At 49.1% G+C, this 57,671-nt stretch carries 42 protein-coding genes and 1 pseudogene (1 of these 43 running past the window's edge); 26 read left to right on the forward strand and 17 right to left on the reverse strand.

Annotation, left to right across the window (positions count from 1 at the left end; genetic code table 11):
* Both ACFVRY_RS14880 and ACFVRY_RS14885 read right to left on the reverse strand, forming a co-directional pair.
* The coding region (locus ACFVRY_RS14880) for a transposase (RefSeq protein ID WP_387500985.1) at positions 1–242 on the reverse strand (242 nt) is incomplete at its 3' end.
* A gap of 98 nt (positions 243–340) precedes the next feature.
* Positions 341–1,165, reverse strand: a pseudogene (locus ACFVRY_RS14885) (SpoVR family protein); the annotation flags it as partial.
* Positions 1,166–1,455: 290 nt separating this feature from the next.
* On the opposite strand from ACFVRY_RS14885, the gene ACFVRY_RS14890 reads away from it, so the two are divergent.
* From ACFVRY_RS14890 to ACFVRY_RS14920, 7 genes are all read left to right on the forward strand, one after another.
* Complete coding sequence (locus ACFVRY_RS14890) at positions 1,456–2,019, forward strand: Uma2 family endonuclease (protein WP_387500986.1); 564 nt, start codon at positions 1,456–1,458, stop codon at positions 2,017–2,019.
* 541 nt (positions 2,020–2,560) lie between these two features.
* Entirely contained in the window at positions 2,561–3,343 is a 783-nt protein-coding gene (locus tag ACFVRY_RS14895; RefSeq protein ID WP_387500988.1) for an SDR family NAD(P)-dependent oxidoreductase, read from the forward strand.
* Between the two features lie 386 nt (positions 3,344–3,729).
* Positions 3,730–4,452 (forward strand): response regulator transcription factor, encoded by a 723-nt coding sequence (locus ACFVRY_RS14900; protein ID WP_387500989.1) that lies wholly within the window; start codon positions 3,730–3,732, stop codon positions 4,450–4,452.
* Positions 4,449–5,384, forward strand: coding sequence for a sensor histidine kinase (locus tag ACFVRY_RS14905; RefSeq protein ID WP_387500991.1), 936 nt, complete (start codon positions 4,449–4,451; stop codon positions 5,382–5,384). The genes ACFVRY_RS14900 and ACFVRY_RS14905 overlap by 4 nt, the downstream gene beginning before the upstream one ends.
* Before the next feature lie 105 nt (positions 5,385–5,489).
* Positions 5,490–6,410: an ABC transporter ATP-binding protein gene (locus tag ACFVRY_RS14910; protein WP_387500992.1), complete on the forward strand. Its 921-nt coding sequence runs from the start codon at positions 5,490–5,492 to the stop codon at positions 6,408–6,410.
* A complete protein-coding gene (locus ACFVRY_RS14915; protein WP_387500994.1) occupies positions 6,394–7,095 on the forward strand; it encodes an ABC transporter permease in 702 nt (233 codons plus the stop codon). The genes ACFVRY_RS14910 and ACFVRY_RS14915 overlap by 17 nt, the downstream gene beginning before the upstream one ends.
* Positions 7,096–7,231: 136 nt before the next feature.
* Positions 7,232–8,752 carry an ATP-binding protein gene (locus tag ACFVRY_RS14920; RefSeq protein ID WP_387500995.1) on the forward strand — a complete coding sequence of 507 codons (1,521 nt, stop codon included), beginning with the start codon at positions 7,232–7,234 and terminating at the stop codon, positions 8,750–8,752.
* An 85-nt stretch (positions 8,753–8,837) separates the two neighbouring features.
* Here ACFVRY_RS14920 and ACFVRY_RS14925 read toward each other — a convergent pair whose 3' ends face one another.
* The 6 genes from ACFVRY_RS14925 to ACFVRY_RS14950 all read right to left on the reverse strand — a co-directional run bounded on the left by ACFVRY_RS14925 (position 8,838) and on the right by ACFVRY_RS14950 (position 17,188).
* Positions 8,838–9,689, reverse strand: coding sequence for a DegV family protein (locus ACFVRY_RS14925; RefSeq protein ID WP_387500997.1), 852 nt, complete (start codon positions 9,687–9,689; stop codon positions 8,838–8,840).
* 207 nt (positions 9,690–9,896) lie between these two features.
* Complete coding sequence (locus ACFVRY_RS14930) at positions 9,897–10,790, reverse strand: AraC family transcriptional regulator (protein ID WP_387500998.1); 894 nt, start codon at positions 10,788–10,790, stop codon at positions 9,897–9,899.
* A 94-nt stretch (positions 10,791–10,884) separates the two neighbouring features.
* On the reverse strand, positions 10,885–12,552 hold the full coding sequence (locus ACFVRY_RS14935) for an alpha,alpha-phosphotrehalase (protein ID WP_387500999.1): 1,668 nt from the start codon (positions 12,550–12,552) through the stop codon (positions 10,885–10,887).
* Between the two features lie 107 nt (positions 12,553–12,659).
* Positions 12,660–14,978: a glycoside hydrolase family 65 protein gene (locus tag ACFVRY_RS14940; protein ID WP_387501000.1), complete on the reverse strand. Its 2,319-nt coding sequence runs from the start codon at positions 14,976–14,978 to the stop codon at positions 12,660–12,662.
* Between the two features lie 342 nt (positions 14,979–15,320).
* A complete protein-coding gene (gene pgmB / locus ACFVRY_RS14945) occupies positions 15,321–15,983 on the reverse strand; it encodes a beta-phosphoglucomutase (protein ID WP_387501001.1) in 663 nt (220 codons plus the stop codon).
* 167 nt (positions 15,984–16,150) lie between these two features.
* Positions 16,151–17,188 carry a LacI family DNA-binding transcriptional regulator gene (locus tag ACFVRY_RS14950; RefSeq protein WP_387501002.1) on the reverse strand — a complete coding sequence of 346 codons (1,038 nt, stop codon included), beginning with the start codon at positions 17,186–17,188 and terminating at the stop codon, positions 16,151–16,153.
* Positions 17,189–17,933: 745 nt separating this feature from the next.
* Here ACFVRY_RS14950 and ACFVRY_RS14955 point away from each other — a divergent pair.
* Positions 17,934–25,229 (forward strand): pullulanase, encoded by a 7,296-nt coding sequence (locus ACFVRY_RS14955; protein WP_387501003.1) that lies wholly within the window; start codon positions 17,934–17,936, stop codon positions 25,227–25,229.
* Between the two features lie 212 nt (positions 25,230–25,441).
* On the opposite strand, the gene ACFVRY_RS14960 is transcribed toward ACFVRY_RS14955, so the two are convergent.
* The 3 genes from ACFVRY_RS14960 to ACFVRY_RS14970 all read right to left on the reverse strand — a co-directional run bounded on the left by ACFVRY_RS14960 (position 25,442) and on the right by ACFVRY_RS14970 (position 28,582).
* Positions 25,442–25,801, reverse strand: coding sequence for a MerR family transcriptional regulator (locus tag ACFVRY_RS14960; RefSeq protein WP_387501004.1), 360 nt, complete (start codon positions 25,799–25,801; stop codon positions 25,442–25,444).
* A gap of 18 nt (positions 25,802–25,819) precedes the next feature.
* On the reverse strand, positions 25,820–26,530 hold the full coding sequence (locus ACFVRY_RS14965) for an SDR family NAD(P)-dependent oxidoreductase (RefSeq protein WP_387501005.1): 711 nt from the start codon (positions 26,528–26,530) through the stop codon (positions 25,820–25,822).
* A 306-nt stretch (positions 26,531–26,836) separates the two neighbouring features.
* On the reverse strand, positions 26,837–28,582 hold the full coding sequence (locus tag ACFVRY_RS14970; protein WP_387501392.1) for an alpha-glycosidase: 1,746 nt from the start codon (positions 28,580–28,582) through the stop codon (positions 26,837–26,839).
* A gap of 824 nt (positions 28,583–29,406) precedes the next feature.
* Here ACFVRY_RS14970 and ACFVRY_RS14975 point away from each other — a divergent pair.
* The 4 genes from ACFVRY_RS14975 to ACFVRY_RS14990 all read left to right on the forward strand — a co-directional run bounded on the left by ACFVRY_RS14975 (position 29,407) and on the right by ACFVRY_RS14990 (position 35,224).
* Positions 29,407–30,732: a sugar ABC transporter substrate-binding protein gene (locus ACFVRY_RS14975; RefSeq protein ID WP_387501006.1), complete on the forward strand. Its 1,326-nt coding sequence runs from the start codon at positions 29,407–29,409 to the stop codon at positions 30,730–30,732.
* A gap of 109 nt (positions 30,733–30,841) precedes the next feature.
* Entirely contained in the window at positions 30,842–32,155 is a 1,314-nt protein-coding gene (locus tag ACFVRY_RS14980; RefSeq protein WP_387501007.1) for a sugar ABC transporter permease, read from the forward strand.
* Positions 32,152–32,997, forward strand: a complete 846-nt coding sequence (locus ACFVRY_RS14985; RefSeq protein WP_387501008.1) for a sugar ABC transporter permease — start codon at positions 32,152–32,154, stop codon at positions 32,995–32,997. Before ACFVRY_RS14980 ends, ACFVRY_RS14985 begins: the two co-directional genes overlap by 4 nt.
* 136 nt (positions 32,998–33,133) lie before the next feature.
* Entirely contained in the window at positions 33,134–35,224 is a 2,091-nt protein-coding gene (locus ACFVRY_RS14990; RefSeq protein ID WP_387501009.1) for a methyl-accepting chemotaxis protein, read from the forward strand.
* A gap of 933 nt (positions 35,225–36,157) precedes the next feature.
* Here ACFVRY_RS14990 and yhbH read toward each other — a convergent pair.
* Positions 36,158–37,396: a sporulation protein YhbH gene (yhbH, locus tag ACFVRY_RS14995; RefSeq protein WP_387501010.1), complete on the reverse strand. Its 1,239-nt coding sequence runs from the start codon at positions 37,394–37,396 to the stop codon at positions 36,158–36,160.
* Positions 37,397–37,464: 68 nt separating this feature from the next.
* Between yhbH and ACFVRY_RS15000 the strand changes: the two genes are divergently transcribed.
* Positions 37,465–39,054, forward strand: a complete 1,590-nt coding sequence (locus tag ACFVRY_RS15000) for an amidohydrolase (RefSeq protein WP_387501011.1) — start codon at positions 37,465–37,467, stop codon at positions 39,052–39,054.
* 130 nt (positions 39,055–39,184) lie between these two features.
* A complete protein-coding gene (locus ACFVRY_RS15005) occupies positions 39,185–39,595 on the forward strand; it encodes a hypothetical protein (protein ID WP_387501012.1) in 411 nt (136 codons plus the stop codon).
* 83 nt (positions 39,596–39,678) lie between these two features.
* Here ACFVRY_RS15005 and ACFVRY_RS15010 read toward each other — a convergent pair whose 3' ends face one another.
* Complete coding sequence (locus ACFVRY_RS15010) at positions 39,679–40,140, reverse strand: hypothetical protein (RefSeq protein ID WP_387501013.1); 462 nt, start codon at positions 40,138–40,140, stop codon at positions 39,679–39,681.
* A 166-nt stretch (positions 40,141–40,306) separates the two neighbouring features.
* Between ACFVRY_RS15010 and ACFVRY_RS15015 the strand changes: the two genes are divergently transcribed.
* The gene (locus tag ACFVRY_RS15015) at positions 40,307–40,690 is read left to right on the forward strand and encodes a DUF423 domain-containing protein (protein ID WP_387501393.1); all 384 of its coding nucleotides are present in this window, start codon (positions 40,307–40,309) and stop codon (positions 40,688–40,690) included.
* A gap of 113 nt (positions 40,691–40,803) precedes the next feature.
* Here ACFVRY_RS15015 and ACFVRY_RS15020 read toward each other — a convergent pair whose 3' ends face one another.
* A complete protein-coding gene (locus ACFVRY_RS15020) occupies positions 40,804–41,319 on the reverse strand; it encodes a hypothetical protein (protein ID WP_387501014.1) in 516 nt (171 codons plus the stop codon).
* Positions 41,320–41,540: 221 nt separating this feature from the next.
* Here ACFVRY_RS15020 and ACFVRY_RS15025 point away from each other — a divergent pair, with 221 nt between their 5' ends.
* The 8 genes from ACFVRY_RS15025 to ACFVRY_RS15060 all read left to right on the forward strand — a co-directional run bounded on the left by ACFVRY_RS15025 (position 41,541) and on the right by ACFVRY_RS15060 (position 49,165).
* Positions 41,541–41,843 (forward strand): YunC family protein, encoded by a 303-nt coding sequence (locus ACFVRY_RS15025; protein ID WP_066374063.1) that lies wholly within the window; start codon positions 41,541–41,543, stop codon positions 41,841–41,843.
* A gap of 192 nt (positions 41,844–42,035) precedes the next feature.
* Positions 42,036–42,497 carry a Dps family protein gene (locus tag ACFVRY_RS15030; RefSeq protein WP_066374064.1) on the forward strand — a complete coding sequence of 154 codons (462 nt, stop codon included), beginning with the start codon at positions 42,036–42,038 and terminating at the stop codon, positions 42,495–42,497.
* Between the two features lie 399 nt (positions 42,498–42,896).
* Positions 42,897–43,679: a Fe-S cluster assembly ATPase SufC gene (gene sufC / locus ACFVRY_RS15035; RefSeq protein WP_066374065.1), complete on the forward strand. Its 783-nt coding sequence runs from the start codon at positions 42,897–42,899 to the stop codon at positions 43,677–43,679.
* Positions 43,680–43,706: 27 nt separating this feature from the next.
* Positions 43,707–45,008 (forward strand): Fe-S cluster assembly protein SufD, encoded by a 1,302-nt coding sequence (gene sufD / locus ACFVRY_RS15040; protein ID WP_387501015.1) that lies wholly within the window; start codon positions 43,707–43,709, stop codon positions 45,006–45,008.
* Positions 45,005–46,228: a cysteine desulfurase gene (locus ACFVRY_RS15045; RefSeq protein WP_387501016.1), complete on the forward strand. Its 1,224-nt coding sequence runs from the start codon at positions 45,005–45,007 to the stop codon at positions 46,226–46,228. Before sufD ends, ACFVRY_RS15045 begins: the two co-directional genes overlap by 4 nt.
* Positions 46,215–46,643: a Fe-S cluster assembly sulfur transfer protein SufU gene (sufU, locus tag ACFVRY_RS15050; RefSeq protein ID WP_066374069.1), complete on the forward strand. Its 429-nt coding sequence runs from the start codon at positions 46,215–46,217 to the stop codon at positions 46,641–46,643. Before ACFVRY_RS15045 ends, sufU begins: the two co-directional genes overlap by 14 nt.
* A 26-nt stretch (positions 46,644–46,669) precedes the next feature.
* The gene (gene sufB / locus ACFVRY_RS15055) at positions 46,670–48,067 is read left to right on the forward strand and encodes a Fe-S cluster assembly protein SufB (protein WP_387501017.1); all 1,398 of its coding nucleotides are present in this window, start codon (positions 46,670–46,672) and stop codon (positions 48,065–48,067) included.
* A gap of 174 nt (positions 48,068–48,241) precedes the next feature.
* Positions 48,242–49,165, forward strand: coding sequence for a copper amine oxidase N-terminal domain-containing protein (locus ACFVRY_RS15060; protein WP_387501019.1), 924 nt, complete (start codon positions 48,242–48,244; stop codon positions 49,163–49,165).
* Positions 49,166–49,542: 377 nt separating this feature from the next.
* Here ACFVRY_RS15060 and ACFVRY_RS15065 read toward each other — a convergent pair whose 3' ends face one another.
* On the reverse strand, positions 49,543–50,169 hold the full coding sequence (locus ACFVRY_RS15065) for an HAD family hydrolase (protein WP_387501020.1): 627 nt from the start codon (positions 50,167–50,169) through the stop codon (positions 49,543–49,545).
* Positions 50,170–50,603: 434 nt separating this feature from the next.
* Between ACFVRY_RS15065 and ACFVRY_RS15070 the strand changes: the two genes are divergently transcribed.
* Both ACFVRY_RS15070 and ACFVRY_RS15075 read left to right on the forward strand, forming a co-directional pair.
* Positions 50,604–52,364 (forward strand): ABC transporter ATP-binding protein, encoded by a 1,761-nt coding sequence (locus tag ACFVRY_RS15070; RefSeq protein ID WP_387501022.1) that lies wholly within the window; start codon positions 50,604–50,606, stop codon positions 52,362–52,364.
* A 4-nt stretch (positions 52,365–52,368) separates the two neighbouring features.
* The gene (locus tag ACFVRY_RS15075; protein ID WP_387501023.1) at positions 52,369–54,228 is read left to right on the forward strand and encodes an ABC transporter ATP-binding protein; all 1,860 of its coding nucleotides are present in this window, start codon (positions 52,369–52,371) and stop codon (positions 54,226–54,228) included.
* Between the two features lie 954 nt (positions 54,229–55,182).
* Here ACFVRY_RS15075 and ACFVRY_RS15080 read toward each other — a convergent pair.
* A complete protein-coding gene (locus tag ACFVRY_RS15080) occupies positions 55,183–55,431 on the reverse strand; it encodes a DUF7667 family protein (protein WP_387501025.1) in 249 nt (82 codons plus the stop codon).
* 374 nt (positions 55,432–55,805) lie between these two features.
* Positions 55,806–56,843, reverse strand: coding sequence for an HD-GYP domain-containing protein (locus ACFVRY_RS15085; protein WP_387501027.1), 1,038 nt, complete (start codon positions 56,841–56,843; stop codon positions 55,806–55,808).
* Positions 56,844–57,281: 438 nt separating this feature from the next.
* Here ACFVRY_RS15085 and ACFVRY_RS15090 point away from each other — a divergent pair, with 438 nt between their 5' ends.
* Positions 57,282–57,671, forward strand: the start of a protein-coding gene (locus ACFVRY_RS15090; RefSeq protein WP_387501028.1) for a bifunctional metallophosphatase/5'-nucleotidase. Its footprint extends 1,050 nt past the window's final position; the window shows 390 of its 1,440 coding nt (coding positions 1–390); its start codon is at positions 57,282–57,284; its stop codon lies off the right edge, out of view.

A 57,671-nucleotide genomic window follows, 5' to 3' on the forward strand; every position in this document is an offset into this window, starting at 1 on the left:
GTTTCTCTAACAGACGTCCCATATTCGTTCATATAATTAAGTACGTCTAGTTTATCTTGTGCGCTATATGATGTATAGCCCTTTATAAAAGCTTCCTCACCATGATGCTCATACTGCCTAATCCAGTTAAAAAAAACAGAATGGTGGACTTCTATGGATTTGGCAATGATTTTCAAGCTCTCCGATCCATTTTTATAACGCATTATTGCTTGTAATTTTTCATCTATACTAAACTTAGTCACAGAAAAACTGCACCTCCAATGTTAGATGGTGTCTAACAAATGGGGTGCAGTTCATGTTGGAGGCGGTTTTGTGTATAAATATAAGCACCTTAGCTGACCGAAGCCCAGCCTTCGTTCATGATTTTCGTTTCCATCTGTGGCCAGAAATAGAGCATCTCGTCATGCAGCATCGTCATAATATCGCGTTGCCAATCCTCAAGCGCTGTGGAATACTGCTGGATGAACCAGACGATGTCCTTCTCCGGCTCTGGCGGGAAAGCCCGATTACTAAGTGCCGGTTCCGGGAGAGCTGCGTTGACCTGATCCAGATTCCATAGCTCGTCATAAGGATTGATCGGAGTGTTGCTGCCGGGTGGTGTATCCTTGCGGTCTTTCATCTTCGCTTCCAGCAGATGGGTCTTACCGAGCTTGCGCGGCTGGATCAGGCTGGGATCGATATGCTCCTGAATGGCGAGCACGGAATCAATGAAGCTCTCTACGGCCTCTGTGCCGTAGGTCACCGAATAGTCGGCGATCCGGTCAGCCGTGGCCGACATGCTCTCGACCATATTCCGGTTAGATATGGAGAAGCGGGCATTGTTCTTGAAGAAATCGCAGTGGGCCAGCACGTGGGCTACAATTAACTTGTTCTGGATGAGTGAATTGCCGTCCAGCAGGAACGCATAGCACGGGTTGGAGTTGATGACCAACTCGTAGATTTTACTCAAACCAAAATCATATTGAGACTTCATTTTATGAAAAGTTTTTCCGAAGCTCCAATGGCCGAACCGGGTTGGCATTCCATAAGCACCGAACGTGTAAATAATATCGGCAGGGCAGATCTCATACCGCATCGGATAGAAATCCAGCCCGAAGCCGGTAGCAATCTCCGTAATTTCCGCAATGGACCTCTCTAGCGCTTTCAGTTCATCATCGCCGGGCATGAACCCATCTCTCCTTCCATCTTCTACGCACCGTGTACTGGCAGAGTCTAACGCATGCTCCGCTGCTTAAGCGGGAGCCGTTCTTCTTATGTATATGGGTGGAGAGATGGAAGTATGATGAGGAGGGGGATGCCTGAGAGAGGAAAGACTGGCGTTTGTCAGAAGGGGCCAAGGGTAGAATTGGTGATTTGCGCACCAATATTGAACGAGTGGAAATTAGCAACGACCCGTTTGATCATGGTACAATTAGTAAAAAGTTCTTACGCATAATCAGAAGGAGGTCGAACATTGTGTCAAACCCGGATGAGAAGAAAATCCATACCTATCAAGATTGGCTGACATGGGAGGGGACTTGGGAATTAATTAACGGCAAAGCCTATAATATGTCTCCAGCTCCAACCTCATTGCATCAATTTATTGTAGGTGAACTTCATTTTGCGCTAAGGACATTCTTCCAGAATCGGAGTTGCTATGTGTTTGTGGCTCCGTTTGATGTGCTTTTCTCTGAAAGTGAAGATTATCAATCACCCGATCAGGTCACCCAACCGGATCTTTCGGTTGTTTGTTCTAAGGACCAAATATCAAAGAACGGTTGTAACGGTGCCCCGACCCTCATTATTGAAGTGCTGTCACCTGCCACTGCCTTGAAAGACTTTAATGAGAAGTTCAATTTATATCAGAAGCATGGAGTTCAGGAATATTGGATTGTTGATCCTGGAAATCAAACGGCTCACGTCTATGCTTTGGAGGACGGCAGTTATCAGGTGCGCCATTTATATACAGAGCAGGAGACGATCCAGTCCGTTGTCTTTAAAGATTTACAAGTTCCAATGAACATGCTATTCAATCTATAGCAACAAACACAACTAGCCGGTGAGATATAATCTCGACCGGTTATTTTAGTTCACTGAAATCAATTATCTTTTTTTGACTGAAACTTAGCTTTCGTTCATGATCTTCGTTCCATCTACGATCAGCAATCGAAAGGCATTATTCTTTAAATAGATTGAACAGAAATACAACATAGAGGATAAGGAATGAAGAGTAATTTTGGAGCTATAGGAGCGAGAGCGCTCGTCTGAAAGCTTTCCGGAGGAAAGCTCGCATCGGAAGCACAGGCTGTCTCCGGATTTTATCCGCGAAAAAGCGGAAAACTAAAAAAATCCGGAGACAACAACGACCGAAAGTCCAAACATTTCCCGCAATGACCAATCACTCTATGTAAGAATCTACGAAAGTAATGATTAAGAGCTAAATTAATATTGATCTGGAACAATTTACATATGAATTAATTCTAGAGATGTTATGATAGACAAAGGATAGATTTTCCTATACCTCCACAGGGTGTATATGGTTCAATCGTATTCTGAAAAACTAACAACGAGGTGCTTCATAATGTTCAGAGTATTTGAGGAATTCAAAGGGAAGACAGCAATTATCACAGGTGGGGGTACAGGCATTGGCAGAGCCACAGCACTACGGTTAGCGGAGCTCGGAGCCAATGTTGTTATCGCAAGCCGGTCTGAAGAGGATGGACTTGCGACTGTACGCGAAATTACAGAGGAGCTTGGAGGAAGCGCGGCATTCATCCAAACAGATGTGTCCAAGGAAGAACAAATTATTTCCCTGGTCAACCAAACCATTGAACGTTTTGGTTCGATTGACTACATGTACAACAACTCGGCGATTACTGGGGATAATGAGCTTCTAGAGGATTATAAGACTGAAACATTCGATAGAGTGTTTGATGTCAATGTCAGAGGGCAGCAGCTTCTGATGAAGTATGCCGTGCCTCACATGAAACCGGGTAGCGCGATCGTCAACTGTGCTTCTTTGCATGGAACGATTGCTATGGCGGGTGATGTAGCTTACTCTGCAAGTAAACATGCGGTTATTGGTTTGGGTAAATCAGCAGCGGCCGAGCTCGCAGCTAAAGGAATCCGGGTGAATATTGTCGCTCCTGGACCGGTTCCTACCAAAATGATGAGACGCTATGAGGAATTGCTCACAGACGATGTAGATGCGCTTGAGCAAGCTATTGCCCAACTTCCGGTTCTGAAACGTTACGGGACGCCAGAAGAAGTAGCCAACGCGGTAGTCTTCCTTCTGAGCGACATGGCTTCTTATATCGTTGGTCATGTGCTTATGGTTGATGGTGGTTGTTCGATAATCAGATAGTCGTTTGCAATATATAAATAAATAGGCCGCTCGCAGTCACTTTTGACTGATGAGCGGCCTGTTTTCGCTACTCAGATTTAGAAGTTATTGGTATACTCTGATAAAAGAATATGAGTTTCAACTATATAAGATGAACAAAGAAAGTAGCAAAAAGCGAGAAGGAGCGAAGGGGGGAGTTTGGAACTGTAGGAGCGAAGCGATCGCCTTTGTAGCCAGATTTCAACCGCTGTAGGCGGTTATAAAAAAGAAATCTGGGTACAACAGCAACCGGAAGTCCAAACATTCCGCCATAGTGACGACTGAGCCTTTCGTGAGGATCATAGGTTCATATTATATAGAAGATTATCCTGCAATTTTATAGCTTTATTATTGGAGGCGACGATGGAATGCAGCAGCGGATTTTGCTCATCGAAGACGATGAAAGCATCAGTGAAATGGTCTCTTCTTATCTTGTAAAAGAAGGTTTTGAGGTCAAAGCGGTGTATGACGGTGAGGAGGCGGAGCGCGTATTTCGCAGCGGTACATATGAGCTTGTTCTGCTGGATCTTATGCTCCCCAAGCGGAGCGGAACTGATATTCTGCAGACAATTCGGGCGGGCAGCCTTGTCCCTGTTCTGATTATGTCTGCAAAGGACAGCGATGTAGACAAGGCATTGGGTCTGGGCTTTGGAGCGGATGACTATATCACGAAGCCCTTCTCTATGATTGAACTAGTAGCGAGGGTAAAGGCAGCGATCCGCCGGGCGGGATACGGCGGTGTATCCGCAGGTGTTAAGTCGGAAGCAGTCGCTCCGGCACGCCAGACCATTAGCCTGGAAGGGCTGACTGTGGATCTCGACAATTTCACAGCCTTGAAGTATGGGGAGGAAGTGAAGTTAACATCCAAGGAGTTCCACATTCTTAAGTTGTTTGTGACGAACCCGGGCCGGGTGTTCACCAAGGCGCAGATCTATGCCAGCGTGTGGGCCGATGAATATTACGGGGACGAGAATGTGATCAATGTCCATATGAGAAGATTGCGGGAGAAGATCGAAGACGATCCCTCGCATCCGTTGTATATCAAGACATTGTGGGGAATCGGATACAAACTGGGAGCGGAAGTGCAATGATCGCTGTTCTTGGCGTAGTTATTGTACTGTTGCTGTTCGTTATCCTGTGGCAATATAAATCGGCCAAAGTTACTGCCAGCCAGCTCACCTATATTCATGAGAAGCTGAACAGTATTTTGGATGCCGGGACACAGGAAAGGCTACTGCTGTTTAGCGGCAACCAGGAGCTGCGTGTATTGTTGACTGACCTGAACCACCTGCTGGATGCCAATCATAGAGGCGGCGTGGAGAGGCGGCGACTGGAGAAAGCCATGCGGGGGATGCTGGCCAATGTATCGCATGATCTCAAGACCCCGCTGACGGTAGTGCTCGGCTATATCGAAACGATTTTGCAGGACAAAGATATGACAGAACCGGAACGGGACGCTATGCTGACGATCATTCACCGGAAGGCGGGTGAGGTGATCACACTGATGAATACTTTTTTTGACCTGGCGAAACTGGAATCAGGTGACCGTAACCTTCCACTCTCCCGGTTGAACATGAATGAGGTGTGCAGGAAGAACATTTTATCTTTCTACGACATTCTGAACGGTAAGGGGAGTGAGGTGCAGATCGAGATTCCGGATGAGCCGCTGTACATAATGGGCAATGAAGAGTCACTGGATCGAATTCTCTCCAATCTGATCTCGAATGCAATCACATACGGCGATGCGGGGAAGATACTGGGTTTACGGCTTTTTTTTGATGACAAGAACGTCAGTGTGGAGGTGTGGGACAGGGGAAAAGGAATCACCGCCTCCCATCAGGATCAGGTGTTTGAGCGGCTGTATACCCTGGAGGACTCGCGTAACCGGAATTATCAGGGCAGTGGTCTCGGACTGACTATTACAAAGCGATTAACTGAGCAGATGAACGGAACGATCACATTGATCAGCAAACCGCATGTCAAAACAGCGTTTACGGTTTCTTTTCCCCGGCTGCGTTTCTAAAGAAACATACTTAAGAAATTCGTAAGAATAGGGTAAGAAAAAAGAAAATTCTGGTGTGTACAATAAAAATATGAAAGAGAGATGAACACAAAGGAGATCGCGGATATGACTTCAATCCTTCGTACACGGGATTTAACCAAGGTATACCATGGTAGGGAAGCGGTAAGCAGTGTCAATATGACGATCAAGCAGGGCGAAATTTACGGATTCCTGGGACCGAATGGTGCCGGCAAAACGACAGTAATGAGAATGATCACCAATCTGGTGAAGCCAACGGGCGGAGAGATTGAATTTTTCGAGGAAAAAGTGACCCCCGGTTCTTACGAAATGCTCAAGCGAATGGGCTGCATTATTGAGAATCCGGTGTTCTACGATAAACTGAGCGCCAGAGAAAATCTCCTTCTGCATGGAGAATATATGGGCTACTATGACAAGAAAGCAATCGAAGAGGCGTTAGCATTAGTGAAGCTTTCGGGCATCGACAACAAGCCGGTAAAGCAGTTCTCTCTGGGGATGAAGCAGCGCCTGGGCATTGCTCGTTCGATCATGACGAAGCCGGAGCTATTGATTCTGGATGAGCCGATCAACGGTCTCGATCCAGTGGGCATTAAAGAGATGCGCGAGGTGTTCCGCATGCTGAGCAGAGAGTATGGCATGACTCTTCTAATTTCCAGTCACTTACTGAGCGAAATCGAACAGGTGGCGGATACGATCGGTGTCATCCGGGAGGGCCGTTTGTTAGAAGAAGTGGCGATGGATACGATCCGCGGACTGAATACAGATTATATCGAGCTATCCACTCCGGAGGTCACCAAGGCGGTCTATGTACTGCAGCATAAGCTGAGTCTCACCAATTTCAAAGCGATGGACGCTGGAATTATCCGCGTATATGACGAAGGCGTTTCGCAGCAGGCACTGAACAAAGCGCTCGTTCTCGGAGATGTCTATATTGCGAGCCTCAGCAGGAAGCAGCATTCACTCGAAGATTATTTTCTGCAATTGATCGGGGGTGAGGGCATTGCTTAAATTGATGTCGCTGGAAATCCGTAAGCATAAATTGACAGGACTCATCAAGGGCGTGCTGATCGCGAACCTAATCATCCTAGGCTTTATGGTGCTTGTACTGTTCGTGGATCAGAATGAGCAGGTCTCCACATTCACATCATTCGGGGATGTTTTTGAAGGACTCTTCGTTTTTGTAAAAGCGGTATTCATCATCTTTGCTTCAGCTTTGCTGGGCAGACTGATTATCGAAGAATACAGAAGCAATACGATCAGCCTGCTCTTCATGTATCCTATTCCACGTAAAAAACTGCTTACCGCCAAATTGATTATCGTCTTCCTCTTCACTTTTTGTACGATTATCATTTCAGATCTGATGCTAGGGGCCTTATTGTACGGGATCAATCACTTCTTACAGATCATTCCGGATCAGCTAACCTTGACCCTGGTGCAAGACGAACTGGTGAAGCTGGGAACAGGGGCACTCTATGCGGCAGGAATTGGTCTAATTCCATTGTATTTCGGGATGCGGAAGAAATCGATCTCGGCCACAATCATTTCATCAGTGGTGCTTGTGACTCTGATTTCTGGCGGATTTGACCAGTCGCGCTTAGGCAATTTTGCCGCCGTTTCCATCAGCCTTGGCCTTATCGGCATCGCCATTGCCTATTTATCCATTCGTAAGATCGAAACAGATGATATCGCCTGACGCTTTAGGTCATAGAATAGCCCCTGCACCCGTGCAGGAGGCTATTTTTGGGTACAGAAAACACCTCTCTTTACTCATGATTTACCCCTCAGAACTTGTTATAATATGTGGATGGATTACGGAGAGGATGAAAGCTATGGATAAGGAAAACCACTCTATTCTATATGAGAATCACCCTGATCCCATCTACATTTTGGACACGGAGGGGAACTGCTTGGGCGTGAACCGTTCCGCCAGGGAACGGTCGGGAGTGGAATTTGAAGGACTGAACAGCCATTCGGTGCTGGAGGCTTCCACCGCGGACTATCAGTTGGTATGCCGGAGGCAGTTTGCGCAGGCGCTTCAGGGTGAGTCGTCCAGCTTTGAGATGGATACGGTCCGTCCTAACGGGGAGTTTCACCGGGTGGTTATCACCTTTTTGCCCATTGAAGCTGAGAACGAAGTGGCTGGCGTCTACGCGATCGTCAAAGACATCACCAATTACATTGGTGTGGACGATATCCGTAGCCCCGGGCATCTCAAGGAATTGAACGATCGGCACAGCCTGATTCTCAACTCTGTGTCGGAAGGCATCTTCGGAGTGAACAAAACGGGACATACGATCTTCATTAACCCGGCGGGGATGGAGATGCTGGGGTATACGCTGGATGAGTTCATCGGTATTCATAGTTTCTCTCATATCCAGCACACTCGGTCGGACGGCTCCCATTACGCCCTAGAGGAATCTCCGATCCATCGAACGGTTAAAGACGGGGTTACGCGCAGCATGGAGGAAGAAATCTTCTGGCGTAAAGATGGGACGAGCTTTCTGGTGAACTACCGGGTCGCTCCAATCGTAGACAATGGCATGATCGAAGGCGCTGTTGTTGTATTTAGCGACATTACGAACGAACGGGAGATCATCCGGGCCAAGGAGTTTGCGGAGAAGGCAGCTCGGGCCAAGGCCGACTTTCTGGCGATGATGAGTCATGAGATTCGAACACCCATGAACGGAATGATCGGGATGGCGGATCTGCTGCTGGAGACGGAGCTCGGCGAGGAGCAACGGAGCTATGCGGAGATTCTGCGCAGCAGCAGTTATAGCCTGCTGAATATATTGAACGATATCCTTGATTTTAGCAAAATGGAAGCGGGAAAAATGATCCTGCAGTCTGAAATGTTCGACCTGCGAGAAATGATGTCCAGCATTGTGGACCTGTTCACGCCTAAAGCCGAGGAAAAGAAGCTGGCTCTGCGGTGGTGGGCGGATACCAGTGTCCCTGAGGTGCTGACTACTGATCCCAGCCGCCTGCGGCAGATCATTGTCAATCTCGTAGGCAATGCCTTGAAATTCACGGAGCAGGGAAGTGTCACCTTGTCCGTGAAGAACATCGTGCTGCCGCATTCCCCGAATTACCTGTTGGAGTTCTCGGTGCGGGACACAGGTATAGGCATTGCTGATAATAAGCTAAATCTGTTGTTTCAATCCTTCTCGCAGCTTCACCCGTCACATACCCGCAAATATGGCGGAACAGGCCTCGGGCTGGCGATCTGCAAACAGCTGGTAGAGCTAATGGGGGGCACGATTTTTGTGGAAAGCGAGGAGGGAAGAGGTTCTACCTTTCGCTTTATGCTGCCCTTTTTGAAGGAGGAAGACAGGGACGGATTTGAACTGTAAGTTTAGCCACCAGATTAAAAAGGCTGCCCGTAGTCATCTTCTGACTTCCGGGCAGCCCGCCATGTTTGCTTTTATCGTATTGAAATTATGATTCACGTAAATACATAAGACCTACCGTTTGCGGACCGCAATGACTGCCGATTACACAGCCAGCTTCGATAACTGCAATCTCTTGAGCACCAGTGGCTTGCTGCAGCGCACGCTTCAAATATTGCGCATCCTCTTCAGCCAGAGTATGTGCTACAATAAGCAGTTCCTTATCCATGTGCTTGATGTCGGCGAGTGCATTCTGGAGCATCTGCTCAACGGCCTTTTCCTTCTTGCCACGGACTTTGCTGACCGGGACAATACTGCCGTCAACCAGCTTCAGCACTGGCCGGATTTTGAGCAGACTGCCGATAAAATTTTGCATACCGGAGCAACGTCCACCCATATATAAGTAATCAAGCGTATCGACTACAAATTGAGTATCCATGTGTTTGCGGGCAGTCTTAAGCAGTTCTGCGATCTCGGTCGCACTGTGCCCCTTGGCAGCGGCGCGCACGGCCTTCATGACGAGCAAGGCGATTCCCCCGCACAGCGTCTCCGAATCTACGACCTCCACTTTTCCTTCTGGGAACTCACCTGCGGCCAGCAGGGCATTCTGATATGTAGAAGATAAGGCAGAGGACAAACTGATATAGACAATATCATTACCGCTCTCAATGACCGGAGCGAAGGCCGCCATGAAGTCAGCCGGCGAAGGTGCGGCGGTTTTGGGCAGACTGCCTTTGGCAGCAACCTTGCTATACACCTCTTCGGGTGTAATATCCACCCCATCCTTATAAGTACCATCGTCGAATACTACATATAACGGGACGATGCCGACATCATACTTCTCTTTCCAGCCTTGCGGCAAATCGGAAGTGCTGTCTGAAAAAATTTTCACAGTAGACATGAAATTCTCCTTCACCGAGTATCGGACTTTTTATAAAATCCACATAATTTGTTTATTATACCAAGACGAAGCCATTTCTCAAAATGGAAAATAGCCACGTGGATGGAATGCCAAGCTTCTACTCTATGATATGAAAAGAGACCCCCCGTTGTTCGGGCGGCCTCTTGGGTTATGGAGGATCTTTCGGTAGTGACGAATACGATTCGCTTATTTCTGCTTAATCGGAATCCATACTTCACAGCGGTAGTCTTCTGCGTTCACATCGCCAAGAGGGTAGAGTTCAAGTTCGGGTCCGCCTGAATGTTCATACGCTGTGCTGGGGAACCATTCCTGGAAGATTCGGCTCCAGACGTCCTGAATCGCATGCGGCATCGGTCCAACCGAGGTGAAGACAGCCCAAGTGGCATCTGGTACAATGGCCGTTTCATATCCCTGTGGGTCAGTATCGGAATCTCCTTCTACGGCGATCCAATAGGAGAGTTTCTCATTAGGGTGGTCTACACCCATGCAGATCCCGAGGATATCCTTTTTACGGCCGATTTCAATCAGTTGGTCAGAGGTTCCGTCTCCGTTGGCGTCACTCCAGAAGGCGGGGATTTTCTTCAGGTTTTCCCCCTCTTTCATGGATACCTCGATAGACTTGCCGATCACTCTGAAGCTATCTTTTTCGATAATTCTGTATTCCATTTCTTTATCTCCCTTCAATGATAGATGGAAAGAGAGGCGTGGAAAGGCCTTGAGCCGTACGCCCTTCTCGCGAGCGGCTGAAGGGGACACCCCATGCAACTTACGGAACGCCTTGGAAAAAGATTCAGGGGTATCGTAGCCGTATTTCAGTGCTGCGTCTAGCACTTTAATATCCGACACACTCAGCTCCTGCGCCGCAAGCGACAATCTCCGCTTGCGGATATACTCGAATACCGTGAATCCGGTTAGGAGGTTGAACATACGCTGAAAGTGAAAGGGCGAAGAGCAAGCTACCTTTGCGATCTCATCCATATTCAGCGGTTCCTCTAAATTGTTCTCTATATAATTCAGAGCATCCTTCATTCGAATCAACCATTCCAAATGCGCCATCTCCTTCTGAATCCATACTATCATTCCCTGGTCAGTTCATCCGGTTCTTCCGTGCGTTCTGAAGACAGGTGACCGAGTTCAATCCTTCTAATAGTATAGCTTAGGAAGACAGGTCTCGTCAGTTCCCCAGTCGGTATACACCTGCTTCGTACGGCCGCAAAACACTGCGGTCAGAAGAGGCATCTCCGTAGTTTCCGATCACCAGGTCTTTGACAGCCGTCAGCTCCTCAGGGAGATCCACAGGCTGCGGAACATCACTGAAGTTCAGCAGCACGAGCCATTGCTCATCATCCAGGGTACGGGTGTATGCATAAATATAGTCGTGTTCAGGAAGCAGCAGCTTGTACTCTCCGTAGACCATGATCGGGTTTTCTTTGCGCAGCGCGATCAGCTTACGGTAATAGTGGAACACCGAATCGGGATCGGCGACTGCCTGCTCCACATTAATTTGGCTATAATTCGGATTCAGCCGCAGCCAAGGTGTTCCGTTAGTAAATCCTGCGTTAGTAGATCCATCCCATTGCATAGGCGTCCGGGCGTTGTCCCGTCCTTTGGCATAGATGGCATTCAGAATCGTCTCGTGATCGGCGCCGCCCTCGGTGACTTTTTCACGGTACATGTTGAGGGTCTCGATATCCTGGTAGTATTCCAGCACCGGAAACTTCACGTTAGTCATACCGATCTCTTCCCCTTGATAAATATACGGGGTGCCCTTCAGCGTATGCAGCAGGGTTGCCAGCATTTTGGCGGAGATGACACGATACTCTCCGTCATTGCCAAAACGGGATACCATACGTGGCTGGTCATGATTGTTCAGGTACAGACTGTTCCAGCCTTGCTCGGCCAGACCGACCTGCCATTTATGCAGGATTCCGCGCAACTGGTGAAGGGTCCATGGTGTTACTTCCCACTTGCCGCTAGGGCCGGAGTCGACGTCCATGTGCTCGAATTGAAAGACCATTTGCAATTCTTCCCGGTCCTCACCGGTATACAGAATGGCATCCTCCACAGACGCCCCCGGTGTTTCACCGACGGTCATCACGTCATATTTGGAGAGTACCTTTTGGTTCATTTCATGCAGGAACTCGTGGACTCTTGGACCGTTCATGTAGTATTCCCCGCCACCGCCAAGCTCGGCATCGCCCGAGGAAGGCAGGCCTGGCGTTTTGGAGATCAGGTTGATGACGTCCATCCGCAGACCGTCTACACCTCTATCCAGCCAGAACGTAATCATGTTGTAGAGCGCATCGCGCAGTTTAGGATTCTCCCAGTTGAGGTCCGGTTGCTTGCGGGAGAACAGGTGCAGATAGTATTCTCCGGTAGTCTCGTCCAGTTCCCAAGCCGGGCCGCTGAAAATGGAGCTCCAGTTGTTAGGACGCTTGCCGTCTGGACCGCCGGGGCGCCAGATGTAATAATCACGATAAGGGTTGTCCTTGGAGGAGCGGGATTCCACAAACCAGGCATGCTCGTCCGAGGAATGGTTGATCACGAGGTCCATCATCAGCTTGATACCGCGGTTATGTAATCCTTCCAGCAGTAGTTCCCAATCCTGAAGCGTGCCGAATTCATCCATGATATCTTCATAGTCGCTGATGTCATAACCATTATCATCATTTGGTGATTTATAGACAGGGGAGAGCCAGACGACATCTACGCCGAGTTGTTGGAGATAATCCAGACGGGAGATAATTCCCTGCAGGTCGCCGATGCCGTCACCGTTGCTATCCATGAAGCTGCGGGGATAAATTTGATAGACAACAGCCTCTTTCCAAAAAGCTTTTTTCATTGTGAGATCTCCTTAAATGTTATTTATAGTCCATCCTATACAACCTTTTAAACAGTACCCGGCCCCCGAAAGCATATAGCCTCGGGGGCCGGGAGAAGAAGGGCTGATTATGCGGTAATGTTGGTTCCTTGAGCAGTAACGCTACTAAGTCCATTCACTGTATATTCCTGGCCATAAATCGTGAGCGAAGCTGGAATATCGGTTTCGTTGGTTACGGTTACCTGGGTATCCGTTACGCTGACCAGAAGGCGCGAGCCACGGAACATGATTTTGAAGGAATAGGACGTCCAGTGACCTGGATTGGAAGGGTTCAGGTTCAACCGCCCATTCAGTACGCGCAGTCCGCCGAAGCCGTGAACGATCGACATCCAGGTTCCCGCCATACTCGTGGTGTGGCAGCCGTCTTCCGTATCATTGTTGTAATTGTCCAAATCCAGTCTGGAGGTACGCAGGTACATTGCATAAGCCTTTTCCTTGTAGCCCAGCTCGCAAGCGAGAATCGCATGGATGCAAGGGGAGAGGGAGGACTCATGTACGGTGATTGGTTCATAGAAATCGAAATTCCGTTTTTTTGTATCGTGATCATAACGGTCGCCGAGGAAGTATAGTCCTTGCAGCACATCCGCCTGCTTGATGAAGCAGGAACGCAGGATACGGTCCCATGACCATTTCTGGTTCAGTGGCAAATGTTCTGGCTGCACATCCTTGACCTGAATGATCTCTTTGTCGAGGAATCCGTCCTGCTGGAGGAAAATACCCATCTCTTCATCCACGGGATAGTACATTTTGGCGATAATCTCGCTCCATTTTCCGGTCTCGCTGTCCTGAAGTTCCAGCTTCTCCAGCAATTCTGCGTAGCGGGCAGGTTCATTCTCTTGCAGGTAAGCCAGAGCTTCCAGCGTGTATTCCATCGTCCAGGACGCGATCCGGTTCGTGTACCAGTTGTTGTTGACGTTGTTCTCGTACTCGTTCGGCCCGGTGACGCCAAGCATGACATATTGATCCTTACGTGGCACATAATGCACACGTTCTTCCCAGAAGCGGGAGATTTCTACCAACACCTCAAGTCCGTACTGGCCGAGGTAGGAGTGGTCGCCGGTGTAGTTCACATAGTTATAAATGGCATAAGCAATCGCCCCGTTGCGGTGAATCTCCTCGAACGTAATCTCCCATTCGTTATGGCATTCCTCGCCATTCATCGTCACCATCGGGTAGAGAGCGCCTTTGGTGAAGCCGAGCTTGCGGGCGTTCTCCTTGGCTTTTTCCAGATGCTTGTAACGGTAGATTAACAGATTGCGGGCGATGGAGGCATCTGCCGTACTAAGATAGAATGGTACGCAATAGGCTTCGGTATCCCAGTACGTGCTGCCGCCGTATTTTTCACCGGTAAAGCCCTTCGGCCCAATGTTCAGACGGTCGTCTTCACCGTTATAGGTCTGATTCAGTTGGAAAATATTAAAACGGATCGCCTGCTGTGCGGACACGTCGCCTTCGATAATAATGTCGCTTTCTTTCCATTTATCTCTCCAGGCATCTGCTTGCTCGGTCAAAAGTGTCACAAATCCGGCTTCACGTGCACTTTGTAGTGCAGCCTTGGCGGCATCCACCAGCTGTCCGAGACCATGATTGCGGGAGGTTACATTGGCCGCATATTTGTAAATCACGACTTGATCGTTCGGCTGTACCGCTACAGCAACCCGGCTACCGACGTATTTTTCCTGCTCGATGGCTTCCACTTGTGCCGTTGTGTTCACGCCGTTGACAAGAATATCGAAAGTCATAGCCGAGGTAACGTGAAAATCGAGCTTTTTGGTTTTTAGGGTGAGATAACCGCGATCTCCCTCACTTTTCTTCTCGACTTCATTCCAGAACTTCTCGTCATAGTTAGCATCCTTGTTCTTGATGTCGCCATCCAGATAAGGCGTGATTGTGAGCTGGCCAGCAAAGTTGAGAGGAACGATGGAATAGCGGATCGCGCCGATTTCCTGGCGGGTCATGCTGACAATGCGGATGCTCTCAACTTTGACTTGCTTGCCGTCTTCCAGTGCAGCCGTGAAGCTGCGGGATAGTGTGCCTTCTTTCATATTCAATTCCCGGCGGAAATCGGTCACTGTGCATTTCGCGAGATCGAGCGGGGTGCCGTCGATATCAATGTGGATGCCGATCCAGTTGGTGCTGTTCAGCACTTTGGCAAAATACTCGGGATAGCCGTTCTTCCACCAGCCGACCCGTGTCTTATCTGGATAGTATACGCCAGCCATGTAGCTGCCCTGCAGGCTGTTGCCGCTGTATTGCTCCTCGAAATTTGCGCGTCCGCCCATATATCCGTTCCCGATGCTGAATACGCTCTCGGAAATTTCCTGAGTTCCCGGATCAAATGATTCTTCAATAATGGACCATTCATCAATTTTCAAATATTGCTTCAAGATTATCGGCTCCTTTTAAGTTGGGGATGGATAAACTGAAAAATAAATTCTCTCGGTGTTTGGGAGAAAAGGTCAGTAACTCCAAGGAAAGTTTGGACTTTCGATCGCTGTTATAATCCTATTTCCTATGTAAGCTTCAAGGTGGGGTAGAAATCTGATTAGCTTACGCTTCCGATGCGAGCTTTCCTGTGGAAAGCTTTCAGACGAGCGCTATCGCTTCTACAGTTCCCAATTTCCTCTCCGTTACTTCCGCTCCCAAGCTTCCAAAACATTTATTTATTCATTTTATATTGAATAAGACAGGGCCGCTTCGCGGCCGATAGGCGTATAACTTAATGTTGCTTAATCACTGGTAAAAGATTCCCTAAGCGTCGAAACTTTCATTTCTTGCAGGGTAGGGATGACCATATTGGCGGCGCCAAGGGAGGCCGGGGAGCCGATGCCGACACTGGTCATTCCGGCACGGGTAGCGGCTTCTATGCCAGCTTCGGCATCTTCGAAGACGACACAATGGGCTGGCTCTACACCCAAGGCGCTGGCTCCCAGCAGGAACACTTCAGGGTCAGGCTTGGCCGCGCTGGTGTGAGTGCCGTCAATAATGGCATCGAAGTAAGGGGTCAAGTCGGTGTTGTTCAAGATGGTCATCGCATTCTTGCTGGCGGAGCCGAGAGCGACCTTGATGCCATTCTGCCGGCATTCCATCAGGAATTGAAGGGCGCCGGGCAGAATCTCTGAGCTGTCCATGGAGGAGATGTACTCAACATAGCGGGCATTCTTTTTATCAGCCAGCCGTGCTTTTTCGTTCTCATCTAAAGTTAGCCCGCCTATCTCTAGCAAAATATCGAGCGACGCCGCTCGGCTGACACCTTTAAGGCGTTCGTTATCCTGCTCGGTGAATGGAAAGCCTAGATCGTCAGCCAGCTCTTTCCAGGCGATGTAATGATACTTGGCGGTGTCGACAAGCACACCATCCAAATCAAATAAACAGGCATGAATTGTTGTCATGAATGGAACCTCCTAAAAAGATATACGCGCTATTCCTTGAGTCCATGCGTATTAGAATAGACAGCGAAATCATTGTTCTGCAGATTAGCGCAAACGTTTGAACAAAGATCCAAAAAATAAATGAAGCATCTACGCTTCATTTATTCGTTCCTGTTCGTTCCAGTTTGTTACGGCTTGCTTGGTGTATGCATGGAGGACTCTCTGACAATGAGGCGATGCGGAATCACAAATCTATTCGTATAACCCGCATCATTATTAGGGTTCTGTATGCCCTGAATCAGTACCTGTGAGGCAGTGTAGCCCAGATGGTAGATACCGATATCAATACTGCTGATAGGGGGACTGGACAGCTCGGACAACGGAATGTTGTTAAAGCTGACAATCGCCAGATCATCGGGAACCTTATATTTCAGTTCGTTCAATCCGCGCAGCACGCCAAAGGACACCATATCGTCCACCGCGACCAGTGCAGTAGGACGGTTCGGGAGATTCATGAAGAAAGACATCGCCCTGTAGCCACTATCCTGCAAGAATTCACCTTCCACAATCCACTCTGGACGCATGGTCAGCCCGCTGTTCTCCATAGCTTTGCGGTAACCTTCCAGACGATCACGGGAAACGATGAGATTGGGTGGGCCACTAACGAAGCCGATACGCTCATGTCCCATGGAAATCAGGTGATTCGTGGCGTCGTACGCTGCCATGACGTTATCATTATCGACAGATAATATATTCTCATAGCGGTCGCTTCTTCCGATTAGCACGAAGGGATAGCCACCACCCTGTAGAAAATCAATCACAGCGTCATCTTTGCGTGAATACAGCAGAATTACACCGTCAACACGGCGCCCCTTGAGGAGGCGGGAGACGGCTTCCAGTTCTTCCTTTTCATTCGCGCCGGAGCTGATCAGTACATCGTAGCCGGATCGGCTGGCCTGTGTGACAATCCCGCGAATCAATTCCATGAAGAACAGGTTGGAGAACAGCTCTTCAGCCGGTTTCGGAAGGATAATACAAATACTGTTCGTAGTCTTCGAGACCAGACTCTTGGCCATCATATTGGGAGTATAGCCCATATCCTCCATAATCGCTTTAACTTTACGTGAGGTTTCCAGGCTAATTCTGGGATGGCCTGACAACACCCTGGATACTGTGGACGGGGATACTCCCGCTTTTTTCGCCACATCCTTAATGGTAACTGTCATAGAAACCTCCTTATGGAACCGTTTGCTTTACACAGTAATATTAATCGAAGTATTGCCAATTGTAAATAGAAAAAGTCCGTCAGGACAGGGAAAAAGCCACTTTTGGAGAGGGTGCAGGATTTTTCCCACCAGGTTTGTATATTTTCACTAAAGAGCTAGAATGGCGATGATTTTATGAGTTTCTTGGAGAAAACAGGGTGGAAATGATGATTTATCCTTGATTTTTAGTGCAAACGTAGTGCATTAAAGAGATTTTATAAAGTGGAAATTGAACGGAGATAATATAATTTCTTATTGACAACTTCTTAATTTTGGGACTAGTATGTTAATCAAATTGTAGCAAGCGCTTTCAATTGTGAATTTTTATTTACAAATTACAGGACGCTTATGTAATCGGAAGTGGTTTGCATTTTTCTTGGAACTTTTTGCAAACGTTTGCGCTATTTTGTTAGTGTTCACTGCTAGGGAGTGGTGTTTTCAGATGTTCACTTTGCTACGCAATACCTTGAAAATATCATTGGCTTATTTTGTGAAGGAGGATATGTGTCTACCACAGGCCTGACAAGCCGTCATCAGACATAATGAGCTGCCCGCCATTCGATAACTGCTGGGGCAAAACTTACATAATGGGTTCCTTAAGAACTCCAGGATCAGGCAGCAGAATCGGATGAGAGAAGTAGAGCAGCAATTTATATCTAAAGCACACTTGCAGTGAAATCATGGAATCATTGGAGGGGTTAATGGAATGAAACGCACGCTTTGGATCAAGAAATATTTTGCGGCAGGGATGGTTATTGTTCTGCTGTTATCCTGCTTGGGGCTTCAGCCAGCGGTTGTACAGGCAGCGGCAATGGAAACCATGTTTGTGGACAATTCGCAGTCGGCAGCAGCAGACGAGGCTTTGGAAATCAATGAAGGGATTCACAGTGACAGCGCTGAATCGAATCTCTTAATTGAACATGGTGCAGTAAGCCCTGTATTAGCCGGACACATGCGGGTTCACTACAACCGGACGTCTGGCGATTATGCAGACCAAGGGTTGTGGGTGTGGGATGGTGCAGCAGCGCCTTCCGAGAACTGGCCGGGTGGGGCAACAACACCATTTCCGGAAGGACAGAGGGATGCCTACGGGGCTTATGTCGATATTCCGCTGAAGGAAGGGGCCAAGAAATTCTCGTTCCTGGTGGTAAACCGCAGTACGCAGGCGACGGATGCCGGGGATAAGCTTTTTGCGATTAACACACCGCAGACGAACGAGATTTGGATCAAGGAAGGCTCTGACGTCATTACGCCATATGAGCCGGTTATACTTCCTGCCAATACGGTGCGGGTGCATTACATGAGAGCGGATAACAACTATGGCTCGCATGGATTGTGGCTGTGGGGAGATGTTGCTGCAGAATCCACGAATTGGCCGGGTGGGGCAACACCATTTTCGGAAGGACAAAGCGACCGTTTCGGAGCCTATGCCGATATCCCGCTGAAAGAGAATGCGAAGAAAATCGGCTTTCTTGTCCTGAACCCGGCAAATGGAGATAAGGATAGCGGCGATAAAGGTTTTACACTACTGGATCGCTACAATCAGCTCTGGGTACGGGAAGGCGATAATAATGTTTATGTCTCTCCGTTTGGTGAGGTGCCGATTGGATTAGTATCCGCTGAGGTCCTGACTACTCAAAGAATCCTTCTCGGCTTCACGCTGACGGACGGCCTGGATGCGGCAACACTTCAGTCAGAGATTTCCGTAAAGGACAAAGCGGGAACCGTCATTCCAGTTACATCCGTAGCGGTCACCAGTTCCACCGCGATTGAGGTGGATACCGAAGCTTTTGAACTAGATCAGACACCACTGAGTGTGACTTACGCGGGCAAGACCGTAGCGGCTTCTTCCGGCTGGAGAATGCTGGATGAGATGTACAACTATACGGGGGACGATCTTGGAGCAACTTATCACCCCGGGGAGAAGACTGCGACACTGAAGCTGTGGGCTCCGAAAGCCAGCGCGGTATCGGCCAAGGTATACGATAAGAATGATTCCAATCTTCTTGTAGGCACAGTCGCGCTGGCACGGGGCGAACAGGGTGTCTGGTCGGTCAAGCTGAAGCCGGAGGATCTGACCGGTGCAGCTGCAAGCGATGTGAGAGGATTTTATTATCAATATGAAGTCACTAATGACGGGGTAACGAAGAATGTACTGGACCCCTATGCCAAATCCATGGCGGTGTTCACGGTAGACACGACAGGGGCACCAGGAGAGGGCGGCGATACCGTCGGCAAAGCGGCGATTGTCGATTTGAGCGGGAGTAATCCTGCTGACTTCAACTATGCCGATATTAGTGGCTATGAGAATCGTGAAGACGCTATCATTTATGAAGTGCATGTCCGGGATTTCACCTCTGATCCTTCTATTGAAGTTAGTTTGGACGGCGAGCGTTGGGGATCTTATGCGGCTTTTGAGAAAAAGCTGGATTACATCAAGTCCCTGGGTGTAACGCATATTCAATTGCTTCCTGTAATGGCTTGGTATTATGGGGACGAGACGAAGATGGATCAGCGGGAGCTGAATTATTCGGCAAAAGGAAATGAATACAACTGGGGGTATGATCCCCACAGTTATTTTTCCCCGGATGGGGCTTATTCGCAAAATCCTGCCGATCCGGAACTGCGGATCAAGGAATTAAAAGGCCTGATCGATGCTGTGCATAAAGCCGGGATGGGTGTGGTGCTGGATGTGGTGTACACCCACATGGCGAAGACCGAGCTGCTGAACGACATCGTGCCGAACTACTATGCGTTCCAGGATGCGAATGGTAATTTTATCGGCGGCTTCGGCAATAATCTGGCAACCAACCACAAGATGGCCGAGAAGCTGATGGTCGATTCTGTGAAGTACTGGTTCTCCGAGTATAAAATCGACGGGATGCGCTGGGACATGATGGGCGATGCCACGTACGAATCGGTGCAGAACGCCTATGATGCCGCTGCCGCGCTGAATCCCAAGGCGCTGTTCATTGGTGAAGGCTGGCGGACCTTCGGCGGTGCGGCTTCCGATCCAGCCCTTGCCGGCAAAGGCGCAGATCAGGATTGGATGGATAAGACGGATAGTGTCGGGGTGTTCTCTGACGAGTTCCGCAATGAACTCAAATCCGGCTTCGGCTCCGAGGGCGAGCCAAGATTCATCACAGGCGGTGCGCGCCAGATCAGCACGATCCTGAACAATATCAAGGGACAGCCGTCGAATACGCCGGCGGATAGTCCTGGCGATATGGTGCAGTATATTGATGCCCATGACAATCTGCCGCTCCATGATGTCATTGCGCAGTCGATTAAGAAAGACCCGGCGATCCCGGAGAATGAGCTGGAGATCCAGAAGCGGATCAGGCTGGGCAACTTGTTGGTTCTGACCTCCCAGGGAACAGCCTTTATCCATGCGGGACAGGAATACGGCCGCACGAAGCAGTGGAAGGCGGGTGGCATCCCCGAGGATAAATATACGGAGATGAAGGATAAGAATGGAGTCTCCTTCGGTTATTTTATCCATGATTCCTATGATTCTTCGGATGCTATCAACATGTTTGATTGGAGTAAGGCAACGGATGAAGCAAGCTTCTCCGTAGAGAATATCACGAGAAAGTACACTTCCGGCCTGGTGGAACTGAGAAAATCGACCAATGCTTTCCGACTGGCTGACAAAAGTCTCGTGGATTCCAATGTGACACTTATTACGGCCCCTGAAGTTAAGGCCAGCGATCTGGTCATCGGTTACAAAAACAAGGCTACCGATGGCACCGGCACCTATTATGTCTTTATGAACGGGGATAGCACCGCAAGAACGCTTACGCTGTCTGAGGATTTGACAGATGGCGAGGTTCTGGTTGCTGGTGATCAGGCTGGAACAGCTCCTATTCCTGTCACGAGCCAGAGCGGGTTCAATCTGACGACTCATTCTATTACGATAGAGCCGCTCACCGCAGTGGTTATCAGACAAGACTCTGCCGCAGCTGCCCTGACTTCACTGGAAAGTGATCTTGCCAGCTATGCGCTTCAGGTGAACGACACTCATCAGAGTGCGGTATTCGCCAAATACGATGATGGCAGCAGAAGTAATGTGACGGCAAAAGCAACCTTTGTGTCCGATCAACCGAATGTGGCTGAGGTCACGAACAAAGGCTTGGTCAAAGCCAAATCAGCGGGAACCGCTGTGATTACTACATCTTATGGCGGTTTCTCTACCAAAGTTGCAGTTACAGTAACGACAGAACCGGTGAATAACAAACGCTATGTCCAGCTTACCTATACCCGTGAGGATAAGAACTATACAGACTGGAATCTCTGGGTTTGGAACACTGGAGCTAAGAACGACCAGATTGACTTCACAACGTTTGAAAAAGGGACAGCAAGTGTTCTGATCGAAGTGGCACCGAATGCCACGAATGTCGGGTTCGTGCTCCGCAAAGGTACGGACTGGAACACAGCGAAGCAGGATTATCCAGACGACCGTCTGATTCCGCTCACGCCTGGCGAAGCGTTCACCAAGGTTAATGTCACCAGTATGATCAAAGAGCTGGATATCAAGTCGAACATCAGTGGTCCGGTGCTGAAAGACGGAACGATTACGTTCCGATACCGTGACGAGGCTCTGTTCCGCAGTGGCAGCCAAGACGCAATCACTGGCGTTAAGGTCAAGGTGAATGGTACGGAATATCCGATGGTATACGATCAGGCAAGCGAATGGTTTAGCTATTCTCTGACTGATATAGAGCAGGGAACTTATAAATACACGTTCATGGTTACCAAAGACGGGAATACAACTGAATTTACAGATCCTAAAAATACAGTGAATGGCGTATCCCAGGTCGTCTACCATATTCCAGACGTCAGTATTGTCTCGGAGGTATCCCCCGCAGCAATTCATTCCAATCAGAATGCGGTGGTAACGCTTAAGACAGACTCCAGCGAAACTGTAACGTATAAGGAAGCCTATATGGATTTAACGTCACTGGGCGGACCTGCTAAGGTGGGGCTTGATACGGAGCTGATGCAGCAGACAGTTGCTGTTAAGGACGTCATCTCGGCTGGAATAAAGAATATTCCGGTTGTCCTGATCGATCAGTATGGCAACAAGCATAAGCACACGGCTACCCTTGAAGTGAAAGCCAGAACCTATTCTGGTGACCCCCTTGATTTTGACTGGGATGAGGCACGGATATATTTTGCCCTGACGGACAGATTCAAGGACGGAGATCCCAATAACAATGAGAATGTTGATAAAAATCACCTCGAAGCCTACCATGGCGGGGATTTCAGAGGGATGATCGACAGTCTGGATTATCTGCAGGAGCTTGGCATTAACACGCTGTGGATCACGCCGATCGTAGATAATATAGATTTTAATCAGGGTACTGGCTTTGGTGGTAAGCAATACGCCTATCACGGTTATTGGGCCAAGGACTTTACTAAGCTTGATGAACATCTTGGCGATATGGAGGTCTTCAAGGAGCTAATTGACAAGGCGCACGACAAGGGCATCAAGATCATGGTGGACGTTGTACTCAATCATACCGGGTACGGCTTGAAGCCAGGGGATAATAATCCGACGATCACACCTGAAGATAAGGAACGTTTTGCCGGGATGCTGCGTACAGATGGCGTATCTGCCGACACAGACCCAATCGGGGGTGAGCTCGCAGGTCTGCCGGACTTCCGGACTGAGGACCCTGCAGTGCGGAAGCAAGTGATTGCCTGGCAGAGTGACTGGCTGGACAATGCCCGGACACAGCGCGGGGACACCATCGACTATTTCCGTGTGGATACCGTGAAGCATGTGGAGGATACCACATGGAAAGCCTTCAAGAATGCGTTAACTGCCATCGACCCGAACTTTAAATTAGTAGGAGAATACTTTGGCGGAACGACCGACAATGACGGAGGAACGCTGGAGAGCGGACAGATGGACAGTCTGCTGGACTTCGGCTTCAAGGGTGCTGCCCGTGATTTCACGAATGGTAAAATCAATGATACCGACGCTTACCTTCAGGACCGGGAAGGCAAAATCGGCAACACCCGGATGATGGCTCAATTCCTGAGCAGCCATGATGAAGATGGCTTCCTGTCCGAATACATCGGCGGGGACAAAGGGAAGCTGAAAGTTGCAGCAGCACTACAAATTACGGCCAAGGGACAGCCAGTGATTTACTATGGCGAAGAGCTGGGCCGTTCAGGCAAAAATGCCGGAGATATGTCCAAAGGCGAGTTCAGCGAGAACCGCTCGGATATGCCGTGGGAGCAATTAACTGCGGAGAAAGGGCTTCACGATCATTACAGCAAGCTGCTGAATATCCGGGCTAAGTACTCCAAAGTGTTCGCCAAAGGAACACGAACCAAGCTGGCTGGCTCGGACGCACTGGGCTATCTGGCCTTTAACAAGAAGTACAACAGTGAAGATGTAGTGACAGTCATCAACACCAAGACGGATGCTGTCTCTGCGGAGATTCCGGTACCTTTTGCAGCGGGAACGCTTGTCAAAGACGAATACAGCGGCACAACCTATACCGTACCTGGTGAGCAAAAGCTTACGCTTGAGCTGCCTGGTCGCAATGAAGGTGGAACAGTGATTCTGGCGGTTGTGCCGGGCGTGGAACCGACGCCGACTCCAACGCCTGTGATGACGCCAACACCAACACCAACGCAGGCCCCTGGTGTGACGCCAACGCCCGTGGTCACTGCCACACCGGTAGCAACACAGACTCCTGGTGCTACAGCTACACCGGGTGTCACTCCGTCGGCTGAGGTCACACCTGCGCCGGTTGGTACATCGACACCTGAAGCAACGCCAGCACCATTGGCAACACCTAGACCAGAGTCTGCGTCGCCGTTCACGGCACAACCAACGCCGGCCCCTATTCCTGGCACAGTGTCAACCGGTGCACCGTCCGGCAGCCCACAGGTTGTATCGGTGGACAGCCTGAAGAGTGGCCAAGACGGCAAGGTTGAAGTGGAGCTTGCTCCAGGCAAGACTGCGGTCCTTCTGCCTATTCAAGCTGCACAGGTATTGGGAACGAATAGTCTGGTTATAAAGACAGACGCTCTGAATATTACTCTTCCGAACAAGGTGCTTGCAGACTTGTTAGGGCGCGTATCTGGAGAAGATGCGGAGACGTCCCAGATTCTTTTCGAAGTCAATGCGTTGCAGGAAACTGCAGTCCGGTCACTATTGGACGAACTGAGCAAGAACGGTGTACACGTTGCTTCGGTATCCAATATCTATGAATTCAATTTATATGTTGTTAAAAAGGATGGTATCCGCATCCCGGTAACGGTATTCCAGCAGCCATTGACCCTGTCCTTCAAGCTCGAAGGCCAGCCGAACAAGGAGTGGACCGGCGTGTTCCATTTGCCGGAGCAAGGGAACCTGGAGTACGCAGGCGGCGTGATTCAAGGGGATACCATAACCGCCGGAATTAAGCATTTCAGCAAATATGCCGTTCTTGAGATCAATACCACATTCAAGGATGTGCCGCAGACACACTGGGCTTCTCCTGCGATTAAATCCCTGGCCGCGAAGCAGATCGTGACCGGTGTTTCCGCTACTGTGTTCGAACCAAAACGCAGCGTCAGTCGTGCGGAATTCACTGCGCTGCTAATACGTGCGCTAGGCGTGAACGTGCAAGGGAATAACGGATTTAAGGATGTTCCCGGTGATGCTTGGTATGCTTCTTATGTAACGGTTGCAGCCCAGTTAGGAATTGTGAATGGGCGAAGCGGGGATACTTTTGCACCAAATGCTACAATTACCCGCGAAGAGATGGCTGTCATGGTCATTCGTGCACTGGAGGTCAAACAAGGCAAGAATTTTAAAGCGGAAGCAGCCGCCAGCGACTTTACCGATGCATTGCGCATCAGCTCATGGGCGAAGTCTGAGGTAAATACTGCTGTGGAATTAGGGCTATTGCAGGGGCGAAAGGACGGCGGATTTGTTCCTCAGGAACAACTGACCCGTGCTGAAAGCGCTCAGGTAATCTATAATCTGCTGACCCTGTAAGGCCTAACAGCTAACGTCTAACAGTCTAACGCTAGGGAGGGCAGTGTGTGATGGTAGCAGTCCCTAGCTTTAGCTGCAGACTAGGCATCGCTCCAAGCTCTGAATACTACTCACCCAATGTACTAACCAAGGTGCTACTAACCAAGTCAAAAGGTTGCTACCAAACCAGTGCTCGCGCTGGTTCGGTAGCAACCCAAAAAATTACAAGTGCCTTAATTCATTTCAGATTCAATTCTAACGATCTTTTGTTGAATTTTTTCTAGATTTTCTTCAGCATCTCGAATTTGTTGTAAGACAGTGATTTCGTGCTGCTTTATCATTTCTAGCCGTTGAGGGGAGTTGGCATTCCCATTCATCGACCAATCAACAAATTGCTTAATGTCCTTTATTGGCATCCCGGTATTTTTTAAACATAAGATAATTTCCAGAAATTTAAGTGCATCCTCGTCAAATACCCGATCGCCTTTTTCAGTTCTTTTGAGAAACGGAAACAGTCCTTTGTTATCGTAATAACGTAATTGTGAGATCGATAATTGATTCATTGATGCAACTTGTCCAATAGTATAATTCATTACGCTCTCCTCAGGTGATTACCAAGGGATAATCCCGTTTTTATCAAGAATTTTTCCATTATAGTTTGTATCGCTTAATGCGTACTTAACAATGATTTGTGCACCTTCAGCAGTTGTTTTACCACCTGGAGAATTATGATTAAGATCCGTAGTTGTAAAACCAGGTGTAACCCCTAAAATTTCAGGCCCGCTCGTACCAAATTCTGTACCAAATGCTAGTGTTAATGAATTAACAGCCGTTTTTGTTGAATTATAGCCCAGTATATTGAGTTGAGGAATTTCGCCATTGGCGAACATGGTTTGTGAAGCCATATCTGTTGTTACGTTAACGATCTTTCCACCCTGAGTCTTTTTCACTAAAGGTAAGAAGGTTTGAATCATTTGGAATGTACCAAAGAAGTTAACGTCAAACTCTTGCCGGAGTGTTTCTAGTTTTAATTCACTGGGGAGAATACCAAAATCAAGTGCGATCCCAGCGTTATTAATCAATAAATCTAAGTGATCCGTTACTTCAAGGATTTTATGTTTTGCGGTTTGGATAGATTGTGTATCAGAAATATCAACTGGGATAAACGAAACATTTGAAAAGCCAAGGGCATGTACGGATTTTTGTCCTAGCTCCTCATTTCGTGCTCCTAAAAATACATGATAATCTTGTTCAGCTAATTGACGCACAATTTCATATCCAATTCCTTTATTAGCACCTGTTACAAAGGCGAATTTAGCCATATTTATTTCCTCCAATTTTATATCAGTTAGTTACAATTAAAAAGATACAACCTAAACCTAAGTTGAGGTCAAGGCTTTTTAATAACGTGGAAGCTAACGGACTATATGATCGTTATTTGTACATGAAATTGTAATTAATACAACAATATTAATATCTTGCTATGACGTTAATTTATGCATTGAGTCTCATCCTTAAAAAAGGACTATCCCCCCAGGCCAATTCTGGCTCTAAAAGGATAGTCCTTTCTCTTTATCTATCTGTCCCGTCCTGAAGACAGGACAGGGTGGCTTGAATTAGCAAGCTGTCTAAATAACAGCCTTAATGATCGTGTATCCGTAAGCCGGGAGCTTGACAGTGAGCTTGCCGCGGTCAGCACGGAGCGGATCGCCGGTGAGCACATTCTCCCAGCGGGACTCACTGGCGTCAATGCGTAAGGTCTGAGCCGTCTCATCGGTGTTCACCATGACAATGACGATGTCGTCCCCCAGGCGGCGTTCGTACGCCAGCTTCGTCCCATGACTTGCTGCTTCCAGGAAAGTGATTGTACCGGTACGCAGCGCTGGATGGCTGGCCCGGATGTCGATCAGTCTGCGGTAGAAGTCGAACAAGGCACGGTCCTGCTTCTCCGGGTTCCATTCCATGCATTTGCGGCAATCGGGGTCGCCGCCCCCATCCATACCGATCTCATCGCCATAGTAGATGCAAGGCGTGCCCATGTAGGTGAACTGGAATAATGCGGCCAGTTTCATTTTCTTCTTGTCGCCGCCGGCCAGCGTCAGGAGGCGTGGTGTATCATGGCTGTCCAGCAGGTTGAAGGCCACTTCGCTGGCTTGTAGCGGGTAACGTGACAGCTGTCTGCCAATGGAGTTGGCGAAGCCTTCGGCATCGAGGGAGTCGTGCACGAAGAAGTCCAGCACAGCATCTGTGAACGGGTAGTTCATGACGGCGTCGAACTTGTCGCCCTCCAGCCAAGGAGCGGATTCATGCCAGATTTCGCCGAGAATGTAGGCGTCGGGATTGGCTTTTTTTACAACTTTACGGAAATCACGCCAGAACTCATGATCCACCTCGTTGGCCACATCCAGGCGCCAGCCGTCAATTCCGATTTCCTTGATCCAGTATTCGGCGACCTTCAACAGGTATTCCTTGACCTCCGGATTCTCCGTGTTGAGCTTCGGCATCATCGGCTCGAATGCAAAGGCGTCATAAGGCGGGATTCCATCAATCACCTCCAGCGGGAATCTGTGAATATGGAACCAGTCCTTATAACGGGAGGCTTCGCCTTTCTCCAGCACATTCACAAACGGCGCGAAGGTTCGCCCGGAGTGGTTGAAGACGGCGTCTAGCAGTACGCGGATTCCGCGTTCATGACAGGCATCGACGAGCTTTTTCAGCGTTTGCGTGTCGCCAAAGTGTGGATCGATGCTCATATAATCTTCGGTGTCGTACTTATGATTCGTGGTCGCCGAGAAAACTGGTGTGAAATAGATGCCGGTGATGCCAAGCTCGCTGAGATGGTCGAGGTGGTCAATCACGCCTTGCAGGTCGCCGCCGAAGAAGTTGTCCGGTGCCGGGGTTCCACCCCAAGGCTGCACGTTCTCAGGGTCCAGACTTGGATCACCGTTCGCAAATCGCTCAGGGAAAATTTGATAGAAAACAGTGTCCTTTACCCAAGCCGGAGGAGTGAAGACATCAACCCGGTTAATGAAGGGGAACTCAAAAAGCTTGTTAGGGTTCTCGGGGCGATTTGTCTGAAATTCACTTTCAGTCATCCAGATGCGTTCGTTGTCCTTTTGCAGCAGAAAACCGTATTTCAAGCGGCGGTGCAGAGGCACCGACTCGCACTCCCAGTAATCGAACATAGAATCAGAGGTGAAAAGCGTCATCGGGATCAGCTCTTTGGTGGCATCCCAGGCATACTTGTCTCCCGCCCAGGCGAATACTTCGGTGAGATCCCCTTTTTTGGCCCGCAGGCGGAGGTGAATGGTAGTTTCATCATAGGCATAGGACCAGTTCAACCGCGGACGATGGTATACAGCTTCCAGTAACATGAATGAATTCCTCCTAAAATATGGTTGTCGTATGCCGGAAGGGAACTTATGAATCCAGTGTACCCTTTTATGCATACAGATAATGGATTTGCACGGACGTTGTGCAAAAATAGCATGATTCCTGCCGAGAAAACGGTTACTAAAACTTTGGTATTATCCAGGATGCACGATGCAGATGAGGCAGACAGCTTAGACAGTACGGGTGGGGAGATTGTAAGGAGTTCCCGCATGGTACTTGCCCGGGTCACGGCAAAAAAGGTACAACCTAGCGTAATAGCCTGCCGAGGTTGTACCTGAAAGTAACATTGCCTTTATAATATATAGAGCGCCCTGTATAGATTTGGATTATAGCATGGAAGGAGAAGCGGTTCAATAACTTTGTTCAAACCATTGCACTATTTTTCACTTTATAATTCTTCTGCTCTTGGGGCTAAAGAGGTCTGAAATCTCTACTTAAAGCGTTTGCTAAGCTAAAAAGAGTTCTATTAAAGAAAAACTACATAACGAAATCTTAATAATTCGGAATAAATAGAAGATATCGTGTGAAAGAACGAGATATTAGTCTGTTTTATGATATAAATAAGGAAAAATACCTAAATACACTATGTGCAAACGTTTTTACAATCATTCATTCCTGTTGTATGATTAATGCAGCGATGAAGCGCTTTCTAAAACTTGTTTAAGCGAATACATACCGGACGAACAGAAAAACGAATATTTTTTTTGTATCTTCTGAAATCGTTTGCGCAAGTTCTTGCACAACATTTTGTCATCATCATAATGCTTCATCAAAAGTGGTATTCAAATTGGGAGGGGTTATTGCAATGAAATTGAAAAAGCTCATGGTTCTCACCGCAGCATGTTCTATGGTCCTGTCCATTACAGCGTGCGGCAGCAATACAGCCAATAACGGAGGAAATGCAGCCGCGACGAACGCACCTGCTGACAATGGAGGAACAAATAATGCGGGTACAGACAGCGCTGCTACCGGTGACATCGTACCTGAAGACGGCGCATCCCTAATCGTCTGGGAGAGTAAAGAGGAAAGACCATTCACGGAAGAAATCGCGAAGCAATTCACGGCCAAATATAATGTTCCTGTCAAAATCGAAGAAGTAGCAGGTCCGGATCAAGTGACCAAGCTGACTCAGGACGGACCGTCCGGGCTTGCAGCCGATGTCATCAACATTCCGCATGACAACCTGGGTAAAGCTGCGAGTGCGAGCCTAGTGCTTCCAAACGATATTTTTGCCGAGCAGACTAAGGCTGATAACACAGAAGCTTCGATCGTAGGTTCGACGTTTGAGGGAGAATTGTACGGCTATCCAAGAGCGGCTGAAACCTATGCCCTCTACTACAATAAATCTCTGGTAAAAGAAGCGCCGAAGTCTTTCGATGACGTTCTTGCTTTCAGCAAAACGTTCACGGATAAATCAAAGAACAAATACGGCATTATGTGGGAAGTTGGCAACCTGTATTACAACTACCTGTTCATCGCTTCAACTGGTGGTTACCTCTTTGGTGACAACGGTACGAACAAGGATGACATTGGCCTGAACAATGAAGGTGCGGTCGAAGGCCTGAATACTTTTGCCAAGCTGAAAGAAGCTCTGCCAATCAAGAGCGGCGATATCAATGCTGATATCAAGCGCAGTCTGTTCAACTCCGGGGACGTAGCTATGGATATTACAGGTCCGTGGGAACTGGCTGGTTACAAAGAAGCTTTGGGCGACAACCTGGGAATTGCCCCAGTGCCTACCGTTGCTGGTAAAACAGCAATCACGTTCTCCGGTATCAAAATTTATGCCGTCAACTCGTTCTCACAGTATCCGAATGCGGCTAAGTTGTATGCACATTTTGCAACCTCCAAGGAATCCCAGCTTGAGCTGAACAAGATTATTGGTTCGGTGCCAACCAACAAAGAAGCGCTGGAAGATCCACAAATCAAGAACGATCCGTACGTGTCTGCTTTTGCAGAACAAGCCAAGAACTCGCAACCGATGCCTTCCATCCCTGAAATGGGCAATGTATGGAGTCCTGTGAACGCCGCTCTTCCTGAAATTTGGGATAAGGATGTTGATCCTAAGGTAGCTATGGACAAAGCAGTTCAACAGATCAAAGACTTGAATAATGGTACATCGGCTCAATAATAGCAAGTGCGCTTAGCAATAGCTTGAACAGCACACAGTGGAATTCACTTGCCCGCCGCACGGCGGGCAGTTTCCTTGAATTCCACGCGGAGAGGAGAACGGAAGAGAAATGCAGCGACACCGAACGAGAGCCGCAATACTGTCGACGATATTCATGGGATTGGGACAAATATATAATCGCCAATTCATCAAGGGACTTATTTTCATAGCTGCCGAAGCTTTAGCCGTCTATTATTTTATTCAAAATCTCGGAAGAGCTTTATGGGGAATCGTTACGCTCGGGGAAACCCCCAGCCACCTGGAGAAGGTTAAAGGCGTCAGCAAGATGGTTCAGGGAGACCATTCCATCTTCATCTTGATTCAAAGTCTGATCACGATTCTTGTACTTATTATCTTTCTTGCCGCTTGGTATGTGAATATTAGAGATGCCTATAAGATCGGCGCCGAACGCGAGGCCGGTCATCAAGCGAACTCCTTTAAGCAAACGGTTCGCTATATTATGGATTACAAGTTTGCGCAGACGTTTCTGATTCTACCAACTGTGGGTATTCTGTTCTTCACCATCATGCCGATCATCTTCATGATCATGCTGGCATTCACGAACTATTCTGCACCCGGACATATGCCGCCAGCCAAGTTGGTGGATTGGGTCGGATTCGAGACCTTCCGCAGCCTTCTAGTGCTGAAATCCTGGAGCCATACCTTCTATGGCGTCTTGACCTGGACGATTATCTGGGCGGTTTTGTCTACAGTGACTACCTATTTCGGCGGTTTGCTTGTGGCTTTACTAGTCAGCCAACAGGGCATCCGTTTCAAAGGAATTTGGAGAGCGATCCTGATCGTGCCTTACGCGGTGCCACAGCTGATCTCACTCCTCCTGATGCGCAACCTGTTCAACGGCCAATTCGGGCCGATCAACCAGTACCTAGGTTATTTCGGGATGGGCGGCCTGCCATGGCTGACCGATCCGTTCTGGGCGAAGGTAACAGTTATTGTCGTCAACATGTGGGTCGGAATTCCGGTATCCATGCTGCTGATTATGGGCGTTCTGACTACTATTCCGCGTGATATGTACGAAGCAGCTGAGGTTGACGGGGCATCTGCTTATCAGAAATTCCGTATTGTAACGCTGCCGATGATACTATTCTCCACAGCACCTACACTGATCACTCAGTTTGCGGGCAATATCAATAACTTTAACGCTATCTTCCTGCTAACAGGCGGCAGTCCGGTGAACGGCGACTATCAATATGCAGGGTCAACGGACTTGCTGGTAACCTGGCTGTACAAATTGACGCTTGACCAGAACAAATACAACATGGCTTCGGCAATAGGGATTATCATCTTTATCATTGTTGCTTCATTCTCCCTGTATAATTACCGCCGGACGAAGTCGTTCAAAGAGGAGGATATGATCCAATGATCGGACGCAAATTTGGTAAAACCGTTCGCCTGACCGCGAGCTATATCGTCCTTGTCATTCTGTCGATAGCCGCGCTGTACCCGGCGCTTTGGATTCTCTTGGCGTCCTTCCGTCCCGGTAAATCGCTGTATAGCAAAACGTTCATTCCTGAGCAATTTACACTGTCCCATTACACCGAGCTATTCACTTCGCCGGTTTATATGTTCGGCCAGTGGTATGCCAATACGCTGAAGATCTCGATTATGTCCATGCTGATTGGGGTTGTGCTTACCCTGCTTACGAGCTACGCGGTATCCAGATTCCGGTTTAAGGCCCGTAAGACAGCCCTGTCCACGATTCTGATTCTCGGCATGTTCCCTGGGTTCATGAGTATGATTGCGATCTATCTGTTGTTAAAAGAGTTCCATTTGCTCGATACGCATCTGGCCCTGATCATCGTCTATGCCGCTGGCGCACCACTCGGTGGTACCTTTATCGCCAAGGGTTTCCTGGACACCATTCCGCGTTCGCTGGATGAAGCGGCCCGGATCGATGGTGCGAGCAATTTCGGGATTTTCGCACGAATCATTCTGCCGTTGTCCCGTCCGATGATTACTTATATGGCGTTGACCCAGTTCGTCGGCCCATGGGTAGACTTTATCTTCGCCCGCCTGATTCTGCGCTCCAAGGAGAATTGGACCGTGGCTGTCGGGATGTGGGATATGGTCAACAGTCAGCAGAACACTAACTTCACCTTATTCTCTGCCGGTGCGGTACTGATTGCGGTGCCGATCATGATTCTGTTCGGCTTCCTGCAACGTCTGCTTGTAGACGGTCTTACGGCAGGGGCCAGCAAAGGTTGATTTCGGTGCAGGGATCATAAGATTCAACTGGCAAGTCAACACATAAGCTTCAAGGGAAAGGGGTACAGCCTGTACGCAAGATGTGAGGGCTGTACCTCTTTTTGATATCTAAAGAATCTTAGGGAGAGAAAGAATTATGAGACGGTCCTGGATTATACGGTTCAAGTCAGTTGGCATGAAGCTATTTCTCATTGTGTTCTGTTCCATAGTCCTGCTGTCTACTGTGCTTGGTTTGACGTCCTATTATACGGCTAAGGGGATCATCATGGATGAGGTGGCGGCGGCTTCGGGTCAGTCTATTGTACAGGCTGCGGACAAACTGGATTTTCTGCTGGCTGAATATGAGGCGCTCTCCCGGCAGTTCGCTGTAGACCCGGTATTAAAGGCCGATTTGGAGACTGCTAACAATAAACAGGTGGGAACAGTGTCCAAAGCTGCTGCGGAGGACCGCATCCGCCGCAAGTTAGATTCCGTTCGGGATTCGGACAAAAGGATGGCCGGGATCCGGTTGCTCTCGAAGAGTCTGGTCGATGTCGATTCTTACAAGTCTACGGGGACAGGTGCTGTTCGAAGCGATGAGGGTGTAGTTGCCCGGGTGAAGCAGATTGAAGATGCCAAGGGCAATTCGGTTTGGTTCCCTGTGCGGGAGAAAGGATTCTTCGATGTGTACAGCGAGCCTTCCCTGACGATGGGCCGATTGCTGAGAAATATGCAGCATCCCGAGGCTGAATATTACATGCTGATTGAGATAAAAGGAAGCGCCATTACCAGTCTGCTGGGCAATCTTCAGATCGGGGCAGGTGGTGAGATCCGCATTGTCACACCTGAAGGCGGGATTGTGTATGCGGCTGACTCCAAGCTGCTGGGCCAGGAAGCCTTCATTAAGGTTCCGGACATGTCAAAAGGCCGGGACAAGCCGGATGCTGCAGGAGGGCCGCAGCTCAATCATTCTTTCACGGCAGCTGATGAGCAGGGGCAGTCCCAATTAGTAGTCTATCAGCCACTGGGCATCGGTGGCTGGACGATGATCGGCTATGCGCCGGTCAGTGATTTTACAAGCTCAGCCAACAAGCTGTTATACATAACGTTATCTGTTGTGCTGGCAGCAGCTGTTGTTGCCTTGCTAATCGGCTATCTGCTGTTGCGCCTAGTTGGCAAGCCGCTTGGGAAGCTGGCCGGTTTGATGGAGGACGGGGAGAAGGGTAACCTCCAGGTTCGTACGAACTTCAAGAGCCGAGATGAGATCGGCCGGCTTGGTCACAGCTTCAACCGGATGATGGAACAGATCTCAGGGTTGGCTGACCAGAGTCGTCTGTCGGCAGACAGGGTGCTGTCGACCTCTGCTCAGCTAGTAAAGGTGTCGGGTACTATCTCACTGCATGCGAGAGAGGTGGCTGCTGCGACCAGTGAAATTGCCGGTGGTGCGGTAAGTCTAGCCTCAGAGGCTAAAGGTGGACACCGCAATGTGGAGATCATGGGTGAGAAAATGCAGGAAGTCACGGAACTGAACGCTACTATGGATAGCTCGACCGGCAAAATCGTTGCCATCAGCGACCAAGGTTCGGAAATGATGAGGCTGTTGGTGGAGCAGAGTGAGTCGGTATTGAACCTCATGAATCTCATTCAGGAGAATTCGGCTAAGCTGCGGGAAAGCACACATCTGATCCGTAGCATCCTCAGCCCAATGATTGCTGTCAACAAGCAGACGAATATTCTGGCTCTCAATGCTTCTATAGAAGCGGTAAGAGCAGGAGAGGCGGGAAGAGGTTTTCTGGTGATCGCTGATGAGATCCGGCAGTTGGCTAACCAGTCGAATCAGTCCATCCAGTCCGTATCTCAGATTACGGAGGAAATCGGGCTGAATATCGAAACTACGGTTAGTGTGGTCAATGAAGCCGCGCCGCTATTTGGGAAGCAGATTGCCTCGGTACGGGAATCCTCTAAGATCTTCGGCCAGGTCCGTGCAGAGATGGAGCAGTTTCTCGGGCATATTACGAATTCTACGGCTGCGGTCCAAGAACTGATTGCCTTTCAGCAGCAGCTTGGCGACGCTATGGGTAATGTTAGCGCCGTGGTGCAGCAGAGTCATGCTTCCACACAAGAGGTTGCGTTCATGTCTAGCGAGCAGTCCGTGGTAAGCGAAGAGCTTGTGGCGCTGTCCGGCAAGCTGGAGGGGGTAGCTGAGGAGTTGAAGAAGTCGCTGGTTTCTTTTCAGGGAACCTCTTGAGTGTAGGAAGATCAGGAACTGGAAAAATGGGAATGTCCCAAAAGTGAACGCTCCCCTTCAAGTAGACAGCACAAAGAAGTAAACGCCCATTAACCTTAAGCAGGGTTGATCCTTAATGGAGACGCTCCCCTTTCCGTAGACGGAGATAATCAAAAACCTGCTACGCCAAGGGGACCTTATTCTCCTAATTTAAAAAGCGGATGCGTTGAGTCGGCTCTGATGTAACAGGAAAATGTACCGCTAATTCTCCCCGTTCAAGGGTTTTGCTCGAATTAACAGGAAATTCTCCAGTTAAATTTCCTTTTTATTAGAAAATCGCGGGGGATCCTAGAGAGTAACAGGAGTTTTTCCAGTTATTTTTTGGGGAATACGTCGTTTTGAATAAATAACGGGAGAATTTCCAGTTATTTATTCGCTGCATGACATACTCTTTTACTCTAAGGGATCTGCACGCCCGAAGGCTGGATAGCTTTGTTTACCTATTCGAGAGCCATCTGCACAGCGAAGGCTGAGTGGCTTTGTTTACCTATCCGAATGCTATCTGCACGCCCGAAGGCTGAGAGGCTTGGTTTACCTATTCAAATGCCATCTGCATGCCCGAAGGCTGGATAGCTTTGTTTACCTATTCGAGAGCCATTTGCACGCCCGAAGGTTGGTTGGCTTTGTTTACTTATTCGAATCTCCATCTGCACGCCGTAGACTGAGTGGCTTACATTTGCCTATCGACTTGCTTATCAGCTTGTTTATTCGCTTGCCTATCCCTTCCACAATAAAGCGGTCGTCGACCAAAAAAAGAACATAGCGTGTTCAGGACTTCTCCTGATCACTTCCATGTTCTTTTTGTGCATTTTTTTCAGCAGTTGGGCTTCTCATCAAGGAATATACCTGTTTTGGGAGAGCCCCTTTTCAATATGGATGGCAATCGGAGCTTTATTAGCTGTTCACGGATTCTCTTTTGCCAAAAAAAGTTTTCAGCGCCTGATAGACTTCCTTCTTATCCTTGATCACATAATGCATGAACTGCTCATGCTTCAGGTGGCGATAGGCTGACATCAGCGTACTGCTGCGGTTATACTGGTTCACTTCGCCGTAGCCGAAGAGGTTGCTGCGCTTTAGTAGCTCGCCGATCAGCTTGACGCAGCGCTCGTTGTCTGAAGTAAGATTGTCGCCGTCCGAGAAGTGGAACGGATAGATGTTGTATTTGGACGGTGGGTACCTTTGATCAATAATCTCCAGTGCCTTCTGGTAGGCAGAGGAGCAGATGGTTCCACCGCTCTCGCCTCTGGTGAAGAAATCATGCTCGCTGACTTCTTTGGCTTCTGTATGATGGGCCAGAAAAACAATCTCGACCTTCTCATACTGGCGGCGCAGGAAGCGGGTCATCCAGAAGAAGAAGCTACGGGCGCAGTATTTTTCGAAGGAGCCCATGGAGCCTGATGTGTCCATCATCGCAATAATGACGGCATTGGAATGGGGGATTGTGATATCATCCCATGTCTTGTAGCGCAGATCATCGGGACTGATGCCGTGGATGCCGGGTGTTCCTCTGCTTGCATTGCGGCGCAGGTTCTCTAGCAGAGTGCGCTTTTTATCAATATTGGACATCATACCCTTTTTGCGGATATCGTTGAAGACGATGGACTTCACTTCAATCTCTTCCTTGTCCTTCGGCTTCAGATGCGGTAGCTCCATGTCCTGGAACAGAATGTCCTCCAGATCCTCCAGATCGACCTCAGCCTCGATGGTATCCTGACCTGGCTGATCGCCTGCCCGTTCGCCTTTGCCCTGCTGGGTAGAGGAAGAATCGCGCCCGAGCACATCGCCGACCTGACTTTCGCCGTCCCCCTGCCCGACATGCTTTTGCTTGCGGAAGTTATAGATAATGCGATACTCATCCAGACTGCGGATTGGGACTTTGACGATTTGCTTGCCGTCCGACAATATAATATTCTCTTCGGTAACAAGGTCGGGCAGATTATCCTTGATGGCTTCCCTGACCTTCTGCTGATGGCGTTCCTGATCCTGATGGCCTTTGCGGTGCAGGGACCAGTCTTCTTTGGATACGACAAAGGTAAAGGGACCGGATGATTGCGACAGGATGACCACCTCCCCATAGGTATAAGTTGCGCTGTGAAGCCGGACCTTGCCGGCTTGTAAATAAAGTATATTCATGGCGACGAGGGATATGTGATAATCTCAGAAAGTAAAAGGTGAAGTGACCCGTAAAGGAGCAGAGTATAATGACAACGGTTCTATATAAAAATGGAAAGCTGCCGTCCCGCCACGGAGCGGCAGATGCAATTGTAGCTGAGAACGGCATAATTACCGCCGTAGGGGACGGCAAGGAGCTGGCCCTGCAGCTTGCAGGCCGGTCTTACTCTACTGTGGACTGGAAGGGCGCTCATGTGCTGCCCGGTCTGGTTGATTCCCATTTGCATCTGGGGATGCATGGAATGAAGCTGGACATGCTTGATTTTACCGGAGTGTCCTCCAAGGAAGAGATGCTGCGCATGATCAGGGAACGGGCAGAAGTAACGCCCGCCGGACAGTGGATTCTCGGCTTGGGCTGGAATGAGAATGAGTTCAGTCCGGCGGTTGCTCCTCATATCGGAGAACTGGACGAGATCACGGACCGTCACCCGGTGTTCCTGACCCGGACCTGCTTCCACGCTTATCTGGGGAATAGCGAGGCTTTTCGCAGGGCCGGGATCACAGAAGGGACACCTGACTTCGCCTCAGGTGCGTACGGGCGTGGTGAGGACGGTCGTCTGAACGGCTGGGTGTACGAGGATGCTTCTGCGCCGTTCATGGCCGTACAGCCCGCGCCAGACTATGCGGCTAAGAAAGAGGCTATGCGCCGCGGGTATCTGGACGCCTTGGCGCATGGGATAACCGCAGTCCACACTGAGGATCTGCGGCTATTGGACAGCGTGGAGACGATGCTGCGGATTCACCGGGAGCTGAAGGAGGAAGGATTGCTCTTCCGCACTCATCAGTTGCTGTACAACACCTATCTGCCGGAGGTGGAGGCGCTAGGTCTGCACGCTGGTCAAGGTGATGAGTGGCTTCGGCTTGGCGCGGTCAAGCTGTTTACCGATGGAGCCATCGGCGGCCGGACGGCGCTGCTGGAGCAACCATATAGCGATGCGCCGCATACGTCAGGCATCGCCATCTACACGCAGGAGCAGATTCATGAGATCACCGCTGCTGCCCGCAGGCTTGGTTTTCCGATTGCGGTTCATGCCATCGGGGATGCGGCAGCACACATGACGCTTACTGCTATGGAGCATGCGCCGCTCCCTATGTCCGCGGCGCTGCCGGACCGTTTCATTCATGCCCAGGTGCTGAATGCTGAACTGGTCCAGCGCATGAAGCAGCTGCGGCTGATCGCAGATATCCAGCCTCGCTTCGTAGCCAGCGACTTTCCATGGGTACTGGATCGGGTGGGGACAGCGCGAAGAGATTATCTGTATGCCTGGAGCAAGCTCCTGTCCGCAGGCATCCCATGTGCCGGTGGCAGCGACGCACCGATTGAGCCGATCAATCCATTCCTTGGCCTGCATGCAGCCGTTACCCGCCGCAAACCGGAGGAGACCCATGATGGCTATTTGCCTGGGGAGAAGCTCAGCGTAGAAGAAGCTGTGGAACTGTTCACGTCCGGCAGTGCTGTGGCAGCCGGGGAAGAGCATGAGCGTGGCGGTATCGCTGCCGGGCGCTGGGCTGATTTCACGGTTGTTGACCGAGATATTCATGCCGATCCGCAGGAGCTGCTGCAGGTGAAGGTCCAAATGACTGTTGTGAACGGTCAGGTGGCGTATAGCGCGATTTGAGCTATGGTTAGGCTGCAGAGGTGCCTGCGGGATATTTTTGCAACCAAGACTCCTAGGTTTACGTTAATAATGGGGTAGGTTAAATAGTTTGATAGAGAATATGATCTAAAACCCCAAGGAGGCAGCCAAGATGAGACAGAAACGTTTATTCCCTGCCACAGCAGCTGCTGCTGTATTGCTGATGGCTTTGACCGCTTGTAGCGGAAATAACTCGGCTCAGTCCGCCGACAATAGTGCAACACCGGTGCCAACAGTGACCCCGGTTGAAAGCACTGAGCCCACATCTTCCCCTAGTTCTGAAGCTGATGCAATCATGGGAACTGGCATTTATAATGGTCAAATTGACAACCATTCTGTGGAGATTGAGACGAAGGATGGAGCTACCTCATTCGAATTAGGACTCGGCACGGAGAATGTACCGGAGACCCTGAATGAAGGCGACTCTGTTATCTTTGAATATGTGGAGAGAACCGTAGGAGGCGATGAGAGCGTGAAGCAGCATATCTTGTTGAACCTTTCTTTGGCCGATACGGGAGGCTGACGCTAGCGCATTATGAAGAAAAACGGGTGTGCATTCCTGAAAAGGAGTGCACACCCGTTTGTGTCTACAGTGAATCACCTGGATTACAGTCCGCCGGCGTTGACGAAGACAGTAGAGATCAGCATCATGAAAAGAAGTACGATGACCCCATTGATAATGGTACCAATGATACCAAGCACCTTGCGGCGGTTGCGAAGGGCGAGGCCGACGATGCCGACAACTACGCCGATCACGTTCAGGGCGGATAGGATCAGTACGGAGATACCAATAATGATAATGATTTCAGATGCACTGGCCAATAGATTTCCTGATTGATCGAATACGGAGGATGCCATCGCGCCAACGATCACAAAGGCAATGACGTAGCCGAGCACGGTGACCATACTGATGACGAATGAAGCGATGCCGGGCCCGGAATGCTTGAAATTCTGCTTCATCTCTTGGTAGTGATAGGGTTGCTGGAATTCGGATGGTTGCTCGCTAGCGAACATGTCTTCTGATTCTCTGTCCAGCGGCTCTGGCTTCGATTGAGGATTATACTCCACAGGCTACACTCCTTTAGTAGCAAAGAATAAATGTGTACTCCTAACTTTTTCATAAGGTGGGGCTAAAAGCAAGTCCCCGGACGCAAAAAGTTCATGGATTCCGGCTGGAAATGATCTGTGGTGATACGTTAAGATAGGGGGAGCTTATTCTAAGGAGTTGTCTATGATGCAACGCACATTTATGGCTTGGGGCGCCCTGCTGGCTATGCTAGCGGTAGCCATTGGCGCTTTTGGTGCCCATATGCTGAAGCCGGTCATCAGCGAGCATTACATGACAGTCTATGAGACTGGCGTGCAGTACCATATGTTCCATGCGCTAGGCTTAGTGCTGATTGCTCTGGTTGCGGGACAATGGGGAGAGAGTGCTAGGCTCCGCTGGGCGGGCGGGCTGTTGGTGATTGGCATCGTATTGTTCTCCGGAAGCCTATACGTCCTAAGCATCACCGGAATCAAGGTGCTTGGCGCCATCACCCCGCTTGGTGGTGTGAGTTTCATTGCGGGCTGGCTATGTCTGGCACTGGAAGCTTTCGCACGTAAACCACAACGCTAGTCGCAAACTCTATGATCTTTTTTATAAGAATGTCTTGGATCTAACAACAAACAAGCACCCGACCTTGATGATAAGGCGGGTGCTTGTTTGTTGTTGGCCTGTTATGCCGTTCATTACGAAAACTCGTCGATCTCGTACAGACTGAATGTGTACACTTGCTTCTCATCGACATGATAAACGCTGATCGAGTTGTCTGTCTCATCAAAATTCAAAATGCGGCAGGGGATGGATAGCTGCTGTCCGCGGCGATTCGCTCTCAGGCGAACCAACTGATTATTCTGAATATACTGACGGATTTTTCCATGAACATCAGAAGGCTCATTGACAGGAGCTTTCTCTGCTCTTGGCTCCGCTTGTTGCGGTGTTTGCTTCTTCGTCTGCTTCGCTGGCAATTTTATGGGTGCAGGAGGGGGAGTCTCCTGATGCAGAGCCATTTTAGCCGAACGGAGAAGACTGTCTATTGTTCGCCCCAATTCAAGGCCCGAATTAATGTTAAAATCGGTAATCTTGTCATTGTTGTTCAACATCTCAAGCAAATATTGCAAGGCAAGCGGGTTAGTACGGGCACTGATCAGGATGTCGACGTTGAAAAGATAATTACCGTCCGTGTTTTGCAGTTTCTTGTCCATATTTCCCCCAGCTCAATCGTTTGAAAACGATCCTTCAAATAATAATAAAGCATAATAAACTATACCACTAAACAGGACGAAAGCATATACCTCACAATGGGGGAACGTGGACTTCATTTCTCTTTTGCCCATATGGAAATTATAGGTCTATCGTCCACACATGGAGAGCTGGGTATGAATACAAATACATCGTGTATCGTCAAAACAAGGAGGTGTTGTCTGTGGTTACTTTGGAACCAATTACGGTAGGGGGCCATGTCCTGGTCGGAGTGGAGGTTAAACTCCCCAAAACAACATTGCTTACCATCAGCACAAGCCGGGGTTACATCATGTGCGGTGCCCTGGACGTCGGCCTGCTGAATGAAAAGCTGAGCGACCGGGGGATCATCGCTGCGCGTGCAGTAGGCGTGCGGACGCTGTCGCAACTACTCGAAGCTCCACTGGAGTCAGTAACTATAGAAGCAGAGAATCTGGGGATTCTTCCGGGCATGCCCGGATCGGAAGCTTTGCTCCGCATGCTTTGAAATGCCAGCTATCTTTTATTAGGGATAAGGAGTCAAGAGGGCCTGCGGGCCCTTTTTTGAATGCGATGAAGGGGGCATAAGGGGCTGCTTCTTGGTTCATCCTACATACGAAAGGGTAAATAGAGAATAGACAACGCTAGGCCGGATAGGAACCTGCAGCCGGTTAATCTACGGATAAGGAAGGGATAGACAATGGCTAAAGCAACGAACAAAGTCGATACTGCCTCACTGGAGCAAATTCTGAACCGTGAGGTAGCCAACCTGAATGTGTTGTACGTAAAAATTCATAACTATCACTGGTATGTCAAAGGAGAACAGTTCTTCTCCCTGCATGTTAAATTTGAAGAGTTATATGACGATATCACGCTTAAAATGGATGAGGTGGCAGAACGCCTGCTGAGCATCAAGGGACGTCCTGCAGCTACATTGAAAGAATATCTCGAACTGGCTTCCATACAGGAAGCGACGGGTAAGGAGGATACACGAGCGATGGTTCAGACCCTGATTGAGGACTTCGCGACTGTATCGGAAGAACTGACAGAAGGCATTGAACTGGCGGAAAAAGGAAACGATCAGCCGACAGCCGACCTGTTCATCAAAATACGTAGCGACCTGGAGAAGCAGCAATGGATGCTTCGCTCTTTTCTGGGATAAACCTGCAGGATGCAGACAAGTCATATTGGGGATAAATGATGATAAATCAGGATTCAAAAGAGCCTCCCGCCGGGAGGCTCTTCTTGTCGATTGAGTCATGCGCTTCATGAAAATTTGTAGACTTCTGTCACAAAAGCTATAATTCATGTATATGAAGATTGAAGGGAGAATGTTCGTGGATGCCAATGCCGGAGGGACCTGAAAATTGTAGATAAGAGTTTGTAAAAGAAACTCTTTTATAATAAAATTAATGAGAATCATTGATAATCAGGGATTTTCAATTTATAATAATTTTAATGTGATATACAATCTAATTGTGCTGGCAATCAGGGAACGCCCTGCTAAATACACATGCAGCTTTCTGATTTCGCAAATCGAATAATGGAGGGAATAACAGTTATGGCAGCAGAATTTGTCATCGAGGGATTGAAAGCGACGATTGAAGGAAAAGAGATTTTGAAAGGAATTAACCTTTCCATGAAGGGTGGAGAAATCCACGCAATCATGGGACCGAACGGTACAGGTAAGAGTACACTGGCTTCCGCTTTGATGGGCCATCCTAAATATGAAGTGACTGAAGGAACAGCAACACTTGAGGGTGAAGACCTTCTGGAGATGGCTGTAGACGAGCGCGCACGCGCCGGTCTGTTCCTGGCAATGCAATATCCGAGCGAAATTTCCGGAGTAACTAACTCCGACTTCCTGCGCAGTGCAATCAACGCACGTCGTGAGGAAGGTAACGAAATTTCACTGATCCGCTTTATCCGTCAAATGGAAGCGAAGATGAAGGAACTCGACATGAACCCTGAATTCCTACACCGTTACCTGAACGAAGGCTTCTCCGGCGGTGAGAAGAAGCGTAACGAAATCCTGCAAATGATGATGCTGGACCCTAAGATCATCGTGCTGGATGAGATTGACTCCGGTCTTGACATCGATGCACTCAAAATCGTAGCAGAAGGCGTTAACTCTATGCGTAGCGAAGAGCGCGGTTTCCTTGTTATTACTCACTATCAACGTTTGCTTAACTACATCAAACCAGATTTCGTACACGTAATGATGCAAGGTCGCATCGTGAAATCCGGCGGTCCTGAGCTGGCACAACGTCTTGAAGCTGAGGGTTATGAATGGATTAAGGAAGAGCTGGGCATTGAAGACGAGACCGTAGGACAAGAAGCTTAAGAGACGCCAGGAAGGAGGAGACCACTTATGACGACGCAAACCATTCTTCCGGTGGACGCCAAAGCCCTGAGCGAGCTATCGCAAAGCAACGGCGAACCAAACTGGCTTCAAGCAAGCCGTTTGAATGCACTGGAACTGGCAGCCGAGCTGGGGCTGCCTAAATTGGAAAAGACCCGGATTGAACGCTGGAACGTGAACAATTACGGAACTTATAAAGCAAGCGAGACATTTACTGATCTGAGCGCAGCCCCTGCATCCATTGCAGAGCTCGTGAAAGACCAGGAGCAAGGCAACCTGATTATTCAGCGCAACTCCGGTGCAGTATATACACATCTGTCTCCTGAGCTCGCAGCACAGGGTGTGATCTTCACTGATTTGCAGACAGCAGCCAAAGAACATGGCGATCTGGTACAGCGTTATTTGCATACAGCGATCAAGCCAGACGAGCATTCCATTGCAGCGCTTCATGCGGCGCTCTGGAGCGGAGGCGTGTTCCTCTATGTGCCGAAAGACGTAGTGGTAACTACACCACTTCAAGCTGTACTGCTGACGGATGATGCGGAAGCTGCGTTTGTTCCACATATTCTGATCGTAGCTGACAGCAACAGCTCGCTGACTTATGTAGACAACTATGTGTCCGATAAAGCGGAAGCGGGCCTGCATAATGGCGCTGTTGAAGTGTTTGTAGGCGCAGGAGCACATGTACGCTATGCTACTGTTCACCAGCTTGGCGGAGACACTACAGATGTTACTTACCGTCGTGCCGTTGTCGAGAATGATGGTACAGTAGAGTGGATCGTAGGCGAAATGAACTATGGCGATACGGCAAGCGACACCAAATCGGTGCTAAAGGGCAATGGCTCAAGCTCCGATGCCAAAGTTATTGCTGTAGGTTCCGGTTCACAGAAGCTGAACTACACTACACAAGCACAGCATTTTGGCAAAAATACACCAAGTGACATGATCACTCGTGCAGTAATGCGTGAGGAAGCTACTTCGATCATTAACGGAATTACCAAAATCGAGAAGGGTGCAACCCGTGCAGACGGCCAGCAGACTGAAAAAGTTCTGATGTTGAGTCCAAAAGCGCGCGGCGACGCCAACCCGATTCTATTGATAGATGAAGATGATGTTACAGCAGGCCATGCCGCTTCCGTAGGACAGGTCAATCCCGAGCAGGTCTACTACCTGATGTCCCGCGGAATCTCTAGACGTGACGCGGAAGCATTGATCATCTACGGCTTCCTGGCACCTGTCGTGTCTCAAATTCCACTGGAGGGACTGCGGACTCAGCTCCAATCCCTAGTGGAAAGGAAGTTAGGACAATGAATAGCTCCATCCGCGAACAGTTCCCTATTCTGAACCAGAATATTAACGGGCATCCGCTCGTGTATCTGGATAGTGCGGCTACTTCGCAGAAGCCGCGCCAGGTGATTGATGCGCTCAAGCATTATTATGAATGGGACAATGCCAATGTGCACCGCGGGGTGCACACTCTGGGCAGCCGGGCGACCGATGCTTATGAGGGGGCGAGAGAGAAGCTCGCCAAGTTCATCAATGCGCGGGGCACAAAGGAAATCATTTTCACTCGTGGTACCACGACGGCTCTGAATCTGGTTGCTTCCTCGTATGGCCCTGCCAATGTTGGCGAAGGTGACGAGATTGTGCTCACCCAAATGGAGCATCACAGCAACCTGATCCCTTGGCAGCAGCTTGCCAAGAAGACAGGAGCAACCCTGAAGTATATCCCGCTGCAACAAGACGGGAACATTACCCTGGAGGATGCGGAGAAGACCATTACAGACCGGACCAAGATCGTGGCAATCGCGTATGTGTCCAATGTTATGGGGGTTACCCATCCAATCAAAGAGCTTGCCGCTATCGCTCACCGTCATGGTGCGGTGATTGTGGTGGATGGTGCACAGAGCACCCCGCATCTTAAGGTTGACGTGCAGGACCTGGATTGTGATTTCTACACACTGTCCGGGCATAAAATGTGCGCACCTACCGGCATTGGTGCCCTCTACGGAAAGAGAGCGCTGCTGGAAGCTATGGAGCCTGTGGAATTCGGCGGTGAAATGATTGATGATGTGGGCCTGTATGAATCCACCTGGAAAGAGCTTCCGTGGAAATTCGAAGGCGGCACACCGATCATCGCTGGGGCTGTCGGACTGGGAGCTGCAATTGATTTCCTACAAGAAATCGGGATGGATGAGATTCACCGTCACGAGATGAAGCTTGCCGCTTATGCCGAGCAGCGGTTGTCCCAAATCGACGATCTGACGATTTATGGACCCCGCAATCGTGAGGTAGGCGTTGTAACCTTCAATCTCGGGGATGTGCATCCCCATGATGTAGCGACTGTTCTGGACGCCGAAGGTGTTGCCGTTCGAGCAGGCCATCACTGCTGTCAGCCGCTGATGCGTTGGCTGCAGGTCAGTTCAACGGCTCGGGCCAGCTTCTATCTCTACAATACCGAAGAGGATGTAGACCGGCTGGTGGATGCGTTAATCAAGGCAAAGGAGTATTTCACCTATGAACTTGGATGATTTGTACAGACGCGTAATTATGGACCACTACAAGAACCCACGGAATCGCGGCTCATTCGAGGACGATGCCTTGAAGATTGAACTGAACAACCCGACTTGCGGCGACCGCATTACGCTTCAGCTCAAGGTAGAGGACGGTGTTGTCAAGGATGCGCGTTATAATGGTGAAGGCTGCTCGATCAGCATGTCATCGGCATCCATGATGACCGAAGCTGTTAAAGGCAAAACCGTAGCGGTGGCGCTGGATATGGCAGACCGTTTCTCCGGCCTCATGAAGGGCGAACCGGTGGAGTTCGAAGGCTATGAAGATATCGAGGCCCTCTCGGGCGTGAATAAATTTCCGGCGCGGATCAAATGTGCCACATTGGCCTGGAACGCGCTTCGCAAAGGCATAGACGAAGAAGAGAAACATTAATAACAGCAAACAAGGAGGCTGACACCATGGCTAAGAAAGCGCCTGATATGGAGGAATACCAGTATGGTTTCCGCGATGAGCACAAGTCGATCTTTCAGTCCGGTAAAGGGCTGACTCCCGAGATCGTACGTGAAATCTCAGCGATCAAGAATGAACCTGAGTGGATGCTTGATTTTCGCTTGAAATCGCTGGAACAGTTCTACAAAATGCCGATGCCAAACTGGGGCGGCAACCTGGATGATCTCGATTTTGATGAGATCCAGTACTATGTAAGACCTTCGGAGAAACAAGGAAAGACTTGGGAGGAAGTTCCTTCCGAGATCAAGGAAACCTTCGACAAGCTGGGTATCCCGGAAGCGGAGCAGAAGTTCCTTGCTGGTGTCTCGGCACAGTATGAGTCCGAGGTTGTCTACCACAGCATGCAGAAGAGCCTTGAGGATCAAGGAGTTATCTTCACCGATACCGACACTGCACTGCGTGAGCACCCGGAACTGTTCAAAAAGTTCTTCGGAACCATTATCCCTCCTGCGGACAACAAATTCGCTGCATTGAACAGTGCGGTATGGTCCGGCGGTAGCTTTATCTATGTTCCTAAAGGTGTAAAATGCGAAGTGCCATTGCAGGCTTACTTCCGTATCAACTCCGAGAACATGGGACAATTCGAGCGTACGCTGATCCTTGCCGACGAAGACAGCTTCGTGCATTACGTAGAAGGCTGTACAGCACCGATCTACAGCACGAACTCCCTGCACAGCGCAGTTGTTGAAATTCTGTGTATGAAGAACGCTCGCGTTCGTTACACTACAATCCAGAACTGGGCGCCAAACATCTACAACCTCGTTACCAAACGTGCGGTTGCAGAAGAAAATGCGACTATGGAATGGGTAGATGGTAACATCGGCTCCAAGCTGACTATGAAATATCCAGCTGTTGTGCTTAAAGGCCGTGGAGCGAAAGGTTCTGTCCTTTCGATCGCAGTAGCAGGTAAAGATCAGCATCAGGATGCCGGCGCTAAAATGATTCACTTGGCTCCAGACACTACATCCACTATCGTATCGAAATCGATCAGTAAGCACGGCGGTAAAGTAACTTACCGTGGTCTGGCTTCCTTCGGCCGTCAGGCGGAAGGTGCGAAATCGAACATTAAGTGCGATACACTCATTCTGGATAATGAATCCACTTCGGATACCATTCCATACAATGAGATTAAGAACGATAACATTATCCTGGAGCATGAAGCGACCGTATCCAAGGTGTCTGAGGAGCAATTGTTCTACCTCATGAGCCGTGGTCTTTCGGAAGCCGAAGCGACCCAAATGATTATCATGGGCTTCATCGAGCCATTTACCAAGGAACTGCCGATGGAATACGCGGTAGAGATGAATAGACTGATAAAATTCGAAATGGAAGGCAGCATCGGTTAATTACGCTGTCTTTAGGATTTGGCATATAAAACGTGTCCGCAGCAACTTGGAGGTGCAAACGTCCAGGCTGTGCGGACACGTTTTTTGTTTACACTCATGATGCCAAATATTAGATGTTTCATTACAGCAGGCAGCGTGTACTGTTTAATTATAGATTTCTATCAAGGAGGCCTCATGTTAAAAAAACTTCTACTTACTTGCGGATATGCAGTGGTATTAGCTGCTGTTTTCTCTTTTTCCTTTCAGCATAAAGCTTTTGCCGAATCTCCCATCTCTGTGATTGTCAATAATGAAACAGCCGACACAGATGTTCAAAGTTATATCAAGAATGATACGGTTATTGTTCCCCTTGGCGTTGTACAGAAGCTACCAAACGTCAGCATTGCTTGGAACAACAGTACAAAGAGTATAACGATTACAAACAAGTCGCAGAAAATCACTTTGATACCGGGACAAGAGTCAGTGGTGGTAGGCAGCAAGAAGCTCCTATTGCCAGTGGCTGTATCATTGGAGCAGGGCCGGGTGATGGTGCCGCTGCGTTTTATCTCTGAAGCATCAGGTGCTTATGTTCAGTGGGTACCTGGGAAACGTACGGTCTACGTAGCCAAAGCATCGGATGCCCTAATTACAAGGCTGTCGGGCTCCAAGCTGGCTGAAGCCCGTGCGGCTGCCATCGAGTTCCCGCGGATCGAAGCTCTCAAGTCGCTGGCAGTGAGCAGTCAATATGCGGATGACCTGACGGATCATTATTATTTTCCGGAAGGAGAAGCTGGGAAATTCTTTATTCGAACAGCCGATTACATCCGCTATTATGAAATCACCGATAACCGGAGTGTGCTAAAGTGGGCAGCTACCCTTGATTTAGAGGACCAGACAAGCATGTCTGAGCTGAGCTTCCTACCTTTTCCTGTAAGGCTTCAGGATGGGAAGATGCCGGCCATCAGCGGTAAAATCGCTTTTTTTGAGTATGATTATCCCAAGGCTAGTACGACCTTTGGCATGATCGACGGGAAGGGACAAATGACGATATCCGGTCAGAAGCGTTCTTCGCGGATTGGATTCTATGATATTAATGGCGAGTCTTCAGAGGCTCGCTGAGTAAGGCAATTCCCGAAGGGAGAGCCGCCGCAGCCCCATCGTCGGTGCTCACCCGGGTCTAAACGTAGCCGCATGCTTCGAAGTAAGGCAATTCCCGAAGGGAGAGCCGTCGCAGCCCCGTCGCCGGTGCTCACCCGGGTCTAAACGTAGCCTCATGCGCCAAAGTAAGGCAATTCCCAAAGGGAGAGCCGCCGCATCTCACTTCCCCGTAACTCATTCGCCCGCGCCACATGACGAGGCCTAAAGGGCCGGGCCTACCGCTACCGTATGCTTCTGTCCGCGATTGCCACACTGTCTGCGGGTGTACACTTCCGGGTGTCCAGAGGGCTGGCAGCCCTTGGGGCCCTCCCTGCAGGGAGGGTTTGGGAGGGTGCCCCCTAAGAAATCTGTGCCAGACCCAGAATATCCTGTGGATGTTCAAATTTATATTTGGCCGGGATGTGGTCATGGTTCTTGCAGCCCCACAGGGCGAGTCCAAAGTCTACACCCGCATCCCGGGCACATTCATAATCATACAAAGTATCCCCGATATAGAGTGAGGAATTTGCCTCAGCGCCAGAACGCTCCAGAAATTCAAGCAGTGGATCAGGGTGGGGTTTATGTTTCTCCGTATCATCTGCACAGACCGTATGATCCAGATAATCCATCAGACCAAATGGAATGAAGTCATCCCGTAATTCTTCGGCGGTCTTGGAAGTCACAATGCCCTGAACAATGGTCGCACGCTTCAACGTTTCTAACGCCTCGGGAATCCCCTCAAAGACCTTAATGGAATCATAAAAATCCTTCATCCGTTCGTTCCAGCGTTGCATACCTTCGTCGATATTATGAATGCCAAGTTGCGGTAGCGAAGTAGAACCTGGAATCCCCAGAACAAACATTAATTCCTCAGTATTACTTTCCCTGTCGTAATCGAACTTAAGCATCGCTTGGAGTGAACCTAGTACGGCTATCTCTGTATCAATCAATGTTCCATCTACATCAAAAATAATGGTCTTATACATTTACTTACATCCCTCCAATTGGTATGGGTTCATGATCGAGTATATCTTAGGGCGCCGTGGTTCCGCTACATGCTGTCCCTTTACTTGGAAGGAAGATGAAGAATGTTACATTTCTCAGGGAGTAAATCCGTTCTGTAAAGTAGAAAGAGGGCGATGTCGATCAGAAGCCATGGGCTAAGAATTTCGCTTATTCTTAATTCAACAGTAATCAAGAGGAAATGGAAGCATTTAAAGATATAGGCGACCTTTTCCTTTATGAAAATGTCATTTTCATTGCAAATAACGGGTTATACGGTCGATTCTCCCCTTTGCCGCATTAAAACATGGATGATAAACTGCATAAAGTCACTAAAATGGAAGCGCTAAAAAATACTTGTGAAGCCGGCTTAAGAATGAAAGCCAGCTACGCTTCGTAAAGCGTAAGGAGGAGAGACATGGATGTTCTCAGGCAACTGCGGGGCTTTTATCGGGAGAAACTACACTTATTGATTCTTTCGATTGTATGCTTGGCTGCCGCAACTGCAGTGGGGCTTATAACCCCAAATTTGTTAAGAAGGTTGATTGACGATGTTATTGTTCCAATGAAATTCACCGAGGTGCCTGTGTTGGCTCTCACCGTGCTGGTTGTTGTGATTGTAAAAGCATGCCTGCAATTTGCACACGGATTCTTTGGCGGGCGTCTGGGAAATTTCCTGGCGTATCGTCTACGCAATGCCTGTTATGAAAAACTGCAATTCTTGTCGTTCCGTTATTATGATACGGCGAAGACAGGCGACCTGATGTCCCGGCTGACCGGGGACCTGGAAGCAATCCGGATGTTCATTGGCTTTGGATTTGCCCAGTTGCTTAACGTGTTTTTCATGGTATTATTCGGTTCCATCATGATGTTCTCGATCAATTGGCAGCTGACGCTGGTCACGTTGATCACGATGCCGTTCCTGGCTATCGTCGCACTTAAATTTGAGTCCAAGATCCACCCTGCTTTTCAGGAGATGCGCCTGGCGTTAAGCTCTTTGACCACAGCGGTTCAAGAGAATGTTACGGGGGTGCGGACAGTCAAATCTTTTGCCAGAGAGACTCATGAGGTTGAAAAGTTCTCGCACCGGAATGAACGGTACAAGGACAATCAGATTTTTGCCGCAGTGCTGTGGAGTAAATACTTCCCGGCGATGGAGCTGCTGGCATCGGTCAGCGTGGCGATCCTGCTCGGAGTAGGCGGCACACTGGTCATTCATGAGAAAATGTCACTGGGTGAGCTGGTTGCATTCTTCAGCTTGATCTGGTATATCATTGGTCCGGTATGGGGTCTGGGCTTCCATATCAACAACTATACGCAGTCCAAGGCCTCTGGAGAGCGCGTGCTCGAAGTGCTGAACCAGCAGATCGATGTCAAGGACAGCGAGACCGCCCGGGAGCTTGTTCATAATGATGTCAGAGGCGATGTGGCGTTTAATCATGTTACCTTTGCATACGGCAATAAGATGCCGGCGGTTACGGATATTGATTTTGAAGCTAAAGCGGGGTCTGTCATCGGCTTCCTTGGGGGCACTGGTTCCGGGAAATCGACGATTACCCAACTGATGATGCGCGCTTATGACGTGAACGAAGGCCATATTACGCTGGATGGGGTAGATATTCGGGAATATAGCGTCCGGAGCCTGCGTTCACAGATTGCGACCGTGTTCCAGGAGACGTTCCTATTCTCCTCTTCCATCCGCAATAACATTGCCTATGGCCTGAAAAATGTGAGCATGGAAGAGATCATCCGTGCAGCACAGCTGGCTAAAGCCCACGATTTCATCATGGAAATGCCTGAAGGCTATGATACCGTGGTCGGGGAGCGGGGAATGGGCCTCTCCGGCGGTCAGAAGCAGCGGATCGCTATCGCCAGAGCACTGCTCAAGAATCCGCGGATTCTGATTCTTGACGATGCGACAAGCGCCGTGGATATGGAGACCGAGCATGAGATTCAAAGCGGCTTCCAAGAGGTTATGCGTGGACGCACTACGCTGATTATTGCCCACCGGATTTCCTCCCTGCGTCATGCTGACCAGATCATCGTGATGAACGAAGGACATGTGCAGCAACGGGGAACCCATAAAGAGTTAATTGAGGTGCCTGGACCTTACCAGGATGTGTACCGGATTCAATATGCAGATTACCTTGCTAAAGTAACCGAAGGAAAGGAGGCGTAAAGTTATGGAACCTCAAGTCAAACCGGGTACAGGAGCTACTCCGAAGAAAAAAACGGCATCTGAACAAACGCTGGATGAACGGTTCGTCTACAAAGACGATGATATGATTGACAAGGCATTCGACTGGAAGCAGTTCACACGGCTGTTTAGCTACATGAAGCCCTATGCCAAGCAGATGCTGCCGCTTGTACTGGTCATGATGGTACTAGGGACGGTCACCAAGCTTACGGTGCCGTTCTTGACAAGTATGGCGATTGATAAGGCGATTGCACCTAAGACAGGAAGTCCAAGCTTGACGCTCCTCTACACCCTTGCGGCGAGTGTGGTGGTCCTGTATTTGATTCAATGGATTGCGGGAATTTACCGGATTAAATTCACCAATATCATTGGGCAAAGAGTAATTTATGATCTGCGCTCAGATCTGTTCCGACATATTCAGAAGCTGTCCTTTAACTTCTTCGACAAGCGGCCGGCAGGTTCAGTGCTGGTGCGGGTCACGAATGATATCAATTCCTTGCAGGACCTGTTCACCAACGGGGTCGTCAACCTGATGATTGACTGTGTGCAGCTTGTCGGGATTATGGTCATCTTGCTTGTTATCAACTGGAAGCTCGGCCTTGCGGTAATGGTTACTGTACCGATCATGTTCTTTGTCTCCACCAAGCTGCGGCAGAAGATTCGTATTGCCTGGCAGGATGTACGGATGAAGAACTCGCGGATCAACTCCCACTTGAATGAATCCATTCAGGGGATCAGAGTGACTCAGGCGTATACGCAAGAGCAGGAGAACATGAAATACTTCGATGCGATGAACATGGAGAGCAAAAAGTCTTGGGATAAGGCTTCGGCGATGAACCAGGCTTTCGGCCCAATTATTGAAATTACCGGTGGTTTCGGAACGCTGATTCTGTTCTGGCTCGGGGCTTATCTGATCCAGTCGGGGGAACTGACTGTCGGATTCCTAGTTGCTTTCAGCACGTATGTCAGTAATTTCTGGGATCCGATCAACCGTCTGGGTCAAATGTACAACCAACTTCTGGTGGCTATGGCCTCCTCGGAGCGGATCTTTGAATACTTGGATGAGCAGCCATCGGTTCAGGATAAGTCGGGTGCGACTTCGCTACCAACCATTCAAGGTGATATTAAGTTCGAAAAGGTTATCTTTGAATACGAGAAGGGGCGGGCGGCTCTCAAAGGTATTGATCTTGATGTCAAGGCCGGACAGTCCATAGCACTAGTGGGCCATACCGGTTCAGGTAAGAGTACCATTATCAACCTGATTGGCCGCTTCTACGATATCACCACCGGTAAAATTACGATTGATGGAAAAGATATCCGTGATGTCACCCTGGACAGCCTGCGCGGACAGATCGGAACCGTATTACAGGATACCTTCATCTTCTCGGGAACGATCCGCGATAACATCCGTTTCGGACGATTGGATGCTACGGATCAGGAAGTGGAGGAGGCCGCGAAAGCGGTGGATGCCCATGATTTTATCACTAAACTGCCTGGCGGGTACGATACAGAGGTCGAAGAACGGGGTAGTGCGCTGTCCATGGGTCAGCGTCAGCTGTTGTCCTTTTCCAGAGCGCTCTTGGCGAACCCACGAATTCTGATTCTAGATGAAGCCACGGCGAGTATTGATACAGAGACCGAGCTTAAGATTCAGGAGGCTCTAAAAACCCTACTTCAAGGCCGGACCTCCTTTATCGTAGCCCATCGACTATCCACTATCCGCCACGCCGACAAAATTGTGGTACTAGATCACGGGGAAATCAAGGAAGAGGGCAACCATAGTGAACTGACTGCTCGTGATGGTGTGTACAACGGGCTGATCGAAGCGCAGTTCCGGTTCCTGTAGGTCTGAGTAGTAGCTGAGGAACTCTTTTAACGGCAAGTTGATAGATCGATTCATGCAAAAGAATACATCAAAAGAAGCCTCCAACTCCACTTAATCGTGGGGCTGGGGGCTTTTTAGTTTGAACTTTGGCAATTTGGAACAGCCTGGGAAGTATCTTGCTGTTCGTTTTCAGGATCAAAGGGGAATATAGTGGTTTATGCGGAGTGAAGCCGCAGCGGGCCTTGGGTTCTTCCGATCGCTGTTAAAGCCCGATTTCTTGATTGTAGAAGGAATTAGAGGTTGAGATCGGGCTTTATAGGCACCCACTTCAGTTTCTCCAGAATCCCCCGATCCCCCGCTCTACTGTTGCACGTAGTCAATTTCAAAACCTAAGTTGTTATCCGTCGATCCTTTTCAGGTGATTGTTATTACATCTACATGCTATCGTATCTACTTATCAATTTTTCTCCAAATAGAACCCATGAAAGCAACCAACAAAGCCAAGTAAAAAAGAGAACGTAGATATATGGAGTGTGTGATTGTAATTAACGGCATTTTCGTACCTTAAATCCTCTGCAGCTAAGAGTTAGAGGAGATTAAGTGCAATATTGTACCTTAATTTTTCCAGAATACCCCATGCAGCGTGCTTTTCTGAAAAATAAGATACAATAATGTCCTTATTTCCCTCGTTTGCCTATATTGAAGAAATATAAGGACAAAAATGCCGTTAATTGGGGAAGTAGCCACTCTTTTTCACTGTTAAGACGACTGGTGAAGGGGAATTTACCGCTTCTATTGACATCGCTAGATTTGAACAGCTCTGGATATAGGACTTGCTGTCAACAACTATGATCCGGGGCTAGCTTTTCCTATGGAAAGCTTTCAGGCGAGCGTTTTACGCCTACAGTTCCAAACTTTCCTGTTCGCTCATGCTTCAGTTCAATTTATATAGGAGAGCTCCTCTACGATGCTGCCTTACTTACGGCGTTTAGATATCCGGCCAGAGGTGCGCAGCTCAACCATCTGTGCGCCAATGTTCTGCTGCCAGCCGATATCGTGCGTTCGCGCTGCTAGCATGGCTTCATTGTTCAGCCGGGCCATTTCCCAGCAGTAGGTTGCATTCGCTTGCAGGCAGTGTTGCTGCTCCAGCTCTTCAGATTCAGTGAGCTTTCGCTGGCGGCTCAGCGAATATAGCTCGGCAAGACGCCCATGAATCGGCAGCATAGGCTTCATCCTTTCGGGTAAGACTGATCAACGTTCTATTGATCAGTCTTACCGATTGCCCCTGGCCATAAACTTGGCCGGTCTCCGCAACGGCAATGTCTCCGCCAGAGAATCGCGGAGGCCATCCCCAAAAAAAGCCGCCCCCCGGGTCTCATTACCCGGGGAGCGGCCTGCGCCGTAAAGCTTTGAGCCGTCCTGTATCTTGCGGAGCAAGACAGGAACGGCTCAAGGGCGAGCGCCCCCACCCTCAAAAACATCTGTCCGCAGACGTCCCGTCATCCTGCCAACTGCGCTGTTCCTTCGGGTGTCCAGAGGGCGGCGCCCTTGGGGCCCTCCCTTAGGAAGGGAGGGTTTGGGAGGGATGGCGAGCGCCCCTATGTGTAGATCTCCACAATCGACACACTCCGCTCGCGGGACAGGTCGAGGAATTTATGATCCACCTGCACCAATGGACGGAATACATCCATAGGGTTGTTCATGACGATGACGCCCATGTCACCGCTGTTAAGAAGGACGCGCTTGCCGATGAAATTCGGCATCAAATGTTGGATAAAGGCTTGAACGGTTTTGCCATTCAGCTTGCCAAAGCTGAGATTATGTAATTCGTGCAGTACAGAGATTAACTCTTGCTTGGACTGATAAACTCTGGGTGAAGTCATGGCACTATACACATCGGCTACAGCGGCAATCTGTGCATAGGGATGAATCTCGGATTTGGTTAAATTGGCGGGATAGCCGGAGCCGTCTTCCCGTTCATGGTGCTGGAGAGCAACCAGTGCAGCGGTAGGGTCGTCCATGGAATTGCGAATAATTTCGTAACCGTATGTAGTATGTCGCTTCACTTCCTCGAATTCTTCGAGTGTCAGCTTGCCCGGCTTGTTCAGCAAATCGGGTGAGATTCGGCATTTGCCGATATCAATCAGATAACCAGCTCGGCTGATCTCATAGCATTCCTGCTTGGAATAACCGAGCCAAGTTGCAATATAATAGGAAAGCATACCTACCTGAAGGGAATGATTATAGGTATATTCATCCTCCCGGTCCAGCAGCAGCAGGAGGGTTACCACGTCTTTATGCTTGTCCAAGGATTGCAGGGTTGGCTGAAGAACATCGTCTACCACGGATGGATTGAAACTGCCTTTGGTTAACGCTTCCAAATAAAGGTTCTCGAAACCGTCGATCATGGTATCAAAGCTTGCCGTAACGGTCTGAATGATGGACGGTTTATGGGGCGGGGAGAGTGTTTCTTCCAGGGACTCGATATCAATGTAATCAATACCGTGCTGCAACAGCTTAGATATTTCATCCATGCGCAACTGTGTTCCCTTGGACAATACATGAAGTCCGCGAGCGTTGAAGGTGTCTGTGCCGAGATAATCCCCCGGCTTAACATCCATGACGTGTACTCTCAATGCCTATGCCACCTTATGTGTCAATTTTTCTCAGCATAGCAAGAAAAGGACAAACATTCAATGGTTAACGAGTAATGTTCACAAACTTCGGATATGCAGTGAATTTTCGGCACAGTCTGACTATAGCTAACCGGACGATAACGACAATTTGCCAAGGTTATTTTCTAGGTTCTAAGACCTAATTAATGTATGAATGCGAATTAGCATGAAATTCAGAAGGAGAAGGGGATGCATATTCATATTCATTCTCTTGAAGCTGGTTCAAAGAAAGGTACAAAAAATGCAGGCCTCGCAGCACTTGCAGGCCTTGGTATAATGGTTGTGTAAGTACTGAAATATACCATATTGAGCTTGGAAATGTTATGCTAAACTCTGAAAGAACAAGCGCCTTACGCTTACAAAAAAGGTGGCCTTACACAGGTGGGAAGGATGTTATTGATGAAGCCTATATCAGAGCGATTGACAATACTTCATACTAATGATATACATAGTCATTTTGACATGATGAGCCCACTTGCGGCAGTCATTGCCGAGCAAAGGGCCGCAGCTGGCGATGAACCACTTTTGTTGCTGGATGTTGGTGACCATATGGATCGCGCGGCCACAGAGACAGAAGGAACGATGGGACAGGCGAACATTGATATTCTGAATCTAACGGGATACGATGCGGTCACCATTGGTAATAATGAGGGGCTTACCTTCACTGCCGAGATGCTTTCGGCGGTATTCTCCGGACTTCAGTGTCCCGTAGTGTGTTGCAACTTTGTAGAGACCGCGACCGGAGAGCCGCCGCACTGGATGAAGCGCCATGTCATCTTGGAACGAGAC

This window comes from Paenibacillus sp. NPDC057934, from assembly GCF_042887565.1.
Taxonomy (GTDB): domain Bacteria; phylum Bacillota; class Bacilli; order Paenibacillales; family Paenibacillaceae; genus Paenibacillus_AQ.

What these genes read in the sequence shown, in the direction of transcription:
- ACFVRY_RS14895 (WP_387500988.1), top strand. Translation starts at nt 2,561, where the DNA reads ATGTTCAGAGTATTTGAGGAATTCAAAGGGAAGACAGCAATTATCACA.
- ACFVRY_RS14900 (WP_387500989.1), top strand. Translation starts at nt 3,730, where the DNA reads ATGCAGCAGCGGATTTTGCTCATCGAAGACGATGAAAGCATCAGTGAA.
- ACFVRY_RS14905 (WP_387500991.1), top strand. Translation starts at nt 4,449, where the DNA reads ATGATCGCTGTTCTTGGCGTAGTTATTGTACTGTTGCTGTTCGTTATC.
- ACFVRY_RS14910 (WP_387500992.1), top strand. Translation starts at nt 5,490, where the DNA reads ATGACTTCAATCCTTCGTACACGGGATTTAACCAAGGTATACCATGGT.
- ACFVRY_RS14920 (WP_387500995.1), top strand. Translation starts at nt 7,232, where the DNA reads ATGGATAAGGAAAACCACTCTATTCTATATGAGAATCACCCTGATCCC.
- ACFVRY_RS14925 (WP_387500997.1), bottom strand. Translation starts at nt 9,689, where the DNA reads ATGTCTACTGTGAAAATTTTTTCAGACAGCACTTCCGATTTGCCGCAA.
- ACFVRY_RS14930 (WP_387500998.1), bottom strand. Translation starts at nt 10,790, where the DNA reads ATGATAGTATGGATTCAGAAGGAGATGGCGCATTTGGAATGGTTGATT.
- ACFVRY_RS14935 (WP_387500999.1), bottom strand. Translation starts at nt 12,552, where the DNA reads ATGAAAAAAGCTTTTTGGAAAGAGGCTGTTGTCTATCAAATTTATCCC.
- pgmB (WP_387501001.1), bottom strand. Translation starts at nt 15,983, where the DNA reads ATGACAACAATTCATGCCTGTTTATTTGATTTGGATGGTGTGCTTGTC.
- ACFVRY_RS14950 (WP_387501002.1), bottom strand. Translation starts at nt 17,188, where the DNA reads ATGACAGTTACCATTAAGGATGTGGCGAAAAAAGCGGGAGTATCCCCG.
- ACFVRY_RS14955 (WP_387501003.1), top strand. Translation starts at nt 17,934, where the DNA reads ATGAAACGCACGCTTTGGATCAAGAAATATTTTGCGGCAGGGATGGTT.
- ACFVRY_RS14960 (WP_387501004.1), bottom strand. Translation starts at nt 25,801, where the DNA reads ATGAATTATACTATTGGACAAGTTGCATCAATGAATCAATTATCGATC.
- ACFVRY_RS14965 (WP_387501005.1), bottom strand. Translation starts at nt 26,530, where the DNA reads ATGGCTAAATTCGCCTTTGTAACAGGTGCTAATAAAGGAATTGGATAT.
- ACFVRY_RS14970 (WP_387501392.1), bottom strand. Translation starts at nt 28,582, where the DNA reads ATGTTACTGGAAGCTGTATACCATCGTCCGCGGTTGAACTGGTCCTAT.
- ACFVRY_RS14975 (WP_387501006.1), top strand. Translation starts at nt 29,407, where the DNA reads ATGAAATTGAAAAAGCTCATGGTTCTCACCGCAGCATGTTCTATGGTC.
- ACFVRY_RS14980 (WP_387501007.1), top strand. Translation starts at nt 30,842, where the DNA reads ATGCAGCGACACCGAACGAGAGCCGCAATACTGTCGACGATATTCATG.
- ACFVRY_RS14985 (WP_387501008.1), top strand. Translation starts at nt 32,152, where the DNA reads ATGATCGGACGCAAATTTGGTAAAACCGTTCGCCTGACCGCGAGCTAT.
- ACFVRY_RS14990 (WP_387501009.1), top strand. Translation starts at nt 33,134, where the DNA reads ATGAGACGGTCCTGGATTATACGGTTCAAGTCAGTTGGCATGAAGCTA.
- yhbH (WP_387501010.1), bottom strand. Translation starts at nt 37,396, where the DNA reads ATGAATATACTTTATTTACAAGCCGGCAAGGTCCGGCTTCACAGCGCA.
- ACFVRY_RS15000 (WP_387501011.1), top strand. Translation starts at nt 37,465, where the DNA reads ATGACAACGGTTCTATATAAAAATGGAAAGCTGCCGTCCCGCCACGGA.
- ACFVRY_RS15005 (WP_387501012.1), top strand. Translation starts at nt 39,185, where the DNA reads ATGAGACAGAAACGTTTATTCCCTGCCACAGCAGCTGCTGCTGTATTG.
- ACFVRY_RS15015 (WP_387501393.1), top strand. Translation starts at nt 40,307, where the DNA reads ATGCAACGCACATTTATGGCTTGGGGCGCCCTGCTGGCTATGCTAGCG.
- ACFVRY_RS15020 (WP_387501014.1), bottom strand. Translation starts at nt 41,319, where the DNA reads ATGGACAAGAAACTGCAAAACACGGACGGTAATTATCTTTTCAACGTC.
- ACFVRY_RS15030 (WP_066374064.1), top strand. Translation starts at nt 42,036, where the DNA reads ATGGCTAAAGCAACGAACAAAGTCGATACTGCCTCACTGGAGCAAATT.
- sufC (WP_066374065.1), top strand. Translation starts at nt 42,897, where the DNA reads ATGGCAGCAGAATTTGTCATCGAGGGATTGAAAGCGACGATTGAAGGA.
- sufD (WP_387501015.1), top strand. Translation starts at nt 43,707, where the DNA reads ATGACGACGCAAACCATTCTTCCGGTGGACGCCAAAGCCCTGAGCGAG.
- ACFVRY_RS15045 (WP_387501016.1), top strand. Translation starts at nt 45,005, where the DNA reads ATGAATAGCTCCATCCGCGAACAGTTCCCTATTCTGAACCAGAATATT.
- sufU (WP_066374069.1), top strand. Translation starts at nt 46,215, where the DNA reads ATGAACTTGGATGATTTGTACAGACGCGTAATTATGGACCACTACAAG.
- sufB (WP_387501017.1), top strand. Translation starts at nt 46,670, where the DNA reads ATGGCTAAGAAAGCGCCTGATATGGAGGAATACCAGTATGGTTTCCGC.
- ACFVRY_RS15060 (WP_387501019.1), top strand. Translation starts at nt 48,242, where the DNA reads ATGTTAAAAAAACTTCTACTTACTTGCGGATATGCAGTGGTATTAGCT.
- ACFVRY_RS15065 (WP_387501020.1), bottom strand. Translation starts at nt 50,169, where the DNA reads ATGTATAAGACCATTATTTTTGATGTAGATGGAACATTGATTGATACA.
- ACFVRY_RS15070 (WP_387501022.1), top strand. Translation starts at nt 50,604, where the DNA reads ATGGATGTTCTCAGGCAACTGCGGGGCTTTTATCGGGAGAAACTACAC.
- ACFVRY_RS15075 (WP_387501023.1), top strand. Translation starts at nt 52,369, where the DNA reads ATGGAACCTCAAGTCAAACCGGGTACAGGAGCTACTCCGAAGAAAAAA.
- ACFVRY_RS15080 (WP_387501025.1), bottom strand. Translation starts at nt 55,431, where the DNA reads ATGCTGCCGATTCATGGGCGTCTTGCCGAGCTATATTCGCTGAGCCGC.